Source organism: Faecalibacterium sp. IP-1-18, assembly GCF_023347355.1.
GTDB classification, from domain to species: Bacteria; Bacillota; Clostridia; order Oscillospirales; family Ruminococcaceae; genus Faecalibacterium; species Faecalibacterium prausnitzii.
In genome coordinates, this window is record NZ_CP094472.1 from 2,458,438 (window position 1) to 2,516,108 (window position 57,671).

The following is a 57,671-nucleotide window of genomic DNA, read 5'->3' on the forward strand; positions in this document are numbered from 1 at the left end:
AAGCAATTTGAGCTTTGCTCTGACGAAGGGCCTCCATCTGCTGCTGAATTTCTATGGTCCGCTGGAGGAACTTATCCTGCTCAATCTCTCCACGGGCACGGACCACAACCAAGTCATCCAGCTGTTGTTGGAGCAACTGAACAGAATCATCTTTCGCTTTCATCAAATCTGCTCGACGATCTGCGTCTGGCTTGTAGCAAGCATCCAGCATTTTGCAGGTCTGGAGGACGATTTCTCTTTGGTCTCCCCATACCCTCTCAAATATTTGGGAGGCCATCAGTTCCAGTTTGCTTTGTCCAACCGGCTTGATCTCACAGATAGGTGTTGGATTGCCTTGTTCATTCTGAAGGCGGATGCGGGGGGTATCATGGTGTCGCTTGCATTCATATCCATAGATAGGCTTTCCTGCATTATTGGTTCTCCAACGATGTCGAAGCATGGGAGAACCACAACGACACCTCATTTTTCTGCCCCACACATTCTGAGCCTGCTGAATACCAAAACTCCGTGTACGGCCTTTCTCATCAGTCAGCCGTTTGGTCCTACTGCGGCGAATGGCGTTACACCGCTCGTACTGTTCCTCCGAGATAATCTGAGGGAAGCCACCTTTTACATAGACAAACTCGCTCTCGTCACGCTTGATTCTCTTTTGCTCCAAATAGTTATTGGAATAGGACTGACAGTAAACTGTGTACCCCAGATAGTTTTTTCGCTTGATGATCTTTGATACTTTTCCGGCATCCCACTTGACCTTACCTACTCCGTTTTTGCGTCCAAGGCGGGTTAGCTCTTTTGCTACTAAGGTTTCTCCCATGCCGGAATCATAGAGGTCAAAAATCATTTTTACAGTTTCCGCCTGATCGGGATCAATTTCAAACTGCTTGGTGAGTTTGTTCCTGGTATATCCGAAAATGTTCCCGTTTCCATAGAGGACTCCTTTTTCGCGGCTGACCCGTTGTCCTGCAAGAGAGCGTTCACTGATTTTGCGGCTCTCTTCCTGTGCCATAGTAGCCATAATGGTCAGCCGCAACTCGCCATCACCGTCAAGAGTCCAAATGTTATCATTCACAAAATAGACTTCAATCCCTATGGCGGCGAGTTGGCGAACACAGACCAATGCATCTACCGTATTTCTGGCAAAGCGGCAGACCTCGCGAGTGACAATCAAATCGAATTTTTGCTGTTTGGCATCCTCCATCATCCGCATAAAGGCATCCCGCTTATAGACCTGAGTTCCGGTAATGCCTTGGTCGATGTAGCGGTTGATAACATTCCATTGAGGATGAAATCGAGCAACATCATCATACCACTGCATCTGATTTTGCAAGGCTTTGACCTGGGCCTCGTGTTCTGTTGAGGCACGGCCATATATGACTGCCCGACAGGGTTTGTCCCGAAAAGATCGAGATAATGAGTACGGAGACATATTGTACATAGCATCTTCCTCCTTTAGTGTTCCTGATTTCTTCTGACAAAACGAGAATACTCAAAAAATCTTTAATCTGCAATGATATGGACACTGGGCTGACATCCTTGACAACCCAGCGCAAAAAAACTACTTGTTCTGATAGGTTCGTTTCACATTAAAATAGGTTGCTTCGTTGATAAGTCCCTTCTTGTAGAGCATATCAATCAGCTTTAAGCACACATAAGTGCGGTCAATAATTGTTTCATTCATGGCTCATATCCTCCGGTAAGTGATGCTGTTGTGGTAATGCTGCAAGCCGGATCTTTTGAAGTGTCAACGCCGTAAGGCTGGATAATGTATAGTATTCGACGGGGCTGAGCGCAGACGCCTTGTTGTCCGCCGCGCGAGCTGCCATTGTATCAATACTGCGGCGAAGTTTAGCCAATTCATCAATCAGAGCTACATAGTCTGCTGGAGGGAGTTCAACAGGACGAACTCCTTTAATTAAACTGCGGATATATGCGCCTCTGGATGACGCACCTACACGACGAACTTGATTATCCAGGTCCGCCAAATCATCTTCCGTGAATCGTACATAGGCTATTTTGGTTGCACAGACATCTTTCTTGTTCATAACCTCGCCTCATTTCCTGAATGGTGGCGTGTCGATTTACGAGGAGTAATGATATAGTCATACCCATTGCGGACCCCACAATAAGTACAGGTATCTTTTACAAGTTGATAGCGATCCACACGCTGAATCCTTATGGTTGGCACATTATAAAAAGCATTGGCACAAGTTGCACACAGGCAAATCATCTGCGGCCTCTGTTGCCGATTTTCAGTTTCTTGTTTCATGGCCTGTTCGCTCCTATTACTGTTAATTTAGAGACTGAGGGACCCAATACCCTTCCCTGGCATTTGTGCCTCTCACTTGTAGGCCACGGCAGAGGCCGTTTGTTGCACAGATTACGAAATTTAATTCAAAAAGTAGCATAGCCCTGCCAAAATGGCAGGGCTGTGCTTTCGATGGTTTGTTGCTTAAGGATTATAGTGCATCATGGCATCCTGTATCTTCTTAATTTTTCTGCATATTGAGGACCGATTGACCCCTTGCTTACGAGCAATTTCTGCGGCAGAAAAACCCTCACACAAAAGGCGAGCAATTTGTTCCAGGTCTTTGGGAAGTGAAGTGAGAAAATCTTCTACTTCCAATTCAAGCTGCACGCGTTCCATATCATCACCTGTATAGTACCCTCCCATTCCTTCGGGGTCCTGAGCATCCAAAGAACAGTGACGGCGTGTTTGTGTGTGTTGATTATTGTATTCCAAGCGATCCAGTTCTCGCAATTCGGCAATCCAAGCTCCATTGACACAGGAAGTATCGTCTGCTCCTAAAACCAGCGTAGAACGCGATCCATCTGCAAAGTAGTAGACATAGGTATCGTGTCTTTGGGGAGAGTTCGTATGAACCACATCTTGATTGATAGTTCCTAATTCTTGGCGATGTGTTTTATAACGAGCTTGTGAGCACTCGGTAATAACTCTTTCGTTGTGACCATCAACATTTTCGGTTGTCTCAATAAAAAAGCGCCCAGTAAAGCAACCATTGCGGCGTGCCTTACTGAACGCTGAAAAACTGATTTCCTCCCATTCCTGTGGGCTGTTATTTTTCCAAATGAATACTCTTGTCATATCCTTTCCTCCGTTCAAATTCTTGGTAGTCAGTGAATTTGAACGGTGTCATGGATATTTTGCTATGTACGCCTCCCAGCGCATACCGGCCTCCTAATACCGGGCAAAGAAAAAGGCCGGAAGTGTTTTCACCTCCAGCCATGTTCCTGCCGCCATATTACAGCAGGAATGAAAAAAGCCCGGTTAATGCCGGGCCTTATGTAGAAAAGTATTCAATTTAGCGCATTCCTGCCACTATACCAAGTATAGCAGGTCGGAAGTCGGAAGGGAGTAGGGATTAGGTCGGGGATTTGTCGGAATTTAGTCGGGATTTAGTCGGGGCAGTTCCTCTAGGACTTCTGGAATAGAATATCCAAACAAGCAAACAGAAAATAAATAGATAGCTTCTCGTTTTCGGTCATAAAAGACACTGCGCTCTATATTTAGTTCTTCCAGCAATTCTTTCTCTGTACTGTTGAACCGATAGATGAATTGCTTAGTCAAAATTTCATAGTAAAGTTCTCCTCGATCTGGATACCGTTTCAGACGAAGGAGCGCACGGTCAATAATATTGACCAGCATTTGATTTTGAACAAGGCAGCACACTTTTTCTTCAAAGGCTTGTAGTTCAATATCTGGTGCAAAATTTTCAAGATAGCAGAGACCAGACTCTATATCTTGTTCTCCCATAATCCAAGCAGTTTCTTGCAATTCTTCTGCCCGTTCACTCAGAACCCAGACTACATCCCGGTAAATCTTTAGAATCAGCCTGCTTCTATGAAACGCAGCGTCGCTGTTAAGCCCTAAAGCTGTTAGTCTGCTGTTACATTTTTGAATTGTTGTGCTTTCTTTCCTCATAGAATATTCCTCCTTGTTCGCAATATTGCGAACATATTAGGTACAAAATAGCATAGCGGAGGAGATAGAGAGAGGGGAGAACCTCTCTCTATTCCCGCTCTTTGGTTATATCAGGTTCCTGGATTTTAGACGAATCTGCATTGCTTGCTTGGAAACCTCAAAAATGTTTGCCATTTCAGCAATGAGCTGTTCATCTGTCCGACCCATTCTAAGTCGGTAAAAACATTTTTTGATCTGCGGTAAAGGCATCAGCAGAGCAGAAGCCAGAGTATCTGCCTGGCGCTCAATTATGCCATGACTTTCATCGGAAGAAACATTTCCGTTATATGCAGCAACATCTCCTGTACCGGAGTACAACTTCTTATGTAGTACCCAATGAGCCAGCTCATGGGCACAGGTAAAACGGAGCCGCCCTAATTTTGATGGATCACAAAGCCGTTCATCAATTAAGATTGTACCGGCTCTTACTGCAATCATTCGATACTGTCTCTGTATCTGGTCATATAAAACAACGGCACCGTCATCGAAAATTGTTTCCCCTAATATCTTAGGGTTTTTTCTTAGTGTATGAAACTCCAGGATTAGATCAAACTTTGTCTCGATAATGGTTTCGATTGGCACAGGACATGGTTGCCCGGATAGCAGAGAGGAATCATATTCCATCAAGATTTTTCGCCCTACCGCTTCGATTGCTTCTGTACGGATTTGTGGAATTGACAAAGCTCTCCCCCCTATCGTTTACGCTCCTTTAGCATTTTCATAAATGTCTGCCATTCTTCATCGGTAGCGTCTACTTCTTTTGCCACACGCAAGGCTGCCCGAACAATATCTTTTTCCATGATATAGTCTGGCAAATCAGCAGATACTGTATTGCGTGATTTTGCAGCCAGATCCAAAAGCAACTCATGTTCTGATTTATCCAAATTCAGAAAGGCGGAGATGCGTTCCACAAAATCTCCATTGGGTGCAGGACGGCGGCTCTGTTCAATGTCACACAGATAGCCGTAAGCAATATTCAAATGCTTGGCTGTATCGCGTAAATTGAATTTGTGCGCCTTGCGTTTCTCGGCTATAAATGATCCAAAAGTTATATTGCCCACAGCATTCACCTCTCATTTGTTCGACGAACTGCGAACATCTTGCTTATATTGTATATCGAACATCCGTTCACTTCAAGGACAAAAATTCCATTTGAAAAGAGGTGTTAAAAATCAATAACACCTCTTTTGCACTATATAAATTCCTGAGCGATTTGCTGCATTTCCGTAATGCACTCTTTGGGAGAGAGAATTTTTATTTTCCCCTTGAATTTGAATATCCAGCCATAAAAAGTTCCACTGGGGTTTACTTCAATTCTTGCTGTGAAGTGTGCGTCATCATATTTCTCAACAGGTACATCTTCTCCATAATGGTCTATGATTACACGCATCAGTTCGTTTTCACATACCAGGGTTACTTCTTTCGATGACTCTGAGGTAAACATATCCACCATTTTGTTTGTATAGGAGGCTACATCAAATCCCTCTATCGGTATAAAGCAAGTTTCAAGGGTTTCTACGCCTGTTAGCCGATCTACACGGAAGTGAGCAATTTTCTGATGCTTCAGAGAAAATCCAATCAGATAATAGTGGTCATTTTTCCATTCAAGCGCATAAGGGTTTACGACATAATAATATCCATCATGCTTCAAGATTTTCTTTTTTTCCTGAGTATATTCATAGTATTGGAACCGAATTTGCTGATGGTTTCCAATCGCTGTTTGGATATTATCAATGATATAGTAAACCTTTTCATTATGCGGTTTGACACGGCTGGATAAAGCAGCAAATTTTTGAAGTTGCTCTGCCTGATGTGTGCTGGTCAGGCGGCATAATTTCTGTACCAGTTCCTCAGATTTCTTGGCAGAAATGATCTTCGAGGATGCTACTGCGTCTGTCAGCATTTTCAGTTCTGGATACTCAAACAGGCGGCTTCCCATAAAATATTGGTTTTGGGTACTCTTGACCACCACAATATCAATTCCTGCATCGATCAGCGCATTGGTATCCGCGCAAACAGTCTGCCGCACTGCCAGAATTCCTTTTCCATTCAGATGGGCAATGATGTCAGATACTGTGGCGGGATGGTTTTCATCGGTCCGCTCATAGAGAAACCGGAGTAATTCCAGTATCCGCATATTTGTTGAATTCTGCATACTTCACCTCCTCGATTCTTAAAATGGCCTATTTTGTGTGGTGTCCAGCCCCAAAGACCAGAAGCAGGGCAACAAGACAGAGAAGCAGGCCAATCCAATTTCGATCCATAATCAGCTTGATTACCGCCACAAGCAGCAGTCCGCCCACCAGGAGCACAACGCCGTTCATTCAGCGTCCTCCCGAGGCATATTTCCCCATGTGGATGTCCAGCACCCCTCTGGGCGGCTGGATCAGAGCGTCCTCATACTGGCACTTCCACTGAATCTCCCGGCACATCTGGCCATCCGCCACGCCGTCTATGGTTTCCCCATCCTGAATGGGGTTATCATGCTCCAATATGTACGATGCCACATTGTAGGCGTGGTTTACCACCCAGTTGGGGTCCATGTCGTGGAAGTGGTACTGGAGGTCGGGCAGGAACAGGGTGCTCATGCCCACCGTGTCGATGAGCATATCTTCGGTACCCTCAATGTTAAAGAAGCGGACATTGACGCCAAAGCGGATGAAGCGGTCCGAGCCTTCGATCTGATGGGAACGCACATCCTCCGCCAGAAACAGCTTGCCGCAGTTCTGGAAATAGAATGCTTCGCATGAGGGGTACAGCTCCGCCAGAGCCTCCAAGAAGTCGATGTCCAGATTGGCACGCTCCAGTGCCGGAAGCGCCGCCGTCAGCATATCGGTAGCTACCACCTGATATTTGCACTCCCGGAAGATCCGCTCCCGGTCCTCCTGGCAGTCCCACATCTGGCTCATCAAAAAGGCATCGAAGCCTTTGCCCTTGAACTTGTCGCATTTCATCACCATCAGCTGCACCGGGCATTTTCCGTCCTTGAACTCTGCAATATGCTCCTGTGCGGCAAAGCCGGCCATTTTCTTATCATAACAGAAGCACTCTGTTGATCCGATGTGCTTCTCCATTATGGCAGTCATTTTTTCTTTATCCGGCATTTCTACCGGTTCTTTGAACAGCATCTGAATGAGATAGGGGCCTCCGGGCTGGGGGCCTTTTTTGTCATCCAGGTTTTGCTGGAACACTTTATTGCTCATACTTATTCCTCACTTTTCCTGATGGCATCTTCGATCTGTCTGCTGACGGTGTCCATATAAAGATACACCCCATCCCGATCACAGTGGTACAGGTTTGAGTAGCTTGTACTCTCATTAGGGCGGATAGGGTTAGGCTCCACCACCTCGGTAGCTTCCAGCAGACCGACACTCAGTTCAGCCGCGGCAGTGAGGGCCTTTTTCAGCACAGCAAGCTGTCCGTTGCTCCAAATCCTCTCCAGATCTTCACACACTTTGGGGTCCTGCTCCAGATTACGGAGAAGTTGCACAACCTGCTTCGGAGACAGGTAGACACCGGCGCAGTAGTTTTCAATGATCTGATTTTCTGCCGGATTTGGAAAAGCTGTTGGCACCACCTGTTCCCATGAGGTAAAGTAGCGCGCATATTCTGGCTTCTCCTCTATCAAAAAGGAAAAACCGCTCCCTCTAGTGTAATAGTAATCCCGGAAAAAGCCCTGGATCACCGCAATATAAAAGCCGTGGCTCTTGTCAAACAATTCATCCGGCTCTGTCCCCGCACCGACCCGCAAGGTATCCAGATATTTTTCCGCATAGAAATCCTCTATCCCATTCTGTGCGGCAAGAGCCAGCACCTTTTCTTCCTGCCCCTGCTGGACCCAGGAAAGCGGGGTAAAATACCATTCCTGCATTTCTTCTGGGGAAATCGGGTGAAAACTCACATCGTATCCCATAAAATCCTCCTTTCACTCACACTCAGGCGATTCCTCTAATGAACCGATTATTTCCTGTAGTTCAAAAAGCGCATCTTCTGCCTGGCGGCCTGTTTCCTCGCCCCAAAACCGATTTCCCCCAGCTAACTGATCAATTAGATTAAATATGGCGACTGCGTCAGGGATGGGGATAGCTCCCGCTGCCTTCCATGCTGGTTGATTTTCAAGAAGATAGGCTTTTATTTTTCCAAACAACTGCACCTGAAATGTGTTATTACAACGCAGTTCCACAAGAAATCCATTTTCGCCATAAACTATATCTGAAAAATTTGTATTCAAATATTCCTTCATAGACATATCCTTCTGCTCAATCCCACCAGAAGTACCAGACGGTAGACTGCCTCAGGACATCCGCCAGATTGCCCACAGTGGGGTCATCCTGTTCTTGATCCACGATGTCCGGGCAGAAACCGTACTGCTCTGCGGCGACCTCCATGGCCTTCTCCTGGGAAACAGGGGCCGGGAGCAGGAATTCCAACTCATCGTGGCTCATTGCAGCGGGCACCGCCCCATGCTGCTCAAACCAGTATTTGGCCACCGCCATCAGTTCCGGCGTGTCTGGGCACTCGTTCCAGTTTCCGAAGGGCAGCCAGGCGAAGAGCTCCCAAGGGTTCTTCACGGGGATTTTAGCCAGAATGAGAGGATAGGTCATATCATTATCGGAATTCCAGTAGCTTGAAAAACGACGGTTATCATATCCGCCCTCCATCTCGCCCAGGATTTCCTCATCCCAGTCCATATCGTCATCCTCGGCTTCTTTCTTGCGCTGGCCGATCAGTGCCTCCAGGACCGCCTTGCTGTCCTTGACAAGTGCAGACAGTATCTTCTTCCGGTAGTCGGCTACCTTGTCCGGGTCGAAAGCATAGTCGTCCTCACCATCACTGTCCGGGTCGGAATTCATAATGAGGCACTCCCACAGGGTTTCGTCATCCGCCTTGATGAGCACTGGCACAAAGCCTTCTTTGACACTTTCCCGTTTGGCATAGCTGTATGCCGACATGATGGGATCATCGTCTTTCATGGAGGGGAAATAAGTGCATTCACAGTCCAGATACTCCATCAACGCCTCAGCCAGTTCGGAGGGTTCCAGCGTGTCCTCGTCGAAGTCCTGTCCCTGCCAGTTGGTGAAGCGTTCCTCGATCACCTTTGCCATGGCCTGGTAGTAGTCCTCGTCAAAGGGGATGAACAGCGGGGCCTTAAACTGGAACTCATCGGAGTAATACTTTTCTGGGCCGAGATATTCCAAGGCATAGTTTTCAATGTCACGAGGGAAATTGGGACTGTCAGGTTCGCCATAGTAGTAAGAAGTAAATGCTCGCCCAATCTTATTGAACATCGGAACCATAATCTGCCCGTTCAGTTTGTCCCGAATAAACGCCCGCAGATCCACGCTGGCAGGGTCGGCTTTGACCTGTTTGGCCACTTCGCCGTATTCGTTCAGAAAGTCCTCGCCCATCAGATCATGCTCTATGCACCAGCGCAGGTAAATGGCAAAGAGGTTATAAGCATTTATGGGGTCAATGGGCAGCCCCTTCTCCTCAATGCTCTCGATATGATAGGAGACATCGTCCATCTCACCGTCAAAATCATCATTGGAAAGAGTGCCACGAGTGATAGCATCCTGACGATCAGGCTCCACCACAAAGCTGATGCCGTTCATTTTGTCCAGCAGGGCGTCTGCGTCATGCTCCATCTTATATTCCAATTCCTCTCGGTAGAGGGGGATCACCTGATAGAAGTTGACCTCCTCGCCACTCGGCAGGATGCAGACCTCGCTGCCATCTTCGGTGTCCTGGGGGCCTGTCAGAATGGCAGCGCACAGCTTTGTGCCTTTTGCGAAGTCCTCCTCATTGTCCATGGTATGGCCGAAGCCCAGCCAGGTATCGCTGGCAATGGGCAGGCGAGCCAGGGTTTTCAGCAGGCGGATGGGCCAGTACCACCGCTCATTCTTCAAATCCTCGCGCTTCAACTTCCAGTTTCCCGGCAGCGCAATAGCCAGTTCCGCCCGCTCCAGTTTGTATTCGGCCAGTTCCTCCGGCACATTCATCCGGTGGGCGCCCATGCCCATCGTCACCAGTGTGTAATAGTCCCGTTCCTCAGAGGGAGGAACAACGCAGATGTCCACATGGATGTCAGGGGAAACCAGCTCATGGAACACATTCTCAAACTCACCAAAGGTGTTTTTGATGTGCTGCTCTATCGCAGACATCTCATCCTCCGAATAAACCTCCGGCTCGCTGTTTTTTCTTGAGGACCAGAAGGCATCCGCCTTTGTGCCGTCCGGGTTCAGGAAAATCTGAAAATATTGATCCTCTCCAGGCTGTTGATAGACAAGGCCAATGCGTCGCAGCTGATCCACAAACACACCTGTTAGAATGCCCTCTGGTTCTCCTTCAGGTGTGTGGGTCAGCCATTCGCCGCTGTCCAGCCGTTCCTTGAGCTGCCGCAGCCAGTCGGTTCCCATCTTGGAGAGTCCAGCTTCGTTCATACGGAAGGAAAGCTCCACAAGATGTTCCTTCACCGGGTATTGGAATTCACAGCAGGGGGAATTTTTCTTATAGCTATACCGCTCTGGGTGGAACAGTTCATAAAATTCGGCAAGTCCCGCTTCGTCCACCCGAATGCAGGCTATGGCGCATTGTTTATCATCCGCATTCTCGTCCAGTCCCCGCTGGAGCGTTTGGTCAGCATCGGGATTGATCCAATGATATTCCATCTGTTCCAGGGTGGCTCCGGCTTTGATCTCTTTTTTTAAGGTCAGGAACTCATAATCTCCCGGTTCCAGTTTTAATCCTTGCTTGACGGCATCCAGCGCACCGGATTTATCGCCAAAATGCGCCCGCAGCTTGCCCAGATGGAGCCAGATCCAGGGGTAGTCCGGCTCCTCCAGAGCGCCCCGCTCCGCATATTCCAGTGCTTCTTCCAGCCTGCCGCAATACATCAACGCCACAGAATACCGGTAGTACCAGGTAGCGCAGCCCGTGGCGTTTTTCTCCGAATCCTTCATCCATTCCGCAGCGCGGTAGTAGTGGATGTAATCGTCCAGATTAAGGCAGGCAAAGGCATACCAGAGGGCAATCTGCAAATCCTGGTGAGCCTGTTTTTCGCTGAATCGTCCTTCTTCTACGCCGCTTTTGATAAAATCCTCCAGCCAGCCGAGCATTTTCTCAAAGTAACCGGTGGTTTCTTCATCAAAGGATTCCAGTGTTTCAATATCCTCCGCCGAGAGCAGGGAGCCAGTTTCCTCATGAATATCAGGCTCCGGTTCTTTCTCGTCCAGCAGTGGCACACCACCCACATCCCGCCGGAATGCGTGGAAGTGAGCATAGGGCAAGTCGCTTACCTCAAAGAATGCCTGTGCTGCTGTTAGTACAGCGGGCAGATCCCAGGCGATAAAATCCAGATACCCACAATACAGACCAGTGGCCCCACCCAGGAAGATCACGGCTTCCTCTCCTGCATCCCGCAGGATGGCATCCCGCAGGTTATCCCGGAAATCCAGAATGGCTTTCACTCGTTCCTCACCGGTAAAACCGGACAGCGGGTACAGGAGGAATCCAGCGGCAATGCCATCCTTGTGGTACTCATCCACCATATCACTGCGGGCAGTCAGGTAGTCGTTGATGAGCACCGGCAGGCGGCAGCTTCCAGTATAGACATCCAGCCGCCAGTCAGCCTCCGGGTCCTCCACCGGTTTCAGTTCATAGGCAAGGTAGCTGTTTTCCAGGTAGTCGCTGCCATCCCGCCAGAGAGAAAGTCCCATGCTTTGCAGCAACTCCGGCAGTTCAGAAAGCAGCTTGGCCGGTTCGTCTTTCGGCTGAGCATAAACATCAAACCCAGCAACAAAGGCGATAGCGGAAACTTCTCCGATAGTTTGATCCACCAGCATAGAGAGTGCCCACCAGACCTTGTCTGTGTCCTCTTTCAAGATCGGGGTCAGCTTTTCACAGTAAAGGACCAGACTTACCTGATGATCCTCTGTTTCCTCTGCCCACATCTGCACATCATCAGCCCGAACTTCGATCTCTCCAGCTCGCAGCTCGAACCCCTCACAGGGCTGGCGGCCTACCCAGATATTCCAATGCTCCAGCACCGATTCTGGGGCCTGCTTCTGGAAGTACACCAAAGGGAACAGGCGGGAGCGAAGCCCCTCTGGACTGAGGATCAATTCATGCTTTTCGCCATTGAAGCCCAGCTCAAAGGAAGTATCGCGCAGGGCCGTCTTGAGTGCATTCCCGCACTTTTCAATCAGTTCTTCGCCACGCTGGTGCGTTTCGTCCGTATCTATGATTTGACGCAGCTCCGCCTCAATCTGAGAAAAGGCTGCCCATGCTTCCTGCGTCCTTTCACGGAAGTTCTTTTCAAAGCGAGGCAGGGACAAACGACGGCGGCATTCGTCTATGCACTCCTGGGTATCTTTGTCTCCGGGACGGGCTTCCAGGGCCTTTTCAAAGTAACGCAGGGCGGGACCTTCCTCATCCAGGCAATAATAAGCGGAAGCAGTCCGATAATTCCAGCAGTGATCTTCGGCAAAATACTCCTCATGGGGAGCCAGAAGTTCCAGCGCCTTTTCAAAAGGCTCCCGTTCTCCTATATGTGCAACGGCAATATATGCCTTGGCCAATTCGCTGTCCAGTTCCGGGGTGCGCTCCTCAGCAGGAATCGCTTCCAGGGTGTCGATTACCTTCTGCGCTTCATCCTGTTCAAACCATTGCTGGCATTGTTTCAATAAATCCATATCATGATCTCCTTTTCCATCTTCGGTAGGGATAGGTTTCACTAATAAGCAGAGCTTGTAATTTCAAAGCTAAAATTCATATCTGCATTTATGGTGGCTTCTTCATTTGTGGCTGGTTGTATCACAAACTCAAATGTAGGTTCATAGTCCCCGTCCTGCAAGGTTTCTCCACCCAAAATCTCGATATGATACCAGCCATTTGCAAGCTCAATCATCGGCTTCTTATGCACTCTATAGTAAGAAATCAGATCTTTCACCTTTTCAGGCGTAAACTGTTCCAATATTGGCCATGTAAAAAGCATCAGCATATTATGATCTACTTTGAGGGAATAGCCACTTTTTCTAAGCTGCAATCGGTTTCTTTCTTTGCACAGCTCCGGTCTATCACCAGAGAGATTGAACAATATGGTATAGGGATAGTTTTCAATACCGGTCATTGGGATTACAATTCCTTCGGCAAATATCCTGTCGCCGCTTTCGTTTGTGGTAAACTCCATCGCTAAATCATCTGAAAGATGATTTGCCTGCTTCCAGTCCTCCAGCAACAAAATGTCACCAAGGAGAAAATAATTAACAAGATCGTTTAATACTTCCGTAAACCTATATATCATCCATTATGCCTCCCTTACAATCCTGTCCGTTGCCAGCCGTCCAGCCGCTCATGTACCGCGTCAATCATCCAACCCTCGCCCACGCGCTTCATGAGAAAGCGGCGGTCAAAGCTGGTATTTTTCTCTCTGGTGTAGATGTAGAGCTTGTTCTTAGTGATCTGTTCCGCGTCAAGAAATTCTTCCCCCTTGTAGGTGCCCTGGGCACTGTATGAGAGGTCCAGAGGCAGATAGCCCGGACGGGGCTTTTCGCTCACATACTTCTCCCAGATCGCCAGCAGGCGGGGCACAGCCTCGGGATCTTCAAACCCAGCCTGCTCCATGTACTGCTCCCATTCTGTCATCTCGGCAAAGAAGGCAGACAACACCCTGCGGCATTCCGACGCTGCCTGCTCATCCAGCTGGACGGGCTTTTTGGCCTTTTCTCGCTGGAACTGAGAGAAGTGTTCCATTTGCTCCTTGGTGAACTGCACATGGACCACCGGCTTGATGTAGTTGTTGCCGGCGACAGCCAGCAAGCCCTCATAAGTGACAGCAGTATGGTCGATCCAGATATGGGATAGCTTGGGGATGGAAGCCGCCTGGAGCAGACCGGCATCATCCAGCCCAGTGTGGTCAAGGGCCAGCAGGTCCAGCTTACAGCTTTGCAGGGCGAACAGGCCGCTTCCGTCGATTCCGGAGTTCCCGGTCAGCAGCAGGATGCGCAGCTTGGACATGGCGGAAAAAACGGGGAAACAGGCGTCGGTAAGGGCGCTGTTCTCCACGCCGAAGTTGACCATACTTTTATGCCCGGCAAAGGGGGCAAGCAGTTCATCCGTCACCGGATACCCTTTCACATGGAATCCCACCAGGGTGTAACCGGCCAGCCGTTCCATGATCTCTGTGGTCAGCTCCGGAATATCAAATTTCTTTTCTCCATCTAAAGTTAGGACACCGTTTTCCCAATCCGCTGTTCGTGCCCGCTTTGGCCATTCCATAGTTTACCTCCTTACTCTTGCGCTCTATCTATTACCATTCTCCACCCGGATGTCTGCACCCGGATAACAGGACGGAAAAAGTCATAGTCATTGTGAATCTCATTATCTTCCCGAACCTCCGGTTTACAATGAGGGGAACAGGGTAAATATCCAAGCAAAGGACCCATGCCTCCGCAGATATTGCAGCCTCCGTCGCCGCCGCAGGTGGTCAATGTTTTCCCGTCTACCAACTCTCGCTTATAGGGGTCGTAGGCAATAGACAGGCCAAAGAAGTTAGCCTGCTCTATGTCGTATGACTTACCCTGTTCTTCCTCTCTTTCAAAGTGGTGTAGTTTCATCTTGTAGTCCAGTCCATCCCCCCAGGGAAACAGGGTTCGGCATCCGCCGCCGCACAGGTAGGCCCACTCATCCGGCGTGGGAAGGCTGGCTGCCAGCTCCCACAACAGGGACCGCTGAAACTCTGGGTAGGTCATTGGATGGCACAGCCACGCTCGCCAGCTATCAGCATTGCGTTCAAAGCGGACCGTTTCGTGTATTTCAAAGCTCTGGCTGTCCTGACCCGCCCACCTCTGCAAGTTCTCCAGCCACTCAGGGTGGGCGGTGATGCGAGGGTCGTTCATGGGTACACTTTCCCAGCCAATCTCCTCCAGTTTTCTGCCCACAAACATGGGGCCAATGGTCATCTGGCGTACTGGGGTCATACCTTGCCGAAGAAATTCCTCCGCAGTGCCCTCATATTCGATTTCCGCAAAAATATCCGCCAGTTCCTCTTGGTTGGCCTTGTCCATTCCTTGGATAAAGCCCTCCCAGCCAAGAATCACGGTATCGCCTGGGACAAAGACAAACTCCCGGCCACCTTTTTCAAACAGGCCGGTAGTGCAGCTCTGTCTCCAGCGGGAAAAGGCGTATAGTTCTTTGAATGTCAAATTATAACGAGTCGCCAGCGTCTGCATCAGCCAGAGCTTATCGGACAGTTTCAATGTATCAAATTGTGGTCTAAATAAATTCTCGTTCATATCAAGTCCTCTTTCAATTTGCTCCGGCAGACTGTGATTCCTTTTCCACAAGGCGAACCGCCTCCGTCAACAGCTTGGGAAGCTGATTCCTTTCTGCTGTTTCATACTGCTGGACTGGATGCGTCCAATCAAAATTTTGAATGATAGAAATGATATATCTGTCCTGATACCAGCCCATATCCAGCAAGAAACTGTTTGGATATTCCACTTGCAGCATATCTTCTTTTCGTGTGTCATCCAGAAAGGTGACCGTTCCGGTACCAAAATCCACCTTTGACCAAACTTGCACGGCAAAATTCCTCCTCACGATTCTCCGAAATGCTCCAGATACAACTCCCGCACGGAATAGGGACCAACAAGGGTCGTTTCCTTTCGGCCATCCCAGGAATACACATGAATTTCGCCTTCATCCCCAATGTACCGCTGCTCCTCAAAGGGTGCGGGAAAGGGGAAGCTTTCTACGATGCTCCAGTCAATCTTGGGCTTCAGCCCATCAAACTCCTCGCGCTTGAGCCTTTTGAAGTTAAACACCAATGCTGCCCCAATCCCATCGAACAGCAAGTCTGCGTATTCTCTGGGGGTGATGCTCTCGCTTACATTGGCGGCTTTGATGTCCACATTCAGGACCTTGTCGCCGCAGTTTGTCCATATTTTATTGGGAGAGAACCAGGTAGTCCGCTCCTTGCCGCCTACAAAATCCTCACGGAAATAGCTTCTGTTTGCGCTGTCCATCTCGACACCTTCCCGAAGCGGCCCGTTGTACGGGGAAAGCGGATAATATCGGTGTTTTGCTGGGTCAAACTGGTCAAACGAAATGTCCAACAGATACCCATGCTTCTCACTGCGCATAAGCTTGTGTGGCTTCACAATGTTTTCTTCGATGAAACTCCAAATGTACTCGTCCACATGAATAGATACACGAGGGCGACTGAATAATGTGATTTTGTAGTGATCCTCTCTGTCCATTCTCTCCGTATTGAACCAAATACGATGAATTTTAACCATAGTTATCCCCTCGCATGATTTCTGCCAACGACACTTCTGTTTCCGCCTAAAAAAGCAGTTCACCGAAAAACAGTCTGAGAACCACGGCAGATAATGATTCAAGCTGTGGCTTGCTGAGAGGAGTGTAGTGAAGGACGATTTCTCCATACAACTCCGTGTTGATGTGGTGTTCTTCCAGATACCGCAGAACTTTTCGGTTGTTCCGCACGATATTTAGACGAAACCTGGTATTATCAAGGGCATATTCAAAACAGTCCGGGTCAATCAACTGACCATTGGCTGGATCATTCATTTCCAAGCGGAGTGTTTCCGCGCCGGTCTTGCGGGAGAGTGTAAAGTAGCCATCCTCCAGTTCAAAGGACAGGCAGGACAGTCCTTCCTCATTGTCCAGCTCCCAAGTCATTCTTTTTGCAAATAATTCCATTGGTTTACCTCATAACTGTTCCAAGGTCATTTCACAAAGAACCAGCTTGTTTTTCTCATCGCTGAGAAATGCCCGGTTTCCCCATACATCCAGCACATGGAAGGAAGCGTATCCACGGGGCATGGCAAGGTCGATCAGCACCAAATCTGAAAGGCGCAGCACCTTTTGTTTACCCTTCCAGTCATCATTCTTAAAAATGGGAGACAGGATCAGGCAAGTCCTGTCACCGGAGAATTTTCCGCGCATCCCGTGTTTTCCGGGCAGGCGGCTTAAATTATCTTTGCCCCACAGTTTCTTTTTGAATAGTCCGTTTTCCTCCAGTTCCAGATACCAATAGTAGCCCATGAGAGAAAGACCTGCCGGATTGATGGTGCTGCTTTCCAAAAAGGCATAAAACTGTCCATTCTGTTCCAGTATAGAGCCAATCATAGGATAGTTGTAGTGAAAGTCTGCCTGGGCAAAATTTCCGCCAGCACGCTCTACTGCCGCCAAATGGGTCTGTCGGGTTCCTGCTTTGCTGTATACACAAGAGCCGCTTTCTGCCCAGTGTGCAGTCATGGTTTCAAGGTCTACCGTCAGGCTGGTAAAACTGTTGGTCGCATCAGCGGAGTTGTCCACTCGGCACACAATAGGGAAAACGCCCTGGCTTCCGGTGACTGCTACCGGCTTGGGAATACCCTGGGCACACCAGTTATCCATGGGGATCGGAATCCACTCTCCATCCATCTGCGGCATCCACCAAAGGGATTTACTGGCCGGGCAAACCAACAGTATTCCTCTGTCGCATGAGAGCAAGACAGGATCTTCCCAAACATCTTGCTGCTCTTTCGGCTCCGGGCTGGGAATCCACCTGGAAACTTCGCCTTTGACCCACAAAACGCCGCTGCACTTTTGCGCGAGATGATAGGTCCAAAACACAATTTCATCCTCGCTGCGGGCCACCATACCTTTGCATCCAGTCGGGCTGTATTTGAAGGAAGTTCCCGTCAGTTCAAATTCCTCGAACTCCCAGTCCTTTATCACTTTTAGTTTCGCTTTCATACTTTCACCTCACAGCAAGTCTACCTTGATACTGCACCGTTCCAGAACCGGCAGCACCTGTTCCGGCTTGGAGGACATGAGAGTAATATGGTTGAGATTGGGGAACTGGCGCAGTTCCGCCTCCGTAATGGTATTAAGATCAAAGGCTCCATCCTCGCCATCCCAGAACGGACAGAGCTGGGTATAAATCTCGCTGCCGCCATCCATCTCAATTTCTGTGACCTCCGGGGCCAGCCGCTCCGGGACAGGGTATTTCTCCAGCCACTTCCGAATCTCTGGGATGGGTTCATACCCTTCCGCGTCAATGTCGATCTTGCGTCGGCTATACTCTCTGGCAAACTCATGTGCATCCAGTTTAGGAGCCAGTAAGCCTTTCTCGTACATCAGGACTTCCATAACCGCCAGCTTGAAGTTGAAGCTGGTAAAGGTGAGCACTGGTTCAGTCGGCTTGGATAACTTGTATTTCTGCGCTTTCGCCGCCTTATTCTCTGGCTCTTTCCAGCTGATCTGTACCATGGCGGAGAGGGCCTCCAGCTTTGCTTTCTGCGCTGATTGCTCCTCTGGAACAGGACCCGGCAAGCGGGTATAAACGGTAAAGCCGCCTAATTTGAGGGTATGGGCAAATCCGGCGAAATCCTTCCAGCTGGCCTCTCGGTAGTCCTTGGACCCGATCCAAACCGCTCCGTCAAATGTCTGCCGGACCGCATACTCTCCCTGTGCCGCTACCCGGACACCAATGGTTTTGATGGTCTGCTCATCTTCGTCCAACCAGCCCTGTAGTCCAAGTTCGTCCCACAAAGCAAGTGCCTGGGTATAGGGACTCTCTCGGCCTGTAATGGGGCTTTTTCGTGTTCCATTTTGCAGGACAATGCGGGCGGGCCCCAGCTTTTCCGAAAGCTGCGAAAGGGTAAACGGCGGCGTAAATACCGACCCCAGGATAGTCAGGCTGTCTTTTTTGAGAATGATTTTTCGCTCCGTGGCCTTGGGCGGTAGAAAGATGGGCAGATTCGGGTACACTTCTTTGTACTCTCGCCATTCCAGCTTTTTGGGCTTGTTTGCCGTCCGCAGGAAGCCCCAGAAGTCGATGGGATAACGAAATACCGGCCCAACCCTATCCCGCCGGGTGACGATGACCACCGTGCCATCGGTGAGTATTCCAATGTGCTGCATGTTCTCCCCGCCGAACATTCCCGGACGGATACGCAGCACTTCACGGGTGTTCCTATTGATGAGCTGGGCAAAGTCATCGGAGAGGATCTCGCCGTTTCCCTGCACCAGCAGCCAGTCCCCGGTAAACCAGCGAAGTTTCAGCCCCTCGCCCATTCCAGGCAGGGGGGCAATTCGGCACCGCCCGGTGTCCATATCCAGTTCCAGCAGGCATTCTTCCATCCGCCCCTTGCCACTGACTGCGTGGATCATGGTAATGCGGCCTGTGCCGGGAACGGGAACGGCCTCGGAGAGATGGTCGTATCCATCCAGTGAGAAGGTGTGTTTTGTTACCTTGCCGTTTTCCCAGCGGTAAATCTGCCCCTTGTACCACTCGTTGGAAAAGTAGACCCGGCCCAGACCGTCTGTCGTAATGCCGCAATGGTATTTGGTGCTCCATCCATCTTCCGGCAGAGTCCAGTTTTTCACATCCTGACAGGTGCCCCGGTCTGTCAGTTCAATCCGTGTAGCGTTGGTGGGATCACCCACCCAGAGGGAATGGTCAGCCCAGCACAGGGTCTGGGGTGGACCGTCATATCCAATGGGGGACGGTTCGACCCAGTTAAGCGTGGCTGGATTCTTGCTCAATAATGCTCGGCCAATAGTCCCGCTGCCAGCGGCCCTGGACGCGGCATAGAGTCCATTTTCTGCGGAATAAGTGAGGCACCCAAGGTGCGGCAAGCTGTGGGCGCGGGTCACCTGGGGCGGACGCTGGCGCAGATCGGCCACACAGCCGTTTTTCCATTCTTCTGCATCCTGGTTTTTCCATTCGCCCGCCGCAAAATCACCCGCCAGGGAGTTGAAGAAATAATCGTACTCATCCTGAAGTATGTATTCCTCGCAGGGCATTAGCTTTCCAGGGTCCTGCTCCTTGGCATGGTCGCCCCATTTTCGTCCTTGCTGTTTCATCAGGTGACAATATTGCCCCTGCTTTTTGCAGTAGCGTTCCCATTCGCTGCGTTCTTCCTCTGGGATCAAGGCAAACAGATACTCGTCCTCATCGTCCAGGTTATACAGTGCCCAGCCGAAGGCAGACAGCTCCTGCCCCAACGCCGCCGCCCCTTTTTCATGGGATAGTTTCATATATTGAACGCCAACGGCATCAAAGCGTTCATCCAGCAGCGCCGGGACCTGCGCGCCCCATTTTTCTCGCAGTTCCGCCAGAGTGTCCTGTACGGCTCCGTCAAATTTCAAAATGTCCAGCTCATCATCTATGATTTGTTTGAACTCTGCCATAGGTAGTTTCTCCTTTTCCCATTTCCTACATCATAGCAACAGCCATGTGGTCAAAGCACTGATTTCCTCCCGCAGCAGCGGGGACTTCCCAGCGGCGGCAAAGGCTTTTTGGACACCGCCATAGCGCCGCTCGGAGCGATCCGCCAGCTGGAGCGCGGCTGCCTCCAGATTGGGAATCGCCATCACAGCATCTGCCAGCGCCTGGGCGGAGAGTTTATCCCCGATCAGAGAAGCGGCAAAGTAGCGCAAATGGCTGTGAGAGAGGGCGGACAAATCGTTTAGTTTATGCAGCTCATAGAGTTTCAGGGCATAAAGGGAAGGAAGCCCATCCAGAGCCGGTAGTTCCTGCACAGCTGGGAGTGACTGGAGATAGAGTTTCTGAAGCCGGGTCGCTGGAGTCAGGAAAGCGGCAAGATCTTCCGTTTTCCGCATTTCCTCCAAATGGAGATAGGTAATGCTGGTGAGAAGTGGGGTGATGTCGCCATTCTTTTCCCCACGCAGGTGGAGAACACGCAGGCCGGGGAGAGAAACATTGTCCCAGGAAACAGGGGCCGACAGCCATAGGGACAGTGTATGAAGCTGCTTTAGCCCGGAGAGAACTTCTACACCCTCACACTTTTCCATTAGGGTTAGTTCCTCCAGATTGGGATAATCTCGCAGGAAGGACAGATTCACCTTCCGCTCTCCCGTCACAGATAGGCACCGTACCGCATCCGGCTTTCGCCCATTCAGATCAATCTTTTCTCCGCCGCGCCAGAAAACTGCGGTGCAGTATGCCTGTTCCATTTTGCTTCTCTCCTTATTCCTCAAACTCTCCCTCAATCATTCCATTAAGATATTTTCCGGGATCAGCAATAAATTCCTCCCATTTGGTTAACGGATGAAACTCCTTATGCTCAATGTCCAGATACCAGAGTTTCTTATCTCTGGGACTCCACAGCAGCAAATAGTCGCTGTAATTGTCCATTTTCGCCATAAGGGAGAGCAACTTTTTCCGTTTCCAGGTCATCTCCTGTACATCCATGTAGGGGTACAGTTCCGCCCATTTCACCAGTTCCCGCTCTGGAAATTCCAGACGCAAGGGGCCGGTCTTTAAGTATTCCACCAGCTTGGCAGGCAGCTTGTAAGGCGTGAGTTGACGCGCCTTTTCCTGTTCGTTATGCCATTCCTCCGGCTCCAGAGCTTTTAAGTAGGCGGCCATTTCCTGATTTTTGTTCTGTACTGCCACGGTGTAGGGCCGGTCACCGTATTTATCCGGGATGGTGATGTCTGCACCCTGTTCCACAAGCCAGCGCACCATAGAAAAATCGTTGTGCCGTGCAGCTTCAGTGACAGGAGTCGAAGCGTAGGGAAACACCATATCTGGCTTGTGATAGTTGATGTCCGCCCCGTTTTGAATCAGATACTCCACCAGCAGCTGATTTCCATGGCTCGCCATACTGCGCAGGGCTTCACCGCCGTATTGTTTCAAATCCATGCCCATCCTTTTCAAAATGGGGAGTACATTAGGCTCATCCCGATCCACCAAGTGGAGAAACAGCCTGCATATATCCCTTTGCGTTGCGGGGATTCTGACTCCCACATCTACCAAAAAGGAAAATAGGGTCAGGTCTTGACTGCGCAGGGAACCACAAAGCAATTCTTCCGGGTTATGGGTCAAATCTGCTCCGCATTCGATCAGGAGCTGTACCATGTCCATCCGATTTTCCAGTACAGCCAATTCCAGCGGAGAGGCTTCGTCATCCCGAGGCCAATCTCCAATCATTACCTGATAGCATTGTGGCTCATTGGGAGAATGCCCTGCGTGAAGCAGGGAACGAATCGCCTCTATGTCACCACTTTTGATGGCAGCCATCATGGGAGGTACATTTGAATAGCTTACTTCACTCATCCGAGTCCTCCTTATAGTCTATTGAAAAATTTCCTGATACCTTTCTCTCAGTTCCTTCGGAGCCGTCTTAATGACCTTGCTGCCGCCGTTTTCAGAGGCTTGCCCCCAGATGGCCCAGAGCAGGCTCTGCCAAGCGATGGCCCGGAATTTCGGGTCTTCGTTTTCTTCCGGCAGGAGATAAGCGGAAAAGCGGCGCTTGACTGCCAGCAGTGCATCCAGGCTTTCCCCATTGGCGATCAGGCTGCGGAATTCTCTGGCAGGCTCCAGCCACTGCATAGATAATGCGCCCCGCACCAATACCTCCAGCGTCCATGGTTGAAACCCAAACTTTCGGATCAAGGCATGAAGGAATTTCTCTTGCAAAGAGGAGTGCTCGTCATCGCAGAGATCCAGATATTCCGTCACCAGCGGTGCCCACGGTTCTCCCTCCAGTCCCAGGGCAAACACGGCGAAGGTACCGGGCATCGCACAGGCTTCATCCGCAAGGTTTTGATACCACTCAAACTCCCGCATAGCCAAACGAGCGTATCGCTCCATAGCCGGATGAAGAGCAGGGTGCTGCACAGCACAGGCAAAGAGCTGATTGACGCCCTTTTTGGGCAAGCCGGGAATGGGCAGATAGAGTTTTTCCTTCCCACGGAACTCCACCGAGTAACTGCGGGGAAATTCCTCCTGTTCCAACACCGCACACAGGTAGTCCAGGATTTCAGCATAGCACTCCTCGGTGGAGTCCCTGGCGGTGATGCGGATGGCAGCAAACACATCATTGGCCGATGCGGTGAAATGCTCCGTCTTACGCCGCTGAATGTCCTTTGGCAATTTGCCGCTGCCATTGGTTTTCAGCTGCTTCACCATATCTGGGCGGAGCTGGGAAACCAGATCAAGGTAGTGTTCAGTTGTAATGGTATTATAGCTGGCTCCATATACCGTATAACAGACTGCGACATAGCAAGTAAAGCGCAGCAGGTTTTCGTCCACATCCTCTGGCCGCAGCTCCGGCCACACAGTGCAAGGCGGGAAAGGAGTAAAATCGTCCTCTTTTTCTCCAGCCTCAAAATACCTTTCCTGCACCTGTTTTTTGATATACTGCTCCAGTGTGTAATCAATCTCTTTCCAGCCCACCAACCGCCGCAGTGCATCGCAGAATACAACCGCTTCCTCATAGGGGAATCCCTTCAAAGGCAGTTTGGACAGATACCGACCCAGCAGCTGGCTGGGAAGAAAGGGCGTTCCACTTTGGTTCCGAACGACCACCGGATAGCCGGAATGGTTTTCTTTTGCAGTTCCATCCAACACATCCTGGATGCACTGATCGGCGTGTTCCAGCACTTCGGGGTTCGTATCTGGTTTCTGGATCAAATAGTAACGGCCTTGTACGCCGTCGCGTTTCGGCAAACTCATAGCAGGCCACCACTTCCTTCCTGGTTCTTCGTTATCGGAATAAAAATCTGTCGGTAAAGTTCCTTCAGTTCCTCCGGAGCTGCTTCCACCACTTTCTGACCACCCTTGGCGCTGGCTTTGCCCCAGATCACATAGCAGACCGTTTCCCATGCGTATTGCAGCACTTCCTCCGGGCTGGCTTCTGTTTCCTCGGCGGGTTCCTCGTCCTCATCGTCATCCTCGTCGGAGGAAAAACCGCTTGGAACGATCTCGGGCAGGTGGATTTTTGCCTCCAGCAGAGCGTCCAGGCTTTCTGCGTTTGCCATCCACGCGGCATAATCCTTGGAATACTTCATGTTCTGCATGGACAGCACCCCACGGACAAATACAGGGACGGTATCGGCGGTAAATCCGAACTGTTTCACATACTCCCGGAGGAATTTTTCCTGTAAGTGGGAGTGCTCATCATCGCAGAGATCGAGATAATCCCAGAGGAGCTGCCGCCACTCTTGCCCCAGCATTCCCAGGGCGAACACGGCAAAACTTCCGGGGAGCGCGCACTGCTCATCGCTGAGATTGGTGTACTGCTCATATTGCCGCATGGCAAGCCGGGCGTACCGTTCCATCAGGGGATGGAGGCCGGGGTACTGCACGGCACAGGCAAAGAGCTGGTTTACTCCCTTTTTGGGCAGTCCTGTGATGGGAAGATAACTCTTTTCCGGCCCTTTGAACTCCACCGCATAGCTGCGGGGAAAATCCTCCTGCTCCAGAAGCTCACACAGGTAGTTCAGTACTTCATGGCAGCACTCCTCCGTGCTGTTCCTGGCAGTAATACGGATCACAGCAAAGGCATCGTTGGCCGATGCGGTGAAGTGCTCTGTTTTCCGCTTTTGCAGGTTGAGCGGCAACCTGCCGGTCCCATGTTCTTTCAGCTTTTTCACCATATCCGGACGGACTTTCTCCACCAATCCAAAGAGGTAATTGGCGTCCAGATACTGAAAGTCCATACCATATACCTTATAGCTCACCGCCACATAGCAGGCGAAACGCAGCAGCGGCTCCGGGACCTGCTCTGCACGAATGCCTGGTTTCAGGGAATACTCCCGATCCCAAAAGTGGTCATCTTCATTGCCTGTTGCATCAAAATACTTCTCTTGCAGCTCCCGTTTGAGCATATCAAACAGATGGTGGTCAATTTCACCCCACCGGCTCTGGCGGCGCAGGTTTTCGCTGAAGGAAATGGCCTGTTCCGCGTCCAGAGTCTCGGCCCGCTGTATTTCGGTCCATGCCCTAAGCAGTTGCCACACCTCAAAGGGTGCACCTTGACTGCTGACCACTACCGGCGGCCAGTGGGAATCATCAAGCCGCGTGATTTTCCCGTCAATGGCATCCTGGATGCACTGGTCAAAGAGCGGTTGCAGTTCCTCCTGTACCTCGGGCTTCATCCAGTAACAGCGCCCGTCCGCACTATTTCGTTTTGGTAAATTCATATCAGGCCACCTCTTTCCGAACAATAAAAAATGCCCCACGCCGCACTGTCATAAAGACAGGCTGACGCAGGGCATGAAGAAGCCGCGTTGAAGGAGCCGCATCCACCAGCGGATGTAGTTTCTTCAACAACCAAAATATTTTTTTCGTATCTTAAAGCAGCAAATTGCTGTCCAATATATTTGTTCATAGCGGCACCATTTGTTCTGAGCATAGTTTTATATTTTATTATATCACAGCACTCCTTCAATGAAAATATTTTGTTGGAAATGCCAATGAAAAATTTTTGTGAATTTGTTAAGTCGTAGGGGTTGTTATTTCCATAGTATCTGGATGAATCAGAGTGATTGCTTTTCCGTTTCGTAAGGCATAATTGACTGTCTGTGCTGTGCCTGAGCGCAGCTTTTTCTGATTATCAAACACACCGATGATGTACTCTGCATGATCGACCATATAATAATTTCTTTTTTTATAACTGGAAACATCCGCAGAATGTGAAATAACAATAGAATCGTTTGCGTTTTGGATTAGTTTTTTCAATCTATGTCTACTCTGATCCGGCCATTTAGAGTCATAGCCGATGAAGGGAATTACAACGATAATTTTAATATCCTCGTATCCTGTTTGTGCCCTCAACGTCAGCAGCTGTTCTCCAGCCCACATATCCACACCAAGAGCACCGCCGACAAAAAAAGTACGGACAAATTTCTCGTCATGGAGTATGCGAAACTGCTCTATGAGACATTCTTTTAGCTTTTGACATAGGGGATCTTCCTCATTATATCCAAAGCAAAACCTTGTCGGTCTGTGGCCGGTAATGGCACAGGCATACTGATTCATACAAATCACCTTTGATAACTGCCTTGATTACGCATATAAAGCAAAAATAACGCAAATAATAATGCGTATAAAGGTTATATTACAAAATTATAACACAACACATACGAAGTATCAAGAATTGCTTTCTGCTATGCTAAAAGAGCAGAGAGGTGAGCGTATGGACGAAGAATTTATCCGCAATCGAATCACAGAATTACGATTGAAAAAAGGCGTTTCAGAATATCAGATGAGCATGGAGTTAGGGCAGAACAGAAGCTATATTCAGGCAATTTCTTCCGGGCGTTCTATGCCGTCTATGAAGCAGTTTCTCAACATCTGTGAGTATTTTGAAATCACGCCGCTTCAATTTTTTGATGCACAGGAGAATAACCCTCAGCTTATCAAGAAGGCTTTGGACGGAATGAGAAAGATGTCAGATGACGATCTGATTATGCTGATTGGTTTTATAAATCGCTTAAACACAGAAAACTAACGATAGGAGGCAGTAAGCATCCCGTCGTTAGTTTTTTCATTTTATGCGCAGCATATTGTGGCAAGCAATGCTTGTGGCTATCCATTTCGCCACAAACTGCTTGTTGAGGGCAGTGCCCCCAAGCCCCTTTGAACACAGAATTTCATTCTGTGGCTGCGCGTTCTGCGAACGCTTTTGACCAGGACCAGCTTATCGCTGGCCGTGGTCTTTTTCTTTTTCAACATCCTGTTCTACCTCCATTTTCAGCACTCGATCCACATTGGCCTTTGCCGTTAAAAGCTCCCGCATTTCCTCACGGGAACGCCGGTACTCGGCATAGGTCTTTTTCTTTTCTTCCAGCAATTTTGCGTACTCCGTCTGCAACTCTTTGACCTTGGGCAGCTTCTTGACGCCCATCTCATTAAAGGCATTCTTAGCAGCTTGGTGGAGCAGAATTTCTTCCTCATGTTCTTCCCGGAATTTCTTAGAATATCCTGCCTTGCGGTATGCCACATAGACCTCACGGGTCTTGGCATAATTTACAATGTGAGTACGCAGAACAGCAATCTCTGCCATGCGCTTTTCAGCCGCTTTGATCTGCACCGAAAGCTCATTGTGATGTGCCGTGGCAGCCGCAGCCTTTTCTTCTAAAATCGCATACTCCAGCAGATTGTTCTCTGATAGGTAATTCATGGTCTGTGCCATTTGTTTCAGATTGAAAACCTTAGCCCATCGAGCATAGCCAGCCCCTTTTCCGGCCTGCAATTTTGCCTGAATGTCCACGAGCAGATTGACCTTCGGCGGCTCTGCCTGTGCGACCACTTTCTTTCGTGGGGTATGTGCTTTCTTCCCGGAGAGAACCGCCTGCAAATCTTCCAATCCATATCCTTCGCCCAGGCTGTCCATACGGGCGGCTTTCTCCCAGCCAGGGAGCTTCAGGCGATACGATTTTCCGCGTTTTGATACTTCACAGCCGGACTCTTGCAGCAGCTTCAGCAGCTCCTCAAAATTAGCAGGACTTTGTGATAATGCGTTGTCAATCGCTACACGCAGCAGCTCTCGGTGAGAGGGCTTTGCCTGATCGCCCAGCCACTTGTTATAGCTCTTTCCGTGAGGTTTCGGATTCTCCACAATGGACAGTCCATTTTCGACGCAGACGGTGTCACTTAACTGTCGGACTGCCTTGGTGCTGCCCCAAAAGTTTCGGAATTTCCGGTCATATTCTAAGCTGACCGATGACCAGATAATGTGATTATGAATGTGCGATTTGTCTATGTGAGTACAGACCACAAAGGCATGATTGCCCTTGGTAAAACGCTTGGCAAATTCTACGCCCAGCAGGTTGGCTTCTTCCGGAGTGATCTCTCCGGGGCGGAAAGACTGGCGCACATGATAGGCAATCACATCGTCCGCACCTCGCACTCGTCCGGTCGCGGCAAGGTACTGTCGCTTTGCCAGAAGGAACTCTGCATCCGCAGTCCGACTGTCACACGCATAGCCGGTAATGAGCCTGCCGTTATCTGTTTTTTGGGGATTGGCCACATAGTCGATGATGTCACTGATCGCCCGACTTTCTGTGCGGCCCTTGCCGACATGAAGCGGCATGATTCTTGTGGTTGCCATAGGTCAGACCTCCTTTCCGAAAAGAAAACGGCCTGCCGTAGCAGACCGCGTTCTTTTAACCTTTTTGACTTCCAAAAATATTGCAGTTTCACTTCCGATTTTGTAGAGACAGGATGTTAAATCTGACATCCTGTTTCTTTATCCATACACCCTATCCTGAATGGCAAATTTCAAACTCTGCACCTTGCCCAGCAGCCAGATTGCAGCCAGTGGCAGACCCATGGGACTAATCAAAAATGCCATGACTAAAAGGATCACACCATTTTGCAGGGAATAGGTAATAAGCACAGCCACGCCAAGCAGAGCAATCACAATGCTGAGCAGGCCAAGCACCAGACCGGATATGTAGATCAGCCCCGTGCAGATCCAGACAAAAAGTGTCAGCACCAAAATGACCGGTGCAGTTACGATCATCAGCAGGCATTTCAAAATCTTCATTCCAGTTCCTCCTTCCAACGCTCCAGATGCCGTTTGCATAGGGCATCCGCTTCTCTCTCATCATCTTCCGTCACTTCTCGTTTGCCTTTAGTCAGTTCAATCTCCAGATAAGTCCGGTAATCATCGGCTAAGAGGTCGAACAGCTCCTTGGGAGTATGGCACACCTCGCCGGTGCAATAGTGAAAGTCTTGGTCAAATTCAACCCTTACACATCCATGACAGCTGATATAAACTTCGATGGTCTCGTCTGCGGCCAGATAGTCCGCAAAAATCTCCAACACTTTTTCAAAGGTCTGCATCTGTTTTCACTCCTTTGCTACACTGCTATTCTATTTCATATTATCCGGTATGGACAGTCAAAAGACAAGGATACCGGCAAAAAGAAAAAGCGGAGGGAGGTGCGGCGAAGAAACGCCTTTCCTCCCTCCGCAAATGGAGTACCTATCCCTGTTATGAAAGTTTAGAAAGCTGGGTAAGGATTTCCTTCACACCCTCCCATAACAGCTCCTGACGCTGGGACATATCCTTCAAATCAGCGTCGTAAACCCGCCCGGTCTCATGCACTTTACGGGTCAGCTGATTCAAGTTGTTGCTGCTTCGGCGCATTAGGGAGACCAGCTCCTTCAGCTCTGGCAGTTCCAGCTTGACCACATACCCATCCAGTGCCATTTTTCTTAGATAGGCTTCACGGTTTGAGGTTCCAAGCTGAGACATTTTTTGCTCAATTACAGCAAGCTCCTCCGATGAAACTCTAAAGTTTAATTGCATATCCCTCTTACGCTTTGCCATAGTTATCTCTCCGGTCCCTGTTTCTTCGGAGCGGCAGGCTTATGGGCAGGCAGCTCCTGCTTGAGCTTTTGCAGGACAGAGCTTTTTGCTTTCTCCTGAACGGCCCTTCGAGCCTGTCTTGCAAACAGGTCTACAAGTCCCGGATTGACCTGATCTACTACCAGATAAGCATTGCGGCGAAACGATTCTTTGTCCTCCGGCATAGGAATGGTCTTTGCCCATGCTTTGTTGTCACGGGAGATCCGCCCATCTGCATCCTTATGCTGAATGGTATTGGCGAGAATAAAGTTCATCCGCTCTGCTCCAAATTCCTCCAAAATCTCTTGCACCGCAGAAGCAGTATCCAGCCTGTTATCCCTATAATGGGCACTGATTGCCTGCTCAATGGCAACTTTACAGGAAAAATTCGCCTGGTCAGACAGCCAATATGCGTCTGTTTCTCCATGCTTAGTCGCGTATGAAGCAGAATGAAGATAAACTACCATGGGATTAAGTTCTTCTGGTTCTCTGCATACCTCATTGGCTCGGCTTTCAATGCTGTCCCGGATCACATCCATATAGCCGGTCTCCAGCTTTTCAAAATAGCGGTACACATCTTCCAGCGGCGAAGGAGATTCCAAAAGCGCCTCTGCCTGGGCATCGGTCAGCTCCAGTTCCTCCATCGCCATCACGATGTCCTCACGGACCGTGTACTCATAGGTGTGATTCAGGATTTCTTCCGGGGGCTGGCTTTTCAGCCAGTCCCTGTATTTATCCTGCTCAGCAGCCATCTTTTCATAAAGAGCTGTATTCAGATCGTTGGTATTCATGTTATCGCACCTCCTCATGCTGTTTTGGTTTCTTGTCGGTACTGCGGGGTGGCACCGGGCGTTTCAGATGATCCAGCACCGAAGGCCGTACGCTTTTGGCAACAACAGCCTCAGCGTGTGCCTGTTCCTTTCCGTCGATGTTGAGCAGGGTATCCAGCTCCACCAGACGGGCGTTTTTGCTTCTCAGTTCTTCTTCATAAAGGAATGGCTTTCCGACTTCCTCCTTTGCGGCAGCCTGCTGCTGATAGAGGTTATCCAGCTGGGCCTTTGCCGCCTCCAGACGCTGCGGCATCTGGGCGAGGGCATTGTCGATACGGGTAAGATTTCCGCGAGGGTCTGTACCAAGGGTTGCCCGGTGGGTCATCTGGCCTTTCAGCAGGAGCGTATATTCCTGTTTCCAGGCGGAAAATTCCACGGACATGGCATAGCCCCGGTAGCTGCCGATCTGCACCGGATCGGAGGTTTTGACCTCCTTGCAGGCATCCAAAAGGGCAGCACCGGCGTTCTCCTTATCGGTCAGCAGATCTCCACGAATCTCCATACCGGCAAAGCCTTCCTCCGGGTGCGGGTGAGCTGCCAAAACCTCCAGGTCAGATTCAAAGCCCTTGATAAAGCCCTTGTGCTTTTCAATCTCCTCCGGGAAATATTTGAGCAACTGATCCTCCAAGCGGTACTGCTTACTCTGGTGGTCGGCTTTCATCAGCTTCAGGCGGGATACCTCCACATCCAAATCCATACGCTCTTTGATACGGGGGTCTCCGGCACACAGAGCCTTGATCTCAGCAAAACTGAGGGCGGTTTCATCCACATCATCGCAGGAGCGCACCGGCGATTTAGAAGTCATGATCTGGCTGATGAATTTCTGCTTATTCTCCACCGTCTGCCACAAATAGGCATCAAAAGTCCCCTCGGTGACATAACGGTACACATGAACCAAAGGGTTGCTATTGCCCTGGCGCTCGATACGCCCCTTTCTCTGGGCAAGGTCTCCCGGTCTCCACGGACAGTCCAGATCATGAAGTGCCACCAGACGGTCCTGCACATTGGTGCCTGCGCCCATCTTGGCGGTGCTGCCCATAAGCACACGCACCTGACCGGTACGAACTTTAGAGAACAGCTCCTTTTTCCGCACTTCGGTGTTAGCTTCATGGATAAAAGCGATCTGGTCGGCAGGTATCCCCTGAGCAATGAGTTTCTGACGAATATCGTCATATACCGTAAAGGCCGGTTCCTGCTCCGGCAGGGGTACAGCGCCTTCCAGTGCGTGAAGCAGTGGATTATCCAGCGTTTTCGCCGCCTTGCTTGCAGGAGCTTTTGCCTGCGGGGTAGAAATGTCGCAGAATACCAGCTGGGTCAGCTTGTCAGCTTCGCCATCCCGCCAGATCTGCATGATGTTGTCCACGCACTGATTGACCTTTGTGCCGGGTTCGTCCGGCAGCATCTGGTTGACGATCCTCTGGTCCAGCCCCAGCTTGCGGCCATCCGAGGTAATCTTGAGCATATTGTCCTGGGACGGGTCAACGGTTCCGCTGTGTACCAGCGATGCGCGCTCCGAAAGGGCCTTGACCATTTCCTGCTGATGTTCGGTAGGCTGCGCCACGATGTTGTGGTATTCCACCTCCGGGGTAGGCAGATTCAGCTGGTCGGCAGTCTTAATGTCAGCCACTTCTTTGAACAGGTTCATCAGCTCTGGGAGGTTGAAGAACTTACTGAATCTCGTTCTTGCCCGGTAGCCGGTGCCTTCCGGTGCCAGCTCCAATGCTGTGACGGTCTCCCCAAATCGGGAAGCCCAGCAGTCGAAGTGGGTCATGTTCAGTTCTTGCAGGCGTTCATACTGAAGGTAACGCTGCATGGTGTAAAGCTCGGTCATGGAGTTGCTGACCGGGGTGCCGGTGGCAAAAATCACGCCACGGTTTCCGGTGATCTCATCCATATAGCGGCACTTGGCAAACATATCGGAGGATTTCTGCGCGTCCGATGTGGAAAGACCAGCCACATTCCGCATTTTTGTGTATAGAAACAGGTTTTTATAGTTGTGGGCCTCGTCCACGAACAATCGGTCTACACCCAGCTGCTCGAAGGTTACCACATCGTCTTTTCGCCCCTCTGCTTGCAGCTTTTCCAGTCTGGCTTCCAGAGACTTTCTGGTACGCTCCAGCTGCTTGACGGTAAAACGCTCACCGCCGCTGGCCTGCACCTCTGCGATACCCTCGGTGATCTCGTCGATCTGCTCATAGAGAAGCCTTTCCTGACGCTCCCGGCTGATGGGGATACGCTCAAACTGGCTGTGTCCCATGATGATGGCGTCGTAGTCCCCGGTAGCGATACGGGCGCAGAACTTTTTTCGGTTATGGGTTTCAAAGTCCTTTTTGGTGGTGACTAAGATGTTGGCAGAAGGATAGAGACGCAGAAACTCCGACGCCCACTGCTCGGTCAGGTGGTTTGGAACCACAAAAAGAGATTTCTGACACAAGCCCAGGCGTTTTGCTTCCATCGCAGCGGCCACCATCTCAAATGTTTTGCCCGCGCCTACTTCATGTGCCAGCAGGGTATTTCCGCCATACAGCACATGGGCGATGGCGCTTTTCTGGTGTTCCCGCAGAGTAATGGCCGGGTTCATGCCGCCAAAAGTGATATGGCTGCCATCATACTCGCGGGGACGGGTAGAGTTCATTTCTTCGTTGTACTGGCGCACCAAAGTCTGGCGGCGCTCCGGGTCTCTCCAGATCCAGTCCCTAAAGGCTTCCCGGATCGCCTGCTGTTTTTGAGCAGCCAGGGTGGTCTCCTTGGCGTTCAGCACGCGGCGCTCTTTTCCGTCTGCGTCCTCTATGGTGTCATAGATACGGACATCCCGCAGGTTCAGGCTGTCCTCCAAAATCTTGTAGGCATTGGCACGGCTGGTTCCGTAGGTGGTGTAGGCTGCCACATCGTTGTAGGATACGGAAGATTTCCCCTTGATCTGCCATTCAGCGGTAAAGGACGAATAGTTGACCTCGATACTGCGCTGGAGATAAAACGGGGTATTAAAGGTCTCATACATAAACTGCTGGATATATTCCTTGTCGATCCAGGTAGCGCCCAGACGCACCTCGATCTCCGACGCATCCAGGTCTTTGGGCTGGGCGGCGGTAAGAGCTTCCACATTGACTGCATAAACCGGGTCCTGCTGTGCCGCCCGCTGCGCCTGACGCAGTTTGCGGCGTACATTGCCGGAAAGGTATTCATCAGCAGTCACATAATGGGGTGTGCCGTCTTTCTCCAACTGTCCCGGTACACAGAAGATCACACCTTGCAGTTCTCCGGCCAGTTCTTCTTTTGTTTTTCCGGTAAGCCGGCTCATATAGCTCATATCCACGCAGGCTTTTTCCGAGATAGACACCGCCAGTGCTTCACTTGCCGTATCCACCACAGCCACCGCCTGATGGGGTTTGATGGTTCGTTTGGTGAACATATCCGCCTTGCGCTCCAGCTTTCCGTCCTCGTCGATGACTTCCAGCGCACAGAGCAGGTAATAGGAAGAATCATCTGCATAGGCCAGACGGTTTGCACGGTCATTGACGAGACCGTATTTGGCAGAAAAGCTGTCATAGAGCTGGTTCAGTTCCGCCTGCTTCTCCCGAATGGTGCTGTCCGGAACCGCTGCATCCATCTGAAGGTCGATCAGTTCCTGCACACAATCACGCAGTCCCACAAGACCTTTCACGCGGGCTTCTGCGGTGGCGTTGAGGTCAGGGCGCACCATACGGCTGTTTTCCCGGTAGTACACCTGCCCATCTACAATGGCATAGGAATAGTTCTTCACATTGGGGTCGGCAGGAATGGAGGTGTCAATAGCTTCGCCTTCGCCCAGCTCCGGCAGCTCTGCCTCCTGATAAGTGCCGCGAATGTACTTCACCGCATCATGCAGCTGGTCGGAAAGCTCCAGTCCCTCGATGGGGTTCACGGTGTAATCCATACCATGAGCGGTGCTTACCGGCTCCTGTCTGCCCAGCACCATTTCCGGGTGGTCGATAAAATACCGGTTGATGGCAAACCCGTCCTCCGTCTGTCCGGTCTGGGTCCATTCCGGCACGATGTCCAGCGGGCGGTCCCTCTTTTGGAGGAAGATGATGTCCGATACCACCTCGGCACCGGCATTCTTTTTGAACGCGTCATTGGGCAGACGGATAGCTCCCAGCAGCTCGGCACGCTGGGCAAGATAGCGGCGCACGGTGGAATCCTTGGCGTCCATGGTATAGCGGGAGGTTACAAAAGCCACCACGCCGCCGGGATGCACCTGGTCGAGTGCTTTGGCGAAAAAGTAGTTGTGAATACTGAAATTCAGCTTGTTGTAGGCTTTGTCGTTGACCTGATACTGACCGAAAGGCACATTGCCGATGGCAAGGTCAAAGAAGTCACGCCTGTCGGTGGTCTCAAAGCCGCCTACTGTGATGTCCGCCTTGGGATAAAGCTGCTTTGCGATGCGCCCGGAAACAGGGTCCAGCTCCACGCCGTACAGACGGCTGTTTCGCATTTCCTCCGGCAGCATACCGAAGAAATTGCCCACACCCATAGACGGCTCCAGAATATTTCCGGTCTCAAATCCCATACGGTCCACCGCTTCATAGATGGCCTGAATGACCGTAGGGCTGGTGTAATGGGCGTTGAGGGTAGAGCTTCTGGCGGCGGCATATTCCTCCGGGGTCAGCAGTTCTTTTAGCTGGGCATACTCTAAAGCCCATGCCGGTTTCTCCGGGTCAAAAGCATCAGAGAGACCGCCCCAGCCCACATATCGAGAAAGAATCTCCTGCTGTTCTGGGCTTGCCTGCTGTCCGGCAGCTTCCAGCTCTTTCAGCAAACGAATCGCATTGACATTTGCCTGGAACTTGGCTTTCGGACCGCCTTCGCCCAAATGCTCATCGGTAATGCGGAAGTTTTTTGCATTGCGACGCAGGTTAGCCTTGTATTCCTCATAGGAGGCTTCCTCGGCAGCTTTAGCATTGGGGAAGGTCTGCCACTGGCCATTGACCTGAATGGAAACCGGGTGTTCGTCCAACACCCCCTCAAAGGTTTTCTCCGGCTCAGTCACAGGGGCTGGTGGCTCCGGCTCCTCGATATGCAGTCGTTCCACCACCACATCATAAGGCAGATTGTTCTTGTCGCCCGGATAGACGGCCACGGTCTCGGAAAGGAAAGTCGGGGATTCGGCAGCCGGTTGGGGCTGTTCCTGTCCCAACCCGTCCTGCTGACGGGCGTACATCCCGCGCAGCAAAGGCGCAACTTCATCCCAGCGGAAATACAGCACAGCCAGACGCTTTTCCTCTGCGTCCAGGACTTCCAGCTCCATGCCCTGTGCCGTGGTACGGTAATCGGCAGTATCGCCGGTCTCCAGATTCAGCGTCTCGATCTCACCGGAATAGGCTCTACTCAGCCAGTAGGCGATCTCGCTGTTGCTCCTGCCGGATTGCAGCAGCGTGGAAACCTGTTTTTTATCTGCTTCATCCATCAGTCCATGGACCAATACATCCCGCAGGTCCTGATCTGCCTTGTCCGGGTCAATGGGAAGAAACTCGGTATAGTAAGCATTGCGGCGGTCTGCCCGAAGCAGCTGCTCGAACTGTTCTTTACGCTCTGCCCGGTAGATGGGATATACCATACCGGTGGGCAGAAGCTGTACGGTGTCATCCCGCAGCTCGGTGATCTGATAGGCGTCATCCTCGATATATACGGTATCGCCCACAGCATAAACCGGGGCGGCAGGGTCATAGGAGGTTCTTTGCGGAGTTGGGCGGCGAACTGCATCATATTCCTCATCGGAAATGGAAACTTCGGAAGTCTGCTCTGTCTCGGCAGCTGCGATCTGCTCTGCATCCGACATCACCCGCTGGATAAACGGGTCATTGTCCAGTTTTTCCGGGTCTGCCACATGGCCGTTGACAATCCCTCTTTCCTCCAGGGCTTCCCGGATGGCGATAGGGTCGATGTTGTCAAAACGGTCCTGTTCTTCTTCGGTATAGAACCGGTCCTCCTGAATAAGCTGGGCAATCCTGCGTTGTACCTTCGGCCAGGGCAGCTGCATTTCCTCCGGGCTGCCGGCACGGACAACGAACAGGCTGTTGCTGTTACTGCCGCCGTATTCCTGAGCCAGCCATGCAGCGGTATCTTTCTCTCTTGCATGGTCTTTCATATAGCGGACGACAGCGTGTTTACTCTCGATATTGCCGTTCCATGCACAAAGGGCAGTATCAATATCTTCCTGAGAAAGAGGGCGCAGAAGCTCATGGAGCTTTGGATAGGTTTCGTCGATCACTTCCTGGTGCAGACGCTGGCGGAACTCCGGTATATCAGAATAAAGGCGGATCAGCTCCATATCCTTAGAACCAAGGACCGCACGGCGCACAGCAGCATTGCCCTCGATGACAGCATTTTCACGGTCAGAATGACCGCAGGCATTGCGGTATGCGGCATCCTCGGAAATAGCGGCAGTTACCACAGGCTTATACTGTTCAAACTGCTCCCGAAGGGTGGGCTTTGGAGTTTCTTCCTCCACCTCCGGCTGCTGGGCTTGAATGGCATCTTCTTCGGCCTGTTCCTGTTCAGACTGGATCTTGTCATACTGTGCCTGTTCCTGTTCGGTAAGATAGCGGCCTTTCTGGACAAGAGAGGTAATTCGCTTGGCAACCTTTTCCCAGTTCAAGTGAACATCCGGGCAGTCCTGCTTTTTATAGTGCAGTCCTTTTCCGTCGTGATCTTCGCCGCTGTGCGTTGCGCCGGACAGTGCATGAGAGCGACCGCCAATGCCATACTCGTCTTTGAGGAATCTCACTTTTTCCTTGTCCGTGTGGTTTTCCATGAAGAACGCATAGATACGGCCTTTTCCTCCGGCGAAACTGCTGCCACCAGTCATGGCGGCGTCGATTTCATCCTCGGTAATGAAGTGCTGAACGGTTGGCACTTGGGAAAGGTCCGAAGAAAAAGTCCTGCGTGGCAGGTCAAGGTCCTTCAGGTTCTCCCAGATCTCCCTCGGTCTGTGATAGTGAAAACGCAACAGGTCACGATCCTGCTGATAGGCAGTCCAGAAGGCAGCGTATTCTTCCTTGAGGGTCTGGCGGAAAGCTGGGTCACTCAGCTGCTCCGTCAGGCGGCGGGTCTCCTCTGGGAACCCATTGCCTTTGATCTCTGACAGGCTGGACAAATATCCGGCTTCTCTGGCGTCCTCGCTGAAATCGTGATACAGATGCCAGAGCTTTTCCGAGAGGAGGGATCGTTCATAGCCTGCCGCTTCTGCAAGCTCTACATTGGAGGCAAACTGTCCGCTCTCCAAAAGCTCCCCGATACGCTCTGCGGCGCTCTCCCAGGAAATGACCTGGGCAGACCTGTCATAACGGACAGACTTCCCATGAGAAAGATGGATACCATCCTCGGCATACCATGCGCTCACACTGCCAAGGCCGTTGCCGCCGTGGTACAGCGTTTTCAGTATCCCGGCAATCTCAGCGGTGGTTTTCTGTTTTTCAAAGGCTGCAACCACACGCTCCCTCTGGCGGTCTGTATTGCCGCCCAAACGCAGCACATGGTCGATGTCATTTTGAGCAAAAGAAAAAGCAGAGGATGTATGCGCTACATTCTCTGCTTCATCTATGGATTGGATCTGTTCTGCTTCGGAGAGGAACAGGTTTAGGGTCAGCTGTTGATAAGCTCCGCCATCAGGATTTCCTCGGCCTGGGCTTTGCAGGTGTTCATCAGCCCCACCCACTTCATGGGATCGCTGGCTTTCAGTTCCTCGGTGGCTCCCGCTTCCTTCGCCAGTTGGGGTATCATCTGCTCCAGTCTGCTCTGGGCGGTCTCGTCGATCTCCAGAAGGTGCGGGTACAGCTTCTCGCTCAGTAGCATCTGGTTGTAGAGGATGGGACGGTGTTCCTTCAGGTAGGTTTTCCTCATCCTGCCGTACTTGCCCAGGGGTTTCTCCGGCTGCTGGCTCAGCTTCAGGTCGGGAATCAGATAGTCTCCGTTCTGGATATAGGTCATGGGATTGTTCATCTTGTTTGCTCCTTTCTTGGTTGGCTTCGCGCTCTGCATTTCGGACGGTGACGCCGATCTGCCGCAGCACCTGCTGGTTGATCTGGCTGACCGCTGTTCCCAGCGCCCCGATGGTGGACGGGGTGTTGAAATCAAAAATCGCCATGAAATCTTCGTGGTCGAAGTAGCGTTCCGGCTCCAGTCCGCAGCGGGACATCAAAGAGTAAGTGATGCTGACGGTGGCTGCTGCCTTGAACTGTACTCCGATGTTAAACTCATCATATTCCTCCAAAAAGGAACCGTCAACGATATAGAAGAAGTCCTGCTGATGCTCCGTCCAGTATTCCTCAGCCAGTTTTCCGGCTACCTCAGTGAGCTGTCCGGCAAGGTCATCACCGGAAACATCATAGGTGCGCTCCAGCATGGCCTGCACGGAATCCAGATGGCGCTCCTCCAGCTGCCACAGCCAGGGAGTGCGGGAATGTTCACGGGTTCCGGTGTCGGAAATGTCAAAAACATAGCGAAGGCGAGGTCTGTCCCCGGAATCGTCCACCAGAGCGATTCCCTTGGAACCGCGCCTTACATAGCGGCCCATCTTTTCATTCCACAAATCGTACTCTGCACAGGCGGTGGCGTCCGGTCGCTGGGCATAGATCATCAGCTGCTCATGGAACGGGTACTTGTAAAGGCGGGAAGCAGTGGTGAGAAACCCTGCCCATTCCTGCCAGCTCCCCGTGAGCTGTGTTGCCACCTTGTCCGCCATCTGTGCATATAGTTCAGCTTTGGTTGGCATGGTGTTCTGTCCTCCTTTCGGTTTTGGGGTAAAGAGGTGGGGTGGCAATTTGCCACCCCATCCCTGCGGTTATGGTGTTTACTGGTCAAAATCCGGATACAGCTCCAACTGGGCAAAGTCCTCATCGGTCATCGCACAGAGCTTCGTAAGGGCGCTGTCGGTCAGCTCCCTCAGTTCCGTTTCCTCCGGTGATAGCTCGCCGCACATCTCACGCAGGCTGTCGATCAATCCGGTGCGGTTGCCGGTATTGTAAATGCACATCAGGTTCATTTCCTCAAAAGTAAAGTTTCCCATATCAAATCTCCCTTTCCGTACTCTTTTTGGGTGCTGTCTTTTTGTGTTCTGCTTTGGGCTGGCTTTTCAGCTGATCCACAACGGACTTTTTCTTTTCCCGTTCCTCCCGATGAACGGCATCAGCCAAGTCCATCAGGGAAATGGGCTGACCGCTTCGGGCCTGCTGTTCCAGCTCTGCCACCGTAGGCTCTTTTGCACCATTGTTGATGATACCGTCGATCATGCCGTAATCGTCCTCCACGGCCATCTCCGCATTTTTCAGTGGATTTTGCGAAAAGAATCCAGGGATCTGGGTAAAACCAACGCTGTCACAGTAATGACAGGATACCTTACCGTCCTGCTTGATCGCAACGATGTCACTGACGCTCATGGAGGGGCTGTGAAAGTCCACGGGTTTTTCCAGATTGAATTGCTGATAGAGTTTTTCCAGCTGCTCCGGCACAGTGCTAGACTCACTCAGCGGAGCGGTGTAGATTAGGTCATAATTGCTGCGGTCTATGGAAATATCAAGGGACTTTAGCCAGTCCAGATTCATAAAGCGCACATTCTGCGGATCGTCACGGCTCACCTGATAGATGGCAAAGCAATCTCTATTCTGGGAGAGAAATGCCTGTTCTCGTTCCTGCTGATGTTCCTGACGCTCCATGACCTTTTCATGGAACTGAGGGCTTTTCTCCCATTCCTCACGGTCCACACCGCAAAGACCGCCATGCTCCATGATCTCCTGTGGGTCAAACACCATGCTCTCCGTATTGTCCTCATGCAGCACATAGACAGTCAAACCGGCGGCATCCAGTTCCAGCGCCCGTTCTCTGGTAACAGGGAGCATCCCATCATATGAGTATCCGTATTCCTGCATATCCGGTGTGGAGACCTGCTCATCGGGCATGGGGTATTCATCCAGTGCCTGCTCCTGTGCTTCCGGCAGTTGGGAAGAAGTAGCCATCTGACTGGCCTCTGCCTGCATCTGCTGATAGGCAGCTTCCTGCAAGGTCTCGATCATGAACAACGGTGCGTATTTTACCGAGTCTTTGCCCAAATCGTTGTCATCACAAATCTGAAGAACTGCCTTCATGCGGGAAAGCTCCGGCATATCCAGCTGACCGCCATCCAGCTCTTTCATGGATGCAACATCGTAAAGGGTGTAGTCCCAGCCGCTGTCACAGGGCTGGATATGAAGATAGGTGGCATCGTCGATCAGAAACAAAGCCTCCTGCTGGTTGGCGTCCGCCCCCAGCACCTCCATTTCCGGCATGGCCGCAGCCAGTTCCTTTACCGCTTTCTGTACCAGCGGATTGTCACGGTAATAGTCGATTGCCTGGATGGTATCCAGGTCAATGGTCTGCCCGGTCAAAATCGGAAACGGTCCTTCATAGTCGCTTCCGTCTTTCAGCTCAAAACCAATTCCTTTGATCCCGTTCATTCGCTCTGCCGGAATTTCCTGATAAATGCGAACCGCTTCCTCCAAAGACAGGTTATCGTGGTATTCTCCGAGGTTTGGAAACTCCATGCACTCTGCTACATAGTAGGTTAGATTGCCGGTCGGCTGCTCTATCGGGGCGGTTTCCGGCTCTGCCTTTGCATTGGGGTCAATTCCACGCTCTTTGCAGATTTCCTTATAGTGGCGTTCAATGTCAGAGATCAAAGTGCCGGAGGTCTTATTGATGGTCTCCAAACTGGCTCTCAGCTCTTTCAGTTCCTTGCCCTGACTCCAGCTTGCAATATAGCCGAAGCTGTTTTCTCCGGTCTCGATGCCAAAATACTTGCAGACCGCATAGGAGATACTTTCAGCCTCCACTTCCTCCGTGTGGCGATTTTTGATTGCCTGTTTTTCTGCGGTTGGATCTTCCTCAACTGCAAGACGCCATTCAAACTGATTTTCGTCCACATAGCGCCAATCCATATCAGAAGCAAACTGTTCAGCTTCTCTTTCTGTGGCAAAATCCAGCTTGAAATCATGCTTGGTTCCACCTTCACTCTCCAGCACAACCTTCCATGACGGTAGCATTTCATATTTTTTAGGATCATGGAGCTTGCTGTGGGCAATCTCGTGTACTGTGGCCGAAACCGTCTGCACCTCACTCATACCCTGACGAATGGCGATTTTCTGATGATCGGCAGAAAAATAGCCGTCCGTATCGGCGGCCATTGCTTCAAAAGTGATTGGCACCGGCGCACTACGGCACAGGGCCTCCATGAATGCCTCATAATTGGGTACATTTCCGGAAAGGGAGGAAGCAAGCTCCGGCAAAGGTTTCCCGTCGGTCTGACTCACATCAAAGACCTTGACCGGACGAAACATGGGAATCTCGATTTCTTTTTCCTCTGTAACGATCTTTCCGTCTTTATCCAAAATCGGAGCCTTGGTATCCGGGTCCAGCTTCTGCTCCTCGATTTTCTTCTTATACGGTGTAGGGGCGATGATGGTAATGCCATGCTCGCCCTTTTTTACATGACGCTCAAACTGGTCTTTCCACTTATTGTATCCGGCTACCAAAGTGGCATCCGGCTTCTGCATCTACCAAAGTGGCATCCGGCTTCTGCATATAGATGAGCATGGTGTTGTTTACCGAATAGCGGTGAAATCGGGACATGACGGACAGATAGCGCATATACTTTTCGCTCTCAAACAGTTCTTTGATGCCCTGCTCGATGCCATCTGTGATTTCCCTTAGCCGTTCTCGGTTGGTGGGTTTATTCTCAGCCATGATTTTCAATCTCCTTTCCAAGTGTGTGATTTCTGCTGTGTGTTCTGCAATCCATGCCTTTTGTTCTGCTTCACTTTCATAAAGAAAAAGGTCCAGCAGGTACTCTACATAGGCTTTCTTCTGGATTGCTTCCACAAAACGGGGGTGCGGTTCTTCCTCCGGTGTCCTGGGAGAACGGTCGGCTTCCCATTTTTTCAGCAGATAGTAGTAATCGGACAGTACGCGATAACACCGCTGCCGGTCCTCCCGAAACTTCTGCACCTCGGTTTTTTGCCGGACATATCTCCTGCGGGGCGGGGCCTGACTGTCATAGATCAGGCCAAAGTCCTGTGCCAGTTTCTCCGCCGCTTCTTTTGGGGAGAGGTTAAAGAGCTTTGCGGTAAAGTCGATCACATCCCCATCTGCACCGCAGCCAAAGCAGTGGAACCGCTGGTCTACCTTCATGCTGGGGTTCTTATCATCGTGAAAGGGACAGCAGGCCATACCATTTCGTTTGACCTCGATCCCATAAAACGCTGCCGCTTCTCTGGTGCTGACCGACTGCTTGACCGCTTCAAATACATTCTCTGCCATGTGCCTTTAACTGCCGGACTTTTTCACAGGGGGCTGGTATCCGGCGGCTTTCGCACGCTCACTGGCAGCTTTGCGGCGCTCGGCGCTGTATGGTTCCCGGACAGATACACACCGCTTGGGGACGGTAAAGTTATGGGCGTCCTTTCGGATGATCTGGTCGGGGTGCTTTTTTGCCAGCAGTTCCAGTTTCTCCATCAGGCGGGGATCGTGGGTGTAGACCTCAGCCATTGGTTCTGCCTGGTTATAGAGGAGAATGGTTTCCCGTTCCACTAAAGAGAGCTTCATCGGCTGCCTCCTTTCCGCTGGTCAAATTCCAGCTTGAAGTTGGCGTACTGTCCATCGTCCTCCAAAACCACAGTGGCATCGTAGGTCTTACCGGTCTTTTCGGAATAACAGCTGGTAATCCTTGCGCGGCCATCTTTGAGCAGTGCCGTCACCACAGCCTTGGTGGGCTGTTTTTTCTTGACGGTCCACCATTTGTTATTTTTCCAGATTGCAAATTTGCAATCTTTGCTCTGACAGAAGAAGCCTTTTTGCAGTTCTGCAACTTCACCGCCGCAGCGAGGGCATTTGCCCACCACCTCACGGGGCAGAGCGAACAGGTACTCGGTTCCCTTGATGACCTGATAAGTTCCCACCAGGTCTCCCAGCATAGTGCTGATCCCGTCCAGAAACTCCTCCGGGGCAAGCTGCCCGCGCTCGATCTCGCCCAGGCGGTACTCCCACTCGGCAGTCAAAAGCGGCGATTGCAGCTGTTCCGGCAGAACGGTGATCAGGGAGACTGCATCGTGGGAAGGGAGAAGCTGCACCGTTTTCCTGCTCTTTTTTCGTTCCAGAAAACCGGCAGATACCAGCTTTTCCAAAATACCGGCACGGGTGGCCGGTGTCCCCAGACCTTTTCTCTCGGCATCCTCCGGCATATCCTCTTTTCCGGCAGTCTCCATCGCGGACAATAGGGTGTCCTCTGTAAAGTGCTGGGGCGGACTGCTTTTGCCTTCTTTGATGATTGCAGCAGCAACCGAACGGGTCTGTCCTTCAGTCAGCTCCGGCAGGGCTTTCTCTGCGCCCTCTTTTTTCGGCTCTGCATCCTTCATTTTGGCACGGTAAGCGTCCTCCAGAGCCTTCCATCCGGGATGCTTCACCGTTTTTCCTTTGGCGGTAAACTCCCCACCGGCACACGCTGCAATCACAACGGTTTCCGAATAGATATGGGGCTGGGCTACGGCGCACAGCAGACGCAGGGCCACCAGCTCCAGCACCGCTTTTTCTCCCGCAGGAAGGGCAGAAAGGTCTGCATCCTTGAGATTTCTGGTAGGGATTACTGCGTGGTGGTCGGTTACTTTCTTATCGTTGATGACCGTCTGCGGATCACAGGTAATGGCGATCCCTTTGCGAAACGGCATAGCATTGGCAACCAGATTCACCAGCACCGGCAGGCTGTCTGCCATATCGCCAGTCAGATAGCGGCTGTCAGTACGGGGATAGGTGCAGAGCTTCTTTTCATACAGGCTTTGCAGATAGTCCAGGGTCTGCTGGGCTGTAAATCCAAGCAGGCGGTTGGCATCTCTTTGCAGAGTAGTCAGGTCATAGAGGGCAGGCGGCTTTTCGGACTTTTCCTTGCACTCCACCTTTTTGATCGTGGCAGCTGCACCCTGACAGGCTTCTTTCAGCTGCTCGGCAGCGGCCTTATCCGCCATGCGCTCCCCGGATACGGTAAGACCGGGCAGCTCCAGCGCCACGGTATAAAAGGGAACCGGCTTAAAGGTGTCGATCTCAGCTTCTCGCTGGACAATGAGTGCCAGCGTTGGGGACATAACACGCCCGATGTTGAGTGTGCGGTGATACAGCACGGAAAAAAGCCTTGTGGCATTGATCCCCACCAGCCAGTCGGCCTTGGCACGGCAGAGGGCAGCATCCCGAAGTCCGTCATAGTCCGCACCGGGGCGCAGGTTTGCAAAGCCCTCCCTTATGGCGGAGTCCTCCATCGAAGAAATCCAGAGCCTTTTCATCGGTTTTTGACAGCCTGCCAGCTCATAGACGCTGCGGAAAATCAGCTCGCCCTCGCGTCCGGCATCACAGGCATTTACCACCTCCGTCACATCCGGGGCGTTCATCAGCTTTTTGAGAATATCAAACTGCTTTTTCTTATCCTTTCCCACCACCATCTGCCAATGCTCCGGCAGAATAGGCAGGTCATCATATCGCCACTTTGCGTACTTGGGGTCATAGCTGTCTGCGTCCGCAAGACCGGCCAGATGGCCCACACACCAGCTGACACGCCAGCCGTTGCCCTCCAGATACCCGTCCTTACGGGCAGTTGCACCGATCACCGCCGCCAAACTCTGGGCAACTGATGGTTTTTCAGCAATCACCAGCTTCATATTCTTCAACCTCCCATTCTTCCCGCACAGGCGTGTGCAGTTTTTTCTCAATGCTGTTTTCCTCATCCAGAAGCAGGTTATAACCAAACCGGTAGTCATAGCGGTACAGTTTCCCCAGCAGGTCATTGATGATGATGCGGCAAGCCAAAATGACACGAGTTTTATCCACCTGCATCAGCTGGTAGCGTTGATAATTGCTGTAATATTCTTCATGGCGGTGGGTATTGCGGACAGCATCTTCAAGCAAACTTTCTACTGCATCCTGACAACCATCCTCTTTTTCACCCTCCATACAGTTCAGAAGTTCCATTACCATAGGAAAGCTCTGTTCATCCATAGGAGCTTCTGCTGCAAGAAAACCGATCAGGGCAGATAAGAGCAGACGGGCTGCTGCCTGTTCCTGGTCCGTCAAAACAGCCATCGTTTTCTCCGCATTTGGCAGAATCTTATCTTCCACAAAATCTGCCGCGTCACCGGAATAAAGCTGACGGACAGAATCTATGGATAATGAAACCATCACGGCATCCTGAGAAAAGTCAAAGGAATCTTCCTGTTTTGCTTTTCTCCGAAGTTTGTTTAACATGGTAGAAAGAATGTCTCCGCCAAAATACACGGCGATCACCAGCAGGTCAAAAACAACAATCAGCTTGATAAATATAATCAGAACACTCATTTTTTTCGTTTCCTTTCTTTGAGCCATCGTTCCATTTCCCGGTGGCAGACGCCTACGCAGGGACTTCCATAATTCCCGCAGCCATAACAGGGGTGGCTTGGGGGTAAAGAAGGAGGACGGGAAGTTTTCTTCCCGCCCTCCGGCCTGCGTGTCATCATGCGTTCATAGGGACTGTCTGTGAAACGGGTCATTTCATGCTGTCCTCGTCATCATTTTCTGCGCTGCCCCCGTCAGCGTCAGGCTCGTCCGACTCCTCATCCTCGGTTTCCCATTCCTCGGAATCTTCCTCGCCATAATCATAATCGTCCAGACTGTCATTCCCCTTGGTCTTAGGCTTGTTCTTAACAAGCTTCAAATAGGCAAATACGCCACCGCCGCCCAATAGAGCCAGCAGAAGGATCAGCGCAGCCGGGTTCAGTCCGGCAGGCTTCTCTTTTTCCGGCTCCGGTGTTTCTGCCGGAGGTTCCGGTGCTTTTCCCGTACATTTACTCTTATCCGTTACACAGACCGGGCAGGCCGTATTGACTGCCCCTGCTTCACATTTCTTTGTGCAGCTGCACACCGCAGGCGGCTCCTCTTTGGCATTTCCATCTTCCATCAGCGCCATCAGGTCTGCTTCATCCACCTGGTTCAGAAAGTGAACAGCAGTCTTTTTATCCTCGTTGACCCTGTCGATCAGGATATAAAAATAGTTGCCTGCCTTGGTGGTAACAGTAATGAGCTGCTTATTGCCACCAAAATCATCCACCAGAGCGGCGTTACCCTCCGGGGTCAGCGCAGGTGCTTTTTCGGGTTCTTCCACCACCACATTGCTGTCATTGGTGGTATCCTCTGCCGGGGGCGGCGCTGCGCCCTGGGCAAAAGCGGGAACGGTAAAGCCCGATGCCAGAACCAGCGTCAGGCAAAGGGCGGAAAGTGTTCGGAGCAATCCTTTATTCCTCATAGCTGTTTTCCTCCTGTTCGTTGTTGTCATCCACCATACTGCCGGGAACTGCGCCGCCGGACAGCATGACGCTCAGCTGAGCCGGGGTCATACGCAGTGCGCGCACCATCTGAACGATCTCCAGATTTTCTGCCTCGGTTTTCTGTGCCTCCAGCGCCTTGAGCTTTTCCTGATACTCTGCGATCTTCTCACGGACCTTTGTAATCTCCTGGTCAATGCGCTCAATTTTGTTCTTTGCCATCGTCTATCACTCCTTCTAATAAATTTCGGTTACCAGTTCATCAGGCCGTAGCCCTTAATGCTTTGATAATTCAGGTCATAACTCTTGATCTTGCAGGCATCACCGGAATTTCCCTCCACGGTATAAACACGGCTGCCATCGGTGCCGACAACAATTCCCACATGGTCTGCGGAACCATCCAGATCCCAATCAAAGAAAATGGCATCACCGGGGGCGATGTTCTCATATCCTCGTGCGCCCCACTGTCCATGAGACTGGAACCACGGAACACCCTGCCACTCACAGCCTGCAAAGCGCGGCTCACTTTTTCCTGCTTGGTTATAGCACCAGGATACGAAGCAAGCGCACCATTCCACGCGGCTGTCAAAGCCATACCAGCTCCAGTAGGGATAACCGCCCACATTGCCCACCTGACTTTTCGCCAGTTCCACCAGCTGCGGATTGCCGGGGCGGGTGCCGTTAATGAACTGCACACCGGACAAATCTTCCGAGCCGCTGGTATCAGGGGAACCGCCGCCAAACAACAGCGGCTTATTGCCCGTGGTCTGTCGGTAGACCTGATACATTTCCATCTGCTCCGGGGTCAATAGCTCCGACGCCACAGCGGAAATGGGCTTGCTGGTGAGTTTCACATTCAGAATGTAATACTCATAGGGGACTTCTTCTGAGGTGGTCTCGCCGGTCTCCGGGTCGGTGGAGGTCTCCGTGCGATAGCGGATCTCCACTTCCTCGGTAAGCGTCAGCTGATACTGTGCTGCAAACACACGCGCCAGCTCTGCCTGGGCGCTTTGCCGGGTATAGCCCTGCAAGACAGCAGAGAGAAATGCCGCCAGCTCATGCGGGTCATGGCCGATCATGTCAAGGTCATAGCGATACTCGTCATACCCTGGGTGGCTGTTTTCGATGTTGTCAATTTCCTCCTGCAACTGGGCTTCTCTGGCTGCATAATCTGCCTCCACCGCCAGCATTTCCGGGTCATCTGACGGATAGGTGGTGCCGGAGAGAACGGAACCGATGCTCTGCGCCATCATGGAGCAGGAGGACATGGTATTCATCAGCATACAGGCGATGAGGAACAAAACTCCTGCGATCAGGAAGCCCTTCTTGTGGCGCATGACGAATGCCCCTGCCTGCTGTGCCTTTTCTTTTACCGTCCTTGCGGCCTTTCCTGTTTTGGACGCAGCCTGGGCGGTATTTCCGGCAGTCTGACCGGTGCGCTTGGCGGCGGCATACTGCTTTTTGATGGCCTGCTTTTGCTGCCAGCGGGAAAGAGGATTGCTGGAAAACTGAGGATTTTCCTGCAAAGATTTCTGGTACAGGACATTTACATTAGCCTTTTCCAGTTGACGCTCTGCCTGGGCTGCTTTGCGGTACGGCTTCAGCTTGTGACTACGGTAGCCCTCCCGCACCAGATAAGCGCCGGTCTCCACCGCCTCCTCAGACTTGTGGGCGCTTTCCACGCCCACATTGTCCTGCTCTGTTTCCCGGATCTCTTTGTGGAGCTTGCCCGCAACCAGATGGACGGGAGCTTCCCTGACTCCTTGAGAAACTTTGGAGGGTGGCTTTTTCTTGTCCTCAAAGGTCAGCTTCGAGGTCTTTTTTCCGGTATCTGGGTCAATGACCGTCTGCCTGACCTTTTTCTTTGGGATATTTGCCTGCGCCTTATCTGCTCTGGCCGCAGCTTTCTCCGCTTTACGGATCGGCTTTTCCAGTGCAGGGTCAGACCGTTCCTCATCAGTAAAGCGCAGGCGCGGTTCCTTATTCAAACCATTCTCCCAGCATGAGGGAGGACATCATGTAGTGCAGCTCTACATAAATGGCCATTCCCACAGGATCGTTGAACATACAGCCGGACAGGTAGGCATAAAACTGTGCCACCACATCGGACAGGATCTTCGCTTCGGTTCCTTTCAGAACCAGACCCCCCATACCTTCCTTGGCACGGATGGCGCTCCAGACCTCTGCCAGACGGAGCAGCCCCACCTGACCGGTCTCATTCAGTTCGGCTGCCTGATCTGCCGCCGTGCGACACTCACTTACCGCATCGGCCATGACTGTAAGCAGCTGGCTGCGCTGGGCATTTACCGCCCTGTCAAAAAACATCAGCGGATTTTTATTCAAAATGTTGGGGTTCATCATCATTCATCCTCCTTCTTTTTCAGTTCCTGGGGTTTGGTGGTCATAATGCGGTAAAGCTCGGTATTCTTCGGGAAGTGATCCACGAAAGGCAGGATTGTAGAGCCATAAAACAGCAGGCCCTCGCCCTCACCGGAGTGGGTCACATAAGATAATTGGTGTGTGGAAATACCCAGCTGCTTGGCGAGGATCTGACGGTCTCCGCCTGCCTGGTTGAGCATATACACGAAGTCGGAATTTTCAAAGATATTTTCCACCTCGCGGCTGCTCAAAAGGTCTTTGACATTCTGGGTGATACCTGTCGGAATACCGCCCCATTTTCTGAATCGCTTCCAGATTTCCACCGTATAGGCGGCGGTCTGCTCCTCCTTCAAAAGCAGGTGCATCTCGTCGATGTAGTAGCGGGTAGACTTGTGAGCGGCACGGTTGATGGTAACGCGGTTCCACACCTGATCCTGTACCACCAGCATACCGATTTTCTTGAGCTGCTTGCCCAGTTCCTTGATGTCATAGCAGACAATCCGGTTATCAATGTCCACATTGCTCTGATGATTGAACACATTCAAAGAACCCGTTACATAGATTTCCAATGCCGTTGCAATGTACTGAGCTTCTTTTTCTTCCTGCTCCCGCAGCAAGTTATAAAGGTCCTCCAAAATCGGCATATTCTCCGGCTTTGGGTCATTGAGATATTCGTTGTAAACCAGCCGTACACAACGGTCAATAATGGTTTTCTGCACCGGCTGCAATCCGTCCTTACCGCCCACGATCAGCTCACACAAGCTGAGGATAAAGTCAGACTTGAGGGACAGCGGGCTTTCATCATCCGAATAGTCCAGGTTCAGGTCCATCGGATTGATGTAGTTGGTTGAGGTGGGCGAGATCTTGATGACTTGCCCATGCAGACGCTCCACCAGAGGTGCGTACTCTGCTTCCGGGTCACAGATGATGACATCATCATTGGTAAGCAAAAAGCAGTTGGCAATCTCACGCTTGGCGCTGAAAGACTTACCGGAACCCGGCGTACCCAAAATCAAGCCGTTGGGGTTTTTCAGCAGCTTTCGGTCCACCATGATGAGGTTGTTGGACAGGGCGTTGATGCCGTAGTACAGCGCCTCTTTGCCGTTCTGGAATAATTCCTGTGTGGTGAATGGTACAAAGATAGCCGTAGAACTGGTGGTCAGCCCTCGCTGGATCTCGATCTGATTGAGTCCCAGAGGCAGACAGCTCATCAGCCCTTCTTCCTGCTGGAAGTCCAGCCTGGTCAGCTGGCAGTTATACTTCTGGGCAATAGAGCCTGCCTGAAAGATGTTGTTGCCAAGCTGACGGGGATTGTCCGCTGTGTTCAGCACCAAAAAGGAGACAAGGAACATTCTCTCGTTTCGGCTCTGCAAATCCTGCAACAGCTTTTTCGCCTCACTGCCGTAGGTGGCAAGGTCAGAGGGAATGATGTCCATGTCGTATCCGGCACGGACTGCTTTTTTCTGTTCCTCGATCTTACTGCGGTCCAGGTCGGTAATCTTACGCTTTACCGTCTTAATGGCTTTCACCTGATCCACCGACTGAATGTGCATACTCACAATGAGCGAGCTTTCCATATCTAGAAAATCAGCCAGCAGACGGTCATTCAGCTCCGGTGCAAGGATCTGCAAAAAAGAAACAGCCCCGTATTTCTTGCCCATACGGAACTGCTTGCCGGTGCGGAACTCAAAGGAGCTTGGTGCGATGAAGTCCTTGGTAGATAGGCCGGAAGGGGCCAGCCAGTCCCATTCAAACTGAAACGGGAGCTGTTCATCCATGTGGAATACCGCATGAAGCTGAGAAAGCCTTTCCTTACCGTCCAGTGTTCTGGCGGCTACACCAAGACGCTTGAAGTTATTGAGTATATCGGTCTCAATACGCTCCAGGCGGGGCTTGGCGGCTTTGATGCTGTCCGCGTCGATACCAAAGGTCAGGTATTTGGTCTTGATGAGACCATTGTTCCCTCTGGCCAGCTGATTTTGCAGCATCGTGGTGTATTCCTCACGGATACTGTCAAAGGCATCCCCCTGGGGAGGGATGGAAATGGAGTTTGCAAAGGTCTCCTCTGATGCCGCAAGGTTCAAAAAAGACAGCTGGAAGTGAATCGAGCTGTCGAAATAATTGAGGAAATCACACCAGCCCTCAAAGATCGCGGTCTTATCTTCATTTTGGGAGAGCTGATAGTTGATGTCCTGAAACTGAATGGTCTTTGTGTAGTGGCTATCCGATACACGGCAGATCCCGTCCGGCCACATCCGTTCATAGGGGATACTGTCCTGTGCCGATTTTCCTTTTTTGTCCGTGCGGTTGGCGCGGGCAATGGCCGCTTCGATCTGCTTCTTATCGGCGCGGGACAGCTTTTTCTTTGTCTTTACCGGCTGCACGGTCTTTTCTTCCGGTTTTCCCAGCAGACGGCGCAGCCAGCTTTTCATTGCGGTGAACAATGTCATACACCTCCTTATCGAGCATTTCCTGCCGCTTTAATACGACATAAAAGTTATTGGTCTGGTAGGGACGCTGCTTGGGACGGATCACAGCCACTTTGAGAATGTTGCCGACGATCTTTTCCAGGGGCTGTCCATGCTTTTCATACATTGCCAGCAGGAAGAAGGGCATCATGACCAGCATCATACACATGGCGGCCATGCTGTTTCCCGCAGGCTCACGGAGCAAAAAGAACAGCGGTACGCCTACAAGCGCCCCGGCGGTAAAGCAGACCAACTGCCTTCGGGTCAGATTGAACATGACCTTGGTTTTGACTTTGGTTAAATCTTTGGGTACGGGTACATAAGCCAATGTGGAAACCTCCTTCCGTTTTAGTGCGCCTGAAAGACTGATTTTGCAAGGCTTCCGGTTTTGAACAGCGTAAAGCACAACAGTACGGTGTAACCCACGCAGCTCCAGATCGCCATGATGATGTCATCTTCCAGAGCGATGTTCTGCACCAGCACAGCATAAATTGCCACGCAGACGATGATGAGAAACGCCTGAAAGCCCAGCGCCAGCAGGGAACGGAGGTAGTTCTGTCCCATACCGCCCCATTCCTTGCCCATCATGGCAGCCATTGGAACGGGAGCCACCGAAGTCACAAGGTAAATCTCGATCATACGGCCATAAATGACGATAAAGATACAGATATACAGCGCCCACATGGTAATGCCGATAAAGAGGGATTGGAACCAAAGCCCGAACAGCGGCCCCAGATCCATTTCCATTAGCCTTGGTTCCAAATCGGTCATAACTGAGGAAATGTCAATGGACGCATCCGAACCGATGATCCCTGCCGCCTGTGCCACCACGCTCTGCGCCATATCAAAGACGCCCATCACGATATTCCATGTGTTTGTGACAATGAGGATGGCAGCGGCTGATTTGAACACCCACTTGAAAATCATCCAGGTGTCCACATCATGCAGGTTGTTCTTGTCTGCGATCATCTGGATCAGGTCTACGGTCATCACGATAGCCAGGATCACGCCTGCAATCGGCACCATGATGGAGTTGGACAGATTCTCAATCATACTGAAAATACTGCCATTCCATCCCTGCGGGGTCTGTCCTACCTGTACGGATATATCCGCGACCTGTTGGTTTACGCTGTCAAACATCCCCGAAAGGTTGCTCATAATACCGCCCACCAGCATTTCTTTCAGCCAATTTGTCAGGGCTTCAAGTAAGAAATCCATACGGTGTCAACCTCCTTTCCGCCGCCCCCGCAAAACTGCGGGAGCGGCAAGGATTTCATACAGGGACGCTTAGACAGAGAAAAGCCCGGAGAGCAGAGGTACAAGAACCATGCCGACTACGGCTACACCAGCGCCGGCCATGAGCTGCTTCATGCCCTGGGATTTTGCACCAGGGTTGTCGTTGCCGTAACCTTCGAGCAGGTTGATAACGCCCCAGATACCGAGACCGGCACCGAGCGCGATAACGAGGGTCTGAAGAACGGTGATTGCCTGTTCAAAAAATGCCATATAGTTTGTTAGCCGGAATCTGATTAAAAAATAGGTTTGTCATGTTTCATAGGCATACAAAAGCCGGAACAATCTGCCGCCCGGGTTTCGGGGGCATGATTCCGGCTGTCCTCCTTTTTCATTATTTTTTCTTGCGATTGTCCGCTTTGTACGCCAATGGCCCGTAGAGGGCAGATGCGGCGAATAGATAAGATCACTCCCTTCAAAAGCGGAACGAAGTTAAGCGCCCTTTGTGTCTACTTCATATACATCGCAGACCTCATTGGGCTTGAGTTTCAGCCTTGCGGACAGGAATGCTTCAATGTCAAAAGCGTTCTTGTCATCCGCGTCGGCAGTGTACTTGAAATTGGGGTGCTTGGTAATGTCGTACTTATCCGAAAGGAATGGCCGCACACCGCGCAGCTGGAGGATACACTTGCCGCCATCCATAACAGCAAGCTCATCCTGGCTCATCAGCTCTTTCCCCAATTTTTGATAGTTGAGAGAGTGGGAAGTTTCCCGGCCACGGCTCTCTCCGGTGTTGTAGGTGTCGATGGTTTCCTTGCCCAGCACGGCAGCCAGCTCCTTGAGGGTGGTCGGCTCCTTACCGCCCAGGAAGATGGAAGTATCCATGTTGCCGATGATGGTATCCGCGTTGTCCTTATAGATCGCCTTGAGCTGACTCTGCGCCTGCAACACCAGACAGGCGGAGATCTCACGGCTTCGGATGGTTGCCACCAGCTTTTCCAGCTTAGGGATCTGCCCGATATTGGCGCACTCGTCAATGAGACAGCGCACATGGACTGGGAGCCTGCCGCCATACACATCGTCGGCTTTTTCGCAAAGCAGATTAAACAGCTGGGTGTAGCACATAGAAATTAGGAAGTTAAAGCTATCGTCCGTATCACTCATGATGAGGAACAGGGCAGTTTTCCGGTCTCCCAGAGTGTCCAGCTCCAGCTCGTCATAAGCTGTGACCTCACGCAGCTCTGCAATGTCGAATACGGCAAGGCGCGCACCACAAGAAATAAGAATCGACTTGGCTGTTTTTCCGGCGGCCAGCTTATATTTCTTATACTGGCGCACCGCAAAGTGGTTTGGCTTCTCGGCTTCCAGTGCATCAAACATCAGATCCACGGGGTTTTTGAACTCCTCGTCATCCTCACGGACTTCCATGGCGTTGATGAACTCAATGAGGGTGGAGAAGTTCTGCTCCTCCACCGGAGCCTCATAGTGGATATACCCAATCAGCGCGCAATACAGCAAGGTCTCTGCTTTGACCCAAAAATCGTCCCCGGCCTTGCCTTCGCCTTTGGTATTGGCGATCAGCGTTGTGACCAGCTTCAAGATGTCCTTTTCGCTATGGATGTCGGGTAAGAGACTGGCATTACTGCCAGCCCCTCCCCTAAGAACCGTACGTGACAGTTTCCCGTCATACGGCTCAAGCCTATCGTAAGGCCTCGTATAAAACGAAACCCGGCTCAAATCAAGTAACCTGGTTCATGCAGATTTCGGTGACACCAGGGATGTACCATAATAGCGGGCCATTTCCTGTTGTTTTCGGTGTTAAAATGCGTCTTGAATCCTGTTTCGGATGTAATTCTTTCTCCGCATACAGGGCAGCACCGTTTCTGGTTGTTCCAGATTTTAACGAGTTTCTCCCGTCCTTTGGTACTGTTCAGCATTCTTTCTCCGTCACGTTCCTCATAATATCCCGTCCATTTTTCATCGAATGGGTTAGCTTCGGCGGCGATTTTCCTGAATCGGATGATTTTAGTATTTGCCGCGTATTCCAGCTTGAGGTATTTTTCATCGAAATCTTTACCGCGGAAAGCAGGCTCTGTTGCAAACGTCCACGTTCGGTTATCAATATGGTGCCAGTATTTGTTGGCAATCCATTTCCTACCTTTTCGCTTGTGTCTGCGGCAAGCCCACCTCCATAGGCACTCGAAAATCCTGTGGTCAACCAATCCAAAAATATCCGCAGAAACTACATAGCGATGGTAGTTGACCCAACCACGAATGACAGGATTTAACTTGCGAATGAGCAAGTCCTGTGTGGCTGTTTTGTTCTCCCTAACGATAGTCCGCACTTTTTTGAGGAAGGATTTTATCGCATTCTTTGACGGCTTAATGAGCAATTTTCCGTTGTATTTCCGAACGTTCTGTCCAAGAAAATCAAAACCGTCGCTGATATGTGTGATTACCGTTTTTTCCTCGGAGAGTTGCAGGCCGCGTTCCGCCAGAAAGTCTTTGATGAGCGGGATAACCTCGTTACGTAGAGTTTCCGGGCTTTTTCCGGTAACGATAAAGTCGTCGGCATATCGCACGAAGTTAATCTGGTCGTAAACAGTTTTACCTGCCACCGTCCGTCTCATAGGGAATCTTTCTTTTAGAATCCGCTCCAGACCGTCTAAGGTCATGTTCATCAAGACTGGCGATATTGTGCCGCCCTGTGGGGTTCCTTCCTCTGTTGGAAAGAGCTTTTTGGTCTCCACAAAGCCACATTTCAGCCACTTTTCGAGCATTTCCTTGTCCATTGGGATATTTGCCAGCAGCCAGTTATGGCTGATGTGGTCAAAGCAACCCTTAATGTCTCCCTCCAAAAGCCATTGAGGGGAACCGGCTCTGCACAAATCGTTGAAGCATTGCCCGATAGCATCGTGTGTGCTTCTTCCAATTCTAAAGCCGTAGGAGTTCGGGTCTGCCAGAGTTTCTGCCAATGGTTCCAATGCAAACTTATATAATGTCTGCATGGCGCGGTCTGTCATCGTTGGGATACTCAGCGGGCGTAATTTTCCGTTTTTCTTCGGGATGTACACCCGTCTGAGAGGTTGGGGCTGATAGCCCCGGCGTTTGAGTTTGTCAATCGCTTCGAATTTGCCTTTTGGCGTTTTCCATAATTCATGGTCTACACCAGCGGTATTTTTGCCTTTATTACTTGTCACACGCTTCACCGCCAATGCCTTGGCATAGAAAGAGTGCGTCAACAGCCATTGCAGAGATTTCACCTTGTTGTAATGACCGCCTTTTTGAGCCTTTACGATACGCATTTGCAGCTTTTTAACATAGGCCTCCGCTTTTTTCCAATCAATGGATTCCCAGCTTTGTGCCTTGTCAGCAGGCGCACACAGTTTTCTGTTCATTTGCGATTCCTCCTCTCAAAAGTTCTGTAAATTCTCTCGTAAAGATAGACCTGCTGGAAGTCAGCCCGCTTTCGCGTGGGATACTGTTTCAATCCCTATCCGTCCTCATTACAAGGTCGGCATTCGCTTTTTCCAGCGTTCCTTACCCGCGTTTCTATCGGCTTTCCTTGCGGTCAGCTTTCCGAATATCGGAGAAAGCGCGGGCTTACCACGTTTCACGTAATCAACCGTGTAGGTTAGGTGCCGCCTATCCGCCGGCAGTCCTGTTTGTCCATGTGTTCCCAGCTTACAGGGGAACATCCGACTGCACACCTTTTGGTTCAGGCTTATCAGCAACTTTAGCCTGGTTCCCACTAACGACGTTTAACAGCGATTTACTTACATTCACCATACTACACAAGCCAAGCTCCCCAGCCGGACGTTGCTTCCAGCTTTTCGCCTCTGCCTCGCGGTTTCGGCTTGACCCTTTCGGGAGGGCTGCCTTTTCTCGCCATGCTGCCTCACGGCCGTTGCCAGCCGCTTCGGTGACGATAGGCTACTGCTAATGGAATAACAGGTTCGGTCAATGCCGAACAGTTTAATTACGCGACCTCGTGTCGCGCATAGGCGAAAGGGTTATAGTGCATTGATTTTCGGAAGTTGATGGTATTTAGGACCTTGATGCGGTACGGCTCATAAATGACCTTGCCGTGCTTATCCTTCATGGGCTTTCCGTCCTTTCCCAGTTTGGGTGCGCCCCTTTGGAGCATTTTCCCGCACTCCACCAAAATGGTTCCCTTCGGATCTGTGACCACATAAGAACTGTGCATCTGCATCAGATTTGGTTTGAGCCAGAAACGGGTCTTACCGGAACCGGAGCCGCCGATCACCAGCACATTTTTGTTTCTGGCGGTCTTTGGGGCCTTGGGGCGGCTGTTCATGGTCAGGCTTTCGGTTTTTGTGAGAATGACATTGTTCTGGAACACCGGGTCGATGTAGGGAGCAATATCCTCACGGGTTCCCCAACGGGCAGAGCCATACTCCATACCGTGACGGTACTTCTTGGCGTTTTTACTTTTGAGATACACCGCCAGACGCAGGCCAGAACCGCAGCACAGCCCCACCAGCAGATCCAACGGGTGCAGGCTGGGCCAGAAACTTTGCAGCGCCCCAGGCAGGACAGCAAACAGGGAAAGGAATTTCTCCGAAGCATTTGTCCCCTGAGCCAGTCGCCATGCCTCCCCGAAGTTGGTAGCAAACAGCCCCATCAGGAGATAGGGCAGGTTCAGCAAAACGAGCTTTTTGATGTCAAACTGCTTTTTCATCGTTCCAGCTCCTTTCGCTTGGTGCGGTCCACCACGGCATTTTTGACCATCTCTTTGAACTGACTGAGTTTTGCCAGCACAGACGGGCGTTCCGTTTTCTCGGCCTTCTTGACCTTTTTGCTGGTGTACTCAGTAAATGCAGCGGTCAGCGCATCGGCGTCACGGCCTTTGAAAAAGATCAGGTACTTGGGCGGGGAGCTGCTGCGGTCTTTCTTCACCGCATAATCCACACCATATTTCCGGGCGATCTTCTCAAATTCCTTGATGGAAGGGTCTGTGATCTCAATATTGGAGATCCCCTGATTCTGACCAATGAGCTGCTTGACGGTCTGTTTGCCGTGGGGTGTCACAGGAGCGTCACGGCTTCTCTGCTTTTGCAGCTTCTTTTCCTTGCAGTGGGCAAGGTACTTGGTGATGGCGGCCTTAAACAGCCTGCCAGTGAACTTTGTTCCGCTGACAACCAGCGTTAAAGTCCTGTTTTCCACTTCTTCCTGCATTTTCAACGCCTCCTTTCTACAAAATGTGCAGGGGTGGTGCATTTTCTTCTAAGGCGGGACCACCAGCCGCCGGAGAAAATATTTCTTCATCGCTCCATCCCGCGGCTCTTTTTCTTTAC

The 57,671-nt window shown here is 51.1% G+C and carries 51 protein-coding genes and 3 pseudogenes (2 of these 54 only partly in view); 2 read left to right on the forward strand and 52 right to left on the reverse strand.

Annotated features, from left to right (window positions below; genetic code table 11):
- From MTP43_RS11730 to MTP43_RS11855, 26 genes are all read right to left on the reverse strand, one after another.
- Positions 1-1,435, reverse strand: partial view of a recombinase family protein gene (locus MTP43_RS11730; protein ID WP_154250681.1) — the 5' portion only. 308 nt of this gene lie to the left of the window's left edge; only the first 1,435 of its 1,743 coding nucleotides appear in the window; the start codon lies at positions 1,433-1,435; its stop codon lies beyond the left edge, outside the window.
- 235 nt (positions 1,436-1,670) lie between these two features.
- A complete protein-coding gene (locus tag MTP43_RS11735) occupies positions 1,671-2,042 on the reverse strand; it encodes a hypothetical protein (protein ID WP_057571413.1) in 372 nt (123 codons plus the stop codon).
- Positions 2,039-2,266: a hypothetical protein gene (locus MTP43_RS11740; RefSeq protein WP_205504737.1), complete on the reverse strand. Its 228-nt coding sequence runs from the start codon at positions 2,264-2,266 to the stop codon at positions 2,039-2,041. Before MTP43_RS11740 ends, MTP43_RS11735 begins: the two co-directional genes overlap by 4 nt.
- Positions 2,267-2,449: 183 nt before the next feature.
- A complete protein-coding gene (locus MTP43_RS11745) occupies positions 2,450-3,103 on the reverse strand; it encodes a helix-turn-helix domain containing protein (RefSeq protein WP_057571414.1) in 654 nt (217 codons plus the stop codon).
- Between the two features lie 300 nt (positions 3,104-3,403).
- Positions 3,404-3,940, reverse strand: coding sequence for a hypothetical protein (locus MTP43_RS11750; RefSeq protein WP_057571415.1), 537 nt, complete (start codon positions 3,938-3,940; stop codon positions 3,404-3,406).
- A 105-nt stretch (positions 3,941-4,045) separates the two neighbouring features.
- The gene (locus MTP43_RS11755; RefSeq protein WP_442900605.1) at positions 4,046-4,603 is read right to left on the reverse strand and encodes an ImmA/IrrE family metallo-endopeptidase; all 558 of its coding nucleotides are present in this window, start codon (positions 4,601-4,603) and stop codon (positions 4,046-4,048) included.
- Positions 4,604-4,671: 68 nt separating this feature from the next.
- A complete protein-coding gene (locus MTP43_RS11760; RefSeq protein ID WP_002569119.1) occupies positions 4,672-5,040 on the reverse strand; it encodes a helix-turn-helix domain-containing protein in 369 nt (122 codons plus the stop codon).
- 131 nt (positions 5,041-5,171) lie between these two features.
- The gene (locus tag MTP43_RS11765) at positions 5,172-6,134 is read right to left on the reverse strand and encodes a helix-turn-helix transcriptional regulator (RefSeq protein WP_249234838.1); all 963 of its coding nucleotides are present in this window, start codon (positions 6,132-6,134) and stop codon (positions 5,172-5,174) included.
- Positions 6,135-6,162: 28 nt separating this feature from the next.
- Entirely contained in the window at positions 6,163-6,303 is a 141-nt protein-coding gene (locus tag MTP43_RS11770; RefSeq protein ID WP_177960146.1) for a hypothetical protein, read from the reverse strand.
- Positions 6,304-7,182: a DUF4261 domain-containing protein gene (locus MTP43_RS11775; RefSeq protein ID WP_249234839.1), complete on the reverse strand. Its 879-nt coding sequence runs from the start codon at positions 7,180-7,182 to the stop codon at positions 6,304-6,306.
- Between the two features lie 2 nt (positions 7,183-7,184).
- On the reverse strand, positions 7,185-7,892 hold the full coding sequence (locus MTP43_RS11780) for a hypothetical protein (protein WP_118562865.1): 708 nt from the start codon (positions 7,890-7,892) through the stop codon (positions 7,185-7,187).
- 12 nt (positions 7,893-7,904) lie between these two features.
- On the reverse strand, positions 7,905-8,222 hold the full coding sequence (locus MTP43_RS11785) for a hypothetical protein (RefSeq protein ID WP_117929925.1): 318 nt from the start codon (positions 8,220-8,222) through the stop codon (positions 7,905-7,907).
- 16 nt (positions 8,223-8,238) lie between these two features.
- The gene (locus MTP43_RS11790) at positions 8,239-12,669 is read right to left on the reverse strand and encodes a suppressor of fused domain protein (protein ID WP_249234840.1); all 4,431 of its coding nucleotides are present in this window, start codon (positions 12,667-12,669) and stop codon (positions 8,239-8,241) included.
- 41 nt (positions 12,670-12,710) lie between these two features.
- Positions 12,711-13,280: a hypothetical protein gene (locus MTP43_RS11795; RefSeq protein WP_005928002.1), complete on the reverse strand. Its 570-nt coding sequence runs from the start codon at positions 13,278-13,280 to the stop codon at positions 12,711-12,713.
- Between the two features lie 14 nt (positions 13,281-13,294).
- On the reverse strand, positions 13,295-14,254 hold the full coding sequence (locus tag MTP43_RS11800) for an NTF2 fold immunity protein (RefSeq protein ID WP_249234841.1): 960 nt from the start codon (positions 14,252-14,254) through the stop codon (positions 13,295-13,297).
- An 11-nt stretch (positions 14,255-14,265) separates the two neighbouring features.
- The gene (locus MTP43_RS11805; protein WP_015565831.1) at positions 14,266-15,270 is read right to left on the reverse strand and encodes a hypothetical protein; all 1,005 of its coding nucleotides are present in this window, start codon (positions 15,268-15,270) and stop codon (positions 14,266-14,268) included.
- A gap of 13 nt (positions 15,271-15,283) precedes the next feature.
- A complete protein-coding gene (locus tag MTP43_RS11810; protein ID WP_223383293.1) occupies positions 15,284-15,559 on the reverse strand; it encodes a hypothetical protein in 276 nt (91 codons plus the stop codon).
- Positions 15,560-15,573: 14 nt separating this feature from the next.
- The gene (locus tag MTP43_RS11815; protein WP_015565830.1) at positions 15,574-16,275 is read right to left on the reverse strand and encodes a hypothetical protein; all 702 of its coding nucleotides are present in this window, start codon (positions 16,273-16,275) and stop codon (positions 15,574-15,576) included.
- 46 nt (positions 16,276-16,321) lie between these two features.
- The gene (locus tag MTP43_RS11820; protein ID WP_015565829.1) at positions 16,322-16,699 is read right to left on the reverse strand and encodes a hypothetical protein; all 378 of its coding nucleotides are present in this window, start codon (positions 16,697-16,699) and stop codon (positions 16,322-16,324) included.
- A 9-nt stretch (positions 16,700-16,708) separates the two neighbouring features.
- Positions 16,709-17,740, reverse strand: coding sequence for a hypothetical protein (locus MTP43_RS11825; RefSeq protein ID WP_015565828.1), 1,032 nt, complete (start codon positions 17,738-17,740; stop codon positions 16,709-16,711).
- A 9-nt stretch (positions 17,741-17,749) separates the two neighbouring features.
- Positions 17,750-20,182 (reverse strand): DUF6892 domain-containing protein, encoded by a 2,433-nt coding sequence (locus tag MTP43_RS11830; protein WP_249234842.1) that lies wholly within the window; start codon positions 20,180-20,182, stop codon positions 17,750-17,752.
- A 30-nt stretch (positions 20,183-20,212) separates the two neighbouring features.
- Complete coding sequence (locus MTP43_RS11835; protein ID WP_249234843.1) at positions 20,213-20,968, reverse strand: hypothetical protein; 756 nt, start codon at positions 20,966-20,968, stop codon at positions 20,213-20,215.
- A 13-nt stretch (positions 20,969-20,981) separates the two neighbouring features.
- A complete protein-coding gene (locus MTP43_RS11840; RefSeq protein WP_177957994.1) occupies positions 20,982-22,073 on the reverse strand; it encodes an ankyrin repeat domain-containing protein in 1,092 nt (363 codons plus the stop codon).
- Positions 22,074-22,091: 18 nt separating this feature from the next.
- Positions 22,092-23,474: a DUF6138 family protein gene (locus tag MTP43_RS11845; protein ID WP_249235195.1), complete on the reverse strand. Its 1,383-nt coding sequence runs from the start codon at positions 23,472-23,474 to the stop codon at positions 22,092-22,094.
- Positions 23,471-24,943 (reverse strand): DUF6138 family protein, encoded by a 1,473-nt coding sequence (locus MTP43_RS11850; RefSeq protein ID WP_249234844.1) that lies wholly within the window; start codon positions 24,941-24,943, stop codon positions 23,471-23,473. The genes MTP43_RS11845 and MTP43_RS11850 overlap by 4 nt, the downstream gene beginning before the upstream one ends.
- Positions 24,944-25,238: 295 nt before the next feature.
- Complete coding sequence (locus MTP43_RS11855) at positions 25,239-25,781, reverse strand: DUF1273 domain-containing protein (protein WP_249234845.1); 543 nt, start codon at positions 25,779-25,781, stop codon at positions 25,239-25,241.
- Positions 25,782-25,911: 130 nt separating this feature from the next.
- Here MTP43_RS11855 and MTP43_RS11860 point away from each other — a divergent pair, with 130 nt between their 5' ends.
- Positions 25,912-26,253, forward strand: a complete 342-nt coding sequence (locus MTP43_RS11860) for a helix-turn-helix domain-containing protein (protein ID WP_430537805.1) — start codon at positions 25,912-25,914, stop codon at positions 26,251-26,253.
- A gap of 189 nt (positions 26,254-26,442) precedes the next feature.
- Here the strand turns inward: MTP43_RS11860 and MTP43_RS11865 are convergent, their stop codons facing one another.
- The 7 genes from MTP43_RS11865 to MTP43_RS11895 all read right to left on the reverse strand — a co-directional run bounded on the left by MTP43_RS11865 (position 26,443) and on the right by MTP43_RS11895 (position 37,910).
- The gene (locus tag MTP43_RS11865; protein ID WP_249234846.1) at positions 26,443-27,855 is read right to left on the reverse strand and encodes a relaxase/mobilization nuclease domain-containing protein; all 1,413 of its coding nucleotides are present in this window, start codon (positions 27,853-27,855) and stop codon (positions 26,443-26,445) included.
- Positions 27,856-27,993: 138 nt separating this feature from the next.
- On the reverse strand, positions 27,994-28,293 hold the full coding sequence (locus MTP43_RS11870; RefSeq protein WP_215629888.1) for a CD1845 family protein: 300 nt from the start codon (positions 28,291-28,293) through the stop codon (positions 27,994-27,996).
- A complete protein-coding gene (locus MTP43_RS11875) occupies positions 28,290-28,592 on the reverse strand; it encodes a hypothetical protein (RefSeq protein ID WP_249234847.1) in 303 nt (100 codons plus the stop codon). The genes MTP43_RS11870 and MTP43_RS11875 overlap by 4 nt, the downstream gene beginning before the upstream one ends.
- A gap of 151 nt (positions 28,593-28,743) precedes the next feature.
- Positions 28,744-29,088 carry a plasmid mobilization protein gene (locus MTP43_RS11880; RefSeq protein ID WP_442900606.1) on the reverse strand — a complete coding sequence of 115 codons (345 nt, stop codon included), beginning with the start codon at positions 29,086-29,088 and terminating at the stop codon, positions 28,744-28,746.
- Positions 29,085-29,891: a DUF3848 domain-containing protein gene (locus MTP43_RS11885; RefSeq protein WP_249234849.1), complete on the reverse strand. Its 807-nt coding sequence runs from the start codon at positions 29,889-29,891 to the stop codon at positions 29,085-29,087. The genes MTP43_RS11880 and MTP43_RS11885 overlap by 4 nt, the downstream gene beginning before the upstream one ends.
- A gap of 1 nt (position 29,892) precedes the next feature.
- Positions 29,893-37,401, reverse strand: coding sequence for an SNF2-related protein (locus MTP43_RS11890; RefSeq protein ID WP_442900568.1), 7,509 nt, complete (start codon positions 37,399-37,401; stop codon positions 29,893-29,895).
- A 152-nt stretch (positions 37,402-37,553) separates the two neighbouring features.
- The gene (locus MTP43_RS11895) at positions 37,554-37,910 is read right to left on the reverse strand and encodes a TnpV protein (RefSeq protein WP_007037450.1); all 357 of its coding nucleotides are present in this window, start codon (positions 37,908-37,910) and stop codon (positions 37,554-37,556) included.
- Between MTP43_RS11895 and MTP43_RS11900 the strand changes: the two genes are divergently transcribed.
- On the forward strand, positions 37,897-38,664 hold the full coding sequence (locus MTP43_RS11900; RefSeq protein ID WP_249234851.1) for a hypothetical protein: 768 nt from the start codon (positions 37,897-37,899) through the stop codon (positions 38,662-38,664). The genes MTP43_RS11895 and MTP43_RS11900 overlap by 14 nt on opposite strands.
- 96 nt (positions 38,665-38,760) lie before the next feature.
- Here the strand turns inward: MTP43_RS11900 and MTP43_RS11905 are convergent, their stop codons facing one another.
- The 19 genes and pseudogenes from MTP43_RS11905 to MTP43_RS11995 form a co-directional block, all read right to left on the reverse strand.
- The gene (locus MTP43_RS11905) at positions 38,761-38,976 is read right to left on the reverse strand and encodes a transposon-transfer assisting family protein (RefSeq protein WP_154042303.1); all 216 of its coding nucleotides are present in this window, start codon (positions 38,974-38,976) and stop codon (positions 38,761-38,763) included.
- 1 nt (position 38,977) lies between these two features.
- Positions 38,978-42,257, reverse strand: a pseudogene (locus MTP43_RS14515) (YodL domain-containing protein).
- A 6-nt stretch (positions 42,258-42,263) separates the two neighbouring features.
- Positions 42,264-42,542, reverse strand: coding sequence for an immunoglobulin (locus MTP43_RS11915; RefSeq protein WP_097785476.1), 279 nt, complete (start codon positions 42,540-42,542; stop codon positions 42,264-42,266).
- Positions 42,539-44,638, reverse strand: coding sequence for a type IA DNA topoisomerase (locus tag MTP43_RS11920; RefSeq protein ID WP_249234852.1), 2,100 nt, complete (start codon positions 44,636-44,638; stop codon positions 42,539-42,541). Before MTP43_RS11920 ends, MTP43_RS11915 begins: the two co-directional genes overlap by 4 nt.
- Entirely contained in the window at positions 44,619-45,311 is a 693-nt protein-coding gene (locus MTP43_RS11925; protein ID WP_062807352.1) for a hypothetical protein, read from the reverse strand. The genes MTP43_RS11920 and MTP43_RS11925 overlap by 20 nt, the downstream gene beginning before the upstream one ends.
- A complete protein-coding gene (locus MTP43_RS11930) occupies positions 45,308-45,502 on the reverse strand; it encodes a hypothetical protein (RefSeq protein WP_062807353.1) in 195 nt (64 codons plus the stop codon). Before MTP43_RS11930 ends, MTP43_RS11925 begins: the two co-directional genes overlap by 4 nt.
- Complete coding sequence (locus MTP43_RS11935) at positions 45,499-46,254, reverse strand: DUF4366 domain-containing protein (protein ID WP_249234853.1); 756 nt, start codon at positions 46,252-46,254, stop codon at positions 45,499-45,501. Before MTP43_RS11935 ends, MTP43_RS11930 begins: the two co-directional genes overlap by 4 nt.
- Positions 46,244-46,495 (reverse strand): DUF4315 family protein, encoded by a 252-nt coding sequence (locus MTP43_RS11940; protein WP_249234854.1) that lies wholly within the window; start codon positions 46,493-46,495, stop codon positions 46,244-46,246. The genes MTP43_RS11935 and MTP43_RS11940 overlap by 11 nt, the downstream gene beginning before the upstream one ends.
- A gap of 29 nt (positions 46,496-46,524) precedes the next feature.
- The gene (locus MTP43_RS11945) at positions 46,525-48,261 is read right to left on the reverse strand and encodes a C40 family peptidase (protein WP_249234855.1); all 1,737 of its coding nucleotides are present in this window, start codon (positions 48,259-48,261) and stop codon (positions 46,525-46,527) included.
- The gene (locus tag MTP43_RS11950) at positions 48,254-48,634 is read right to left on the reverse strand and encodes a DUF3851 domain-containing protein (protein ID WP_430472362.1); all 381 of its coding nucleotides are present in this window, start codon (positions 48,632-48,634) and stop codon (positions 48,254-48,256) included. Before MTP43_RS11950 ends, MTP43_RS11945 begins: the two co-directional genes overlap by 8 nt.
- Positions 48,634-51,036, reverse strand: a complete 2,403-nt coding sequence (locus MTP43_RS11955) for a VirB4-like conjugal transfer ATPase, CD1110 family (RefSeq protein WP_249235196.1) — start codon at positions 51,034-51,036, stop codon at positions 48,634-48,636. Before MTP43_RS11955 ends, MTP43_RS11950 begins: the two co-directional genes overlap by 1 nt.
- On the reverse strand, positions 50,993-51,448 hold the full coding sequence (locus MTP43_RS11960) for a PrgI family protein (protein WP_249234857.1): 456 nt from the start codon (positions 51,446-51,448) through the stop codon (positions 50,993-50,995). The genes MTP43_RS11955 and MTP43_RS11960 overlap by 44 nt, the downstream gene beginning before the upstream one ends.
- A 20-nt stretch (positions 51,449-51,468) precedes the next feature.
- Complete coding sequence (locus MTP43_RS11965) at positions 51,469-52,338, reverse strand: VirB6/TrbL-like conjugal transfer protein, CD1112 family (RefSeq protein ID WP_002592890.1); 870 nt, start codon at positions 52,336-52,338, stop codon at positions 51,469-51,471.
- 69 nt (positions 52,339-52,407) lie between these two features.
- The gene (locus MTP43_RS11970; RefSeq protein WP_003525154.1) at positions 52,408-52,626 is read right to left on the reverse strand and encodes a Maff2 family mobile element protein; all 219 of its coding nucleotides are present in this window, start codon (positions 52,624-52,626) and stop codon (positions 52,408-52,410) included.
- A gap of 219 nt (positions 52,627-52,845) precedes the next feature.
- A pseudogene (locus MTP43_RS11975) lies at positions 52,846-53,973 on the reverse strand (VirD4-like conjugal transfer protein, CD1115 family); the annotation flags it as partial.
- Positions 53,974-54,086: 113 nt separating this feature from the next.
- Positions 54,087-55,751 carry a group II intron reverse transcriptase/maturase gene (gene ltrA, locus MTP43_RS11980; protein WP_249234858.1) on the reverse strand — a complete coding sequence of 555 codons (1,665 nt, stop codon included), beginning with the start codon at positions 55,749-55,751 and terminating at the stop codon, positions 54,087-54,089.
- A gap of 590 nt (positions 55,752-56,341) precedes the next feature.
- Positions 56,342-57,055, reverse strand: a pseudogene (locus MTP43_RS11985) (type IV secretory system conjugative DNA transfer family protein); the annotation flags it as partial.
- Positions 57,052-57,552 carry a PcfB family protein gene (locus MTP43_RS11990; protein ID WP_109625040.1) on the reverse strand — a complete coding sequence of 167 codons (501 nt, stop codon included), beginning with the start codon at positions 57,550-57,552 and terminating at the stop codon, positions 57,052-57,054. The pseudogene MTP43_RS11985 and the gene MTP43_RS11990, both read right to left, overlap by 4 nt.
- Before the next feature lie 86 nt (positions 57,553-57,638).
- On the reverse strand, positions 57,639-57,671 hold the 3' end of the coding sequence (locus MTP43_RS11995; RefSeq protein WP_057571461.1) for a DUF4313 domain-containing protein. 387 nt of this gene lie beyond the right edge of the window; only the last 33 of its 420 coding nucleotides appear in the window; the start codon falls outside the window, past its right edge; it ends in the stop codon at positions 57,639-57,641.

Excerpts from the sequence above, each read along its gene's own strand:
- MTP43_RS11900 (WP_249234851.1), top strand. The coding sequence starts at position 37,897 with ATGGGATTGTTCATCTTGTTTGCTCCTTTCTTGGTTGGCTTCGCGCTC.
- MTP43_RS11785 (WP_117929925.1), bottom strand. The coding sequence starts at position 8,222 with ATGAAGGAATATTTGAATACAAATTTTTCAGATATAGTTTATGGCGAA.
- MTP43_RS11840 (WP_177957994.1), bottom strand. The coding sequence starts at position 22,073 with ATGAGTGAAGTAAGCTATTCAAATGTACCTCCCATGATGGCTGCCATC.
- MTP43_RS11835 (WP_249234843.1), bottom strand. The coding sequence starts at position 20,968 with ATGGAACAGGCATACTGCACCGCAGTTTTCTGGCGCGGCGGAGAAAAG.
- MTP43_RS11935 (WP_249234853.1), bottom strand. The coding sequence starts at position 46,254 with ATGAGGAATAAAGGATTGCTCCGAACACTTTCCGCCCTTTGCCTGACG.
- MTP43_RS11875 (WP_249234847.1), bottom strand. The coding sequence starts at position 28,592 with ATGCAGACCTTTGAAAAAGTGTTGGAGATTTTTGCGGACTATCTGGCC.
- MTP43_RS11865 (WP_249234846.1), bottom strand. The coding sequence starts at position 27,855 with ATGGCAACCACAAGAATCATGCCGCTTCATGTCGGCAAGGGCCGCACA.
- ltrA (WP_249234858.1), bottom strand. The coding sequence starts at position 55,751 with ATGAACAGAAAACTGTGTGCGCCTGCTGACAAGGCACAAAGCTGGGAA.
- MTP43_RS11750 (WP_057571415.1), bottom strand. The coding sequence starts at position 3,940 with ATGAGGAAAGAAAGCACAACAATTCAAAAATGTAACAGCAGACTAACA.
- MTP43_RS11940 (WP_249234854.1), bottom strand. The coding sequence starts at position 46,495 with ATGGCAAAGAACAAAATTGAGCGCATTGACCAGGAGATTACAAAGGTC.
- MTP43_RS11990 (WP_109625040.1), bottom strand. The coding sequence starts at position 57,552 with ATGCAGGAAGAAGTGGAAAACAGGACTTTAACGCTGGTTGTCAGCGGA.
- MTP43_RS11850 (WP_249234844.1), bottom strand. The coding sequence starts at position 24,943 with ATGAATTTACCAAAACGAAATAGTGCGGACGGGCGCTGTTACTGGATG.
- MTP43_RS11950 (WP_430472362.1), bottom strand. The coding sequence starts at position 48,634 with ATGATGAACCCCAACATTTTGAATAAAAATCCGCTGATGTTTTTTGAC.
- MTP43_RS11915 (WP_097785476.1), bottom strand. The coding sequence starts at position 42,542 with ATGAAGCTCTCTTTAGTGGAACGGGAAACCATTCTCCTCTATAACCAG.
- MTP43_RS11920 (WP_249234852.1), bottom strand. The coding sequence starts at position 44,638 with ATGAAGCTGGTGATTGCTGAAAAACCATCAGTTGCCCAGAGTTTGGCG.
- MTP43_RS11790 (WP_249234840.1), bottom strand. The coding sequence starts at position 12,669 with ATGGATTTATTGAAACAATGCCAGCAATGGTTTGAACAGGATGAAGCG.
- MTP43_RS11885 (WP_249234849.1), bottom strand. The coding sequence starts at position 29,891 with ATGAATACCAACGATCTGAATACAGCTCTTTATGAAAAGATGGCTGCT.
- MTP43_RS11965 (WP_002592890.1), bottom strand. The coding sequence starts at position 52,338 with ATGGATTTCTTACTTGAAGCCCTGACAAATTGGCTGAAAGAAATGCTG.
- MTP43_RS11905 (WP_154042303.1), bottom strand. The coding sequence starts at position 38,976 with ATGGGAAACTTTACTTTTGAGGAAATGAACCTGATGTGCATTTACAAT.
- MTP43_RS11735 (WP_057571413.1), bottom strand. The coding sequence starts at position 2,042 with ATGAACAAGAAAGATGTCTGTGCAACCAAAATAGCCTATGTACGATTC.
- MTP43_RS11800 (WP_249234841.1), bottom strand. The coding sequence starts at position 14,254 with ATGGAATGGCCAAAGCGGGCACGAACAGCGGATTGGGAAAACGGTGTC.
- MTP43_RS11830 (WP_249234842.1), bottom strand. The coding sequence starts at position 20,182 with ATGGCAGAGTTCAAACAAATCATAGATGATGAGCTGGACATTTTGAAA.
- MTP43_RS11895 (WP_007037450.1), bottom strand. The coding sequence starts at position 37,910 with ATGAACAATCCCATGACCTATATCCAGAACGGAGACTATCTGATTCCC.
- MTP43_RS11845 (WP_249235195.1), bottom strand. The coding sequence starts at position 23,474 with ATGAGTTTGCCGAAACGCGACGGCGTACAAGGCCGTTACTATTTGATC.
- MTP43_RS11820 (WP_015565829.1), bottom strand. The coding sequence starts at position 16,699 with ATGGAATTATTTGCAAAAAGAATGACTTGGGAGCTGGACAATGAGGAA.
- MTP43_RS11870 (WP_215629888.1), bottom strand. The coding sequence starts at position 28,293 with ATGAAGATTTTGAAATGCCTGCTGATGATCGTAACTGCACCGGTCATT.
- MTP43_RS11970 (WP_003525154.1), bottom strand. The coding sequence starts at position 52,626 with ATGGCATTTTTTGAACAGGCAATCACCGTTCTTCAGACCCTCGTTATC.
- MTP43_RS11925 (WP_062807352.1), bottom strand. The coding sequence starts at position 45,311 with ATGAGTGTTCTGATTATATTTATCAAGCTGATTGTTGTTTTTGACCTG.
- MTP43_RS11805 (WP_015565831.1), bottom strand. The coding sequence starts at position 15,270 with ATGAACGAGAATTTATTTAGACCACAATTTGATACATTGAAACTGTCC.
- MTP43_RS11855 (WP_249234845.1), bottom strand. The coding sequence starts at position 25,781 with ATGAATCAGTATGCCTGTGCCATTACCGGCCACAGACCGACAAGGTTT.
- MTP43_RS11775 (WP_249234839.1), bottom strand. The coding sequence starts at position 7,182 with ATGAGCAATAAAGTGTTCCAGCAAAACCTGGATGACAAAAAAGGCCCC.
- MTP43_RS11825 (WP_015565828.1), bottom strand. The coding sequence starts at position 17,740 with ATGAAAGCGAAACTAAAAGTGATAAAGGACTGGGAGTTCGAGGAATTT.
- MTP43_RS11860 (WP_430537805.1), top strand. The coding sequence starts at position 25,912 with ATGCTAAAAGAGCAGAGAGGTGAGCGTATGGACGAAGAATTTATCCGC.
- MTP43_RS11765 (WP_249234838.1), bottom strand. The coding sequence starts at position 6,134 with ATGCAGAATTCAACAAATATGCGGATACTGGAATTACTCCGGTTTCTC.
- MTP43_RS11780 (WP_118562865.1), bottom strand. The coding sequence starts at position 7,892 with ATGGGATACGATGTGAGTTTTCACCCGATTTCCCCAGAAGAAATGCAG.
- MTP43_RS11770 (WP_177960146.1), bottom strand. The coding sequence starts at position 6,303 with ATGAACGGCGTTGTGCTCCTGGTGGGCGGACTGCTGCTTGTGGCGGTA.
- MTP43_RS11795 (WP_005928002.1), bottom strand. The coding sequence starts at position 13,280 with ATGATATATAGGTTTACGGAAGTATTAAACGATCTTGTTAATTATTTT.
- MTP43_RS11815 (WP_015565830.1), bottom strand. The coding sequence starts at position 16,275 with ATGGTTAAAATTCATCGTATTTGGTTCAATACGGAGAGAATGGACAGA.
- MTP43_RS11745 (WP_057571414.1), bottom strand. The coding sequence starts at position 3,103 with ATGACAAGAGTATTCATTTGGAAAAATAACAGCCCACAGGAATGGGAG.
- MTP43_RS11740 (WP_205504737.1), bottom strand. The coding sequence starts at position 2,266 with ATGAAACAAGAAACTGAAAATCGGCAACAGAGGCCGCAGATGATTTGC.
- MTP43_RS11930 (WP_062807353.1), bottom strand. The coding sequence starts at position 45,502 with ATGACCCGTTTCACAGACAGTCCCTATGAACGCATGATGACACGCAGG.
- MTP43_RS11755 (WP_442900605.1), bottom strand. The coding sequence starts at position 4,603 with ATGGAATATGATTCCTCTCTGCTATCCGGGCAACCATGTCCTGTGCCA.